The organism is Bradyrhizobium sp. MI1.11 (assembly GCF_055811255.1).
On the sequence record NZ_JBVVPM010000013.1, the window covers coordinates 1 to 55091 of the forward strand.

General features: G+C 63.9%; 56 protein-coding genes and 3 pseudogenes. 32 read left to right on the forward strand and 27 right to left on the reverse strand.

Features of this window, described 5'->3' with window-relative positions; translation table 11 throughout:
- Positions 1-283: 283 nt before the first annotated feature.
- Entirely contained in the window at positions 284-814 is a 531-nt protein-coding gene (locus AC0L30_RS15340; RefSeq protein WP_007596851.1) for a DUF3617 domain-containing protein, read from the reverse strand.
- Between the two features lie 44 nt (positions 815-858).
- Complete coding sequence (locus AC0L30_RS15345; protein WP_007596852.1) at positions 859-1152, reverse strand: hypothetical protein; 294 nt, start codon at positions 1150-1152, stop codon at positions 859-861.
- A gap of 182 nt (positions 1153-1334) precedes the next feature.
- Here AC0L30_RS15345 and AC0L30_RS15350 point away from each other — a divergent pair, with 182 nt between their 5' ends.
- The 4 genes from AC0L30_RS15350 (at position 1335) to AC0L30_RS15365 (ending at position 3990) form a co-directional block, all read left to right on the forward strand.
- Positions 1335-1799 carry a hypothetical protein gene (locus tag AC0L30_RS15350; protein ID WP_007596853.1) on the forward strand — a complete coding sequence of 155 codons (465 nt, stop codon included), beginning with the start codon at positions 1335-1337 and terminating at the stop codon, positions 1797-1799.
- 120 nt (positions 1800-1919) lie between these two features.
- Positions 1920-2612, forward strand: coding sequence for a ribonuclease T2 family protein (locus tag AC0L30_RS15355; RefSeq protein ID WP_007596854.1), 693 nt, complete (start codon positions 1920-1922; stop codon positions 2610-2612).
- Positions 2613-2664: 52 nt separating this feature from the next.
- The gene (locus tag AC0L30_RS15360) at positions 2665-3525 is read left to right on the forward strand and encodes a 23S rRNA (adenine(2030)-N(6))-methyltransferase RlmJ (protein WP_219683631.1); all 861 of its coding nucleotides are present in this window, start codon (positions 2665-2667) and stop codon (positions 3523-3525) included.
- A 249-nt stretch (positions 3526-3774) separates the two neighbouring features.
- Positions 3775-3990: a cold-shock protein gene (locus AC0L30_RS15365; RefSeq protein ID WP_007614865.1), complete on the forward strand. Its 216-nt coding sequence runs from the start codon at positions 3775-3777 to the stop codon at positions 3988-3990.
- A gap of 70 nt (positions 3991-4060) precedes the next feature.
- Here the strand turns inward: AC0L30_RS15365 and AC0L30_RS15370 are convergent, their stop codons facing one another.
- Positions 4061-4684, reverse strand: a complete 624-nt coding sequence (locus AC0L30_RS15370) for an outer membrane protein (RefSeq protein WP_456767743.1) — start codon at positions 4682-4684, stop codon at positions 4061-4063.
- Positions 4685-4935: 251 nt separating this feature from the next.
- Here AC0L30_RS15370 and uvrC point away from each other — a divergent pair, with 251 nt between their 5' ends.
- The 9 genes from uvrC to AC0L30_RS15415 all read left to right on the forward strand — a co-directional run bounded on the left by uvrC (position 4936) and on the right by AC0L30_RS15415 (position 13719).
- A complete protein-coding gene (gene uvrC / locus AC0L30_RS15375; protein ID WP_473404642.1) occupies positions 4936-7005 on the forward strand; it encodes an excinuclease ABC subunit UvrC in 2070 nt (689 codons plus the stop codon).
- A 98-nt stretch (positions 7006-7103) separates the two neighbouring features.
- The gene (pgsA, locus tag AC0L30_RS15380; protein WP_007596859.1) at positions 7104-7721 is read left to right on the forward strand and encodes a CDP-diacylglycerol--glycerol-3-phosphate 3-phosphatidyltransferase; all 618 of its coding nucleotides are present in this window, start codon (positions 7104-7106) and stop codon (positions 7719-7721) included.
- On the forward strand, positions 7718-7969 hold the full coding sequence (gene moaD, locus AC0L30_RS15385) for a molybdopterin converting factor subunit 1 (protein ID WP_007596861.1): 252 nt from the start codon (positions 7718-7720) through the stop codon (positions 7967-7969). Before pgsA ends, moaD begins: the two co-directional genes overlap by 4 nt.
- A gap of 3 nt (positions 7970-7972) precedes the next feature.
- Positions 7973-8449: a molybdenum cofactor biosynthesis protein MoaE gene (locus tag AC0L30_RS15390; protein WP_354201597.1), complete on the forward strand. Its 477-nt coding sequence runs from the start codon at positions 7973-7975 to the stop codon at positions 8447-8449.
- Positions 8449-9408: a 50S ribosomal protein L3 N(5)-glutamine methyltransferase gene (gene prmB / locus AC0L30_RS15395; RefSeq protein ID WP_473366996.1), complete on the forward strand. Its 960-nt coding sequence runs from the start codon at positions 8449-8451 to the stop codon at positions 9406-9408. The genes AC0L30_RS15390 and prmB overlap by 1 nt, the downstream gene beginning before the upstream one ends.
- A gap of 90 nt (positions 9409-9498) precedes the next feature.
- Positions 9499-10098: a hypothetical protein gene (locus AC0L30_RS15400; protein ID WP_007596868.1), complete on the forward strand. Its 600-nt coding sequence runs from the start codon at positions 9499-9501 to the stop codon at positions 10096-10098.
- 2 nt (positions 10099-10100) lie between these two features.
- The gene (locus tag AC0L30_RS15405; protein ID WP_007596871.1) at positions 10101-11231 is read left to right on the forward strand and encodes a YihY/virulence factor BrkB family protein; all 1131 of its coding nucleotides are present in this window, start codon (positions 10101-10103) and stop codon (positions 11229-11231) included.
- A gap of 142 nt (positions 11232-11373) precedes the next feature.
- The gene (locus AC0L30_RS15410) at positions 11374-12849 is read left to right on the forward strand and encodes an EAL domain-containing protein (protein WP_473253546.1); all 1476 of its coding nucleotides are present in this window, start codon (positions 11374-11376) and stop codon (positions 12847-12849) included.
- A gap of 15 nt (positions 12850-12864) precedes the next feature.
- Positions 12865-13719: a TIGR01459 family HAD-type hydrolase gene (locus AC0L30_RS15415; protein ID WP_007596875.1), complete on the forward strand. Its 855-nt coding sequence runs from the start codon at positions 12865-12867 to the stop codon at positions 13717-13719.
- 120 nt (positions 13720-13839) lie between these two features.
- On the opposite strand, the gene AC0L30_RS15420 is transcribed toward AC0L30_RS15415, so the two are convergent.
- Complete coding sequence (locus AC0L30_RS15420) at positions 13840-14235, reverse strand: response regulator (RefSeq protein WP_007596883.1); 396 nt, start codon at positions 14233-14235, stop codon at positions 13840-13842.
- Between the two features lie 231 nt (positions 14236-14466).
- Between AC0L30_RS15420 and AC0L30_RS15425 the strand changes: the two genes are divergently transcribed.
- The 7 genes from AC0L30_RS15425 (at position 14467) to arfB (ending at position 23619) form a co-directional block, all read left to right on the forward strand.
- Positions 14467-15438 carry a bifunctional riboflavin kinase/FAD synthetase gene (locus AC0L30_RS15425; protein WP_473404643.1) on the forward strand — a complete coding sequence of 324 codons (972 nt, stop codon included), beginning with the start codon at positions 14467-14469 and terminating at the stop codon, positions 15436-15438.
- A 202-nt stretch (positions 15439-15640) separates the two neighbouring features.
- On the forward strand, positions 15641-18649 hold the full coding sequence (ileS, locus tag AC0L30_RS15430) for an isoleucine--tRNA ligase (RefSeq protein WP_473404644.1): 3009 nt from the start codon (positions 15641-15643) through the stop codon (positions 18647-18649).
- Between the two features lie 164 nt (positions 18650-18813).
- A complete protein-coding gene (gene lspA / locus AC0L30_RS15435) occupies positions 18814-19308 on the forward strand; it encodes a signal peptidase II (RefSeq protein WP_354168566.1) in 495 nt (164 codons plus the stop codon).
- Between the two features lie 97 nt (positions 19309-19405).
- Entirely contained in the window at positions 19406-20131 is a 726-nt protein-coding gene (locus AC0L30_RS15440; protein WP_473404645.1) for a hypothetical protein, read from the forward strand.
- Positions 20132-20330: 199 nt separating this feature from the next.
- On the forward strand, positions 20331-21725 hold the full coding sequence (locus AC0L30_RS15445) for a M16 family metallopeptidase (protein ID WP_473367161.1): 1395 nt from the start codon (positions 20331-20333) through the stop codon (positions 21723-21725).
- Positions 21722-23089 carry a M16 family metallopeptidase gene (locus AC0L30_RS15450; RefSeq protein ID WP_007596890.1) on the forward strand — a complete coding sequence of 456 codons (1368 nt, stop codon included), beginning with the start codon at positions 21722-21724 and terminating at the stop codon, positions 23087-23089. The genes AC0L30_RS15445 and AC0L30_RS15450 overlap by 4 nt, the downstream gene beginning before the upstream one ends.
- 113 nt (positions 23090-23202) lie before the next feature.
- Entirely contained in the window at positions 23203-23619 is a 417-nt protein-coding gene (arfB, locus tag AC0L30_RS15455; protein ID WP_007596892.1) for an alternative ribosome rescue aminoacyl-tRNA hydrolase ArfB, read from the forward strand.
- 62 nt (positions 23620-23681) lie between these two features.
- Here the strand turns inward: arfB and AC0L30_RS15460 are convergent, their stop codons facing one another.
- Positions 23682-23990, reverse strand: a complete 309-nt coding sequence (locus AC0L30_RS15460) for a hypothetical protein (RefSeq protein WP_007596894.1) — start codon at positions 23988-23990, stop codon at positions 23682-23684.
- Between the two features lie 378 nt (positions 23991-24368).
- Between AC0L30_RS15460 and mutL the strand changes: the two genes are divergently transcribed.
- The gene (mutL, locus tag AC0L30_RS15465) at positions 24369-26180 is read left to right on the forward strand and encodes a DNA mismatch repair endonuclease MutL (protein ID WP_473404646.1); all 1812 of its coding nucleotides are present in this window, start codon (positions 24369-24371) and stop codon (positions 26178-26180) included.
- Positions 26181-26187: 7 nt separating this feature from the next.
- Here the strand turns inward: mutL and rsmD are convergent, their stop codons facing one another.
- Both rsmD and AC0L30_RS15475 read right to left on the reverse strand, forming a co-directional pair.
- Positions 26188-26742: a 16S rRNA (guanine(966)-N(2))-methyltransferase RsmD gene (gene rsmD / locus AC0L30_RS15470; protein WP_007596898.1), complete on the reverse strand. Its 555-nt coding sequence runs from the start codon at positions 26740-26742 to the stop codon at positions 26188-26190.
- A 2-nt stretch (positions 26743-26744) separates the two neighbouring features.
- The gene (locus AC0L30_RS15475) at positions 26745-28856 is read right to left on the reverse strand and encodes a pseudouridine synthase (RefSeq protein ID WP_473404647.1); all 2112 of its coding nucleotides are present in this window, start codon (positions 28854-28856) and stop codon (positions 26745-26747) included.
- A 118-nt stretch (positions 28857-28974) separates the two neighbouring features.
- Here AC0L30_RS15475 and AC0L30_RS15480 point away from each other — a divergent pair, with 118 nt between their 5' ends.
- Positions 28975-29433 carry a nucleoside deaminase gene (locus tag AC0L30_RS15480; RefSeq protein WP_007596901.1) on the forward strand — a complete coding sequence of 153 codons (459 nt, stop codon included), beginning with the start codon at positions 28975-28977 and terminating at the stop codon, positions 29431-29433.
- Here the strand turns inward: AC0L30_RS15480 and AC0L30_RS15485 are convergent.
- The 3 genes from AC0L30_RS15485 to AC0L30_RS15495 all read right to left on the reverse strand — a co-directional run bounded on the left by AC0L30_RS15485 (position 29430) and on the right by AC0L30_RS15495 (position 32730).
- On the reverse strand, positions 29430-30335 hold the full coding sequence (locus AC0L30_RS15485) for an alpha/beta fold hydrolase (protein WP_473404648.1): 906 nt from the start codon (positions 30333-30335) through the stop codon (positions 29430-29432). The two genes, AC0L30_RS15480 and AC0L30_RS15485, sit on opposite strands and share 4 nt — an antisense overlap.
- A 169-nt stretch (positions 30336-30504) precedes the next feature.
- Positions 30505-31788, reverse strand: coding sequence for a phosphoribosylamine--glycine ligase (gene purD, locus AC0L30_RS15490; protein ID WP_473404649.1), 1284 nt, complete (start codon positions 31786-31788; stop codon positions 30505-30507).
- A 222-nt stretch (positions 31789-32010) separates the two neighbouring features.
- Complete coding sequence (locus AC0L30_RS15495) at positions 32011-32730, reverse strand: hypothetical protein (protein WP_473404650.1); 720 nt, start codon at positions 32728-32730, stop codon at positions 32011-32013.
- 61 nt (positions 32731-32791) lie between these two features.
- Here AC0L30_RS15495 and AC0L30_RS15500 point away from each other — a divergent pair, with 61 nt between their 5' ends.
- Both AC0L30_RS15500 and AC0L30_RS15505 read left to right on the forward strand, forming a co-directional pair.
- The gene (locus AC0L30_RS15500; protein ID WP_473404651.1) at positions 32792-34063 is read left to right on the forward strand and encodes a hypothetical protein; all 1272 of its coding nucleotides are present in this window, start codon (positions 32792-32794) and stop codon (positions 34061-34063) included.
- A gap of 302 nt (positions 34064-34365) precedes the next feature.
- Positions 34366-35679: a hypothetical protein gene (locus tag AC0L30_RS15505; RefSeq protein ID WP_473404652.1), complete on the forward strand. Its 1314-nt coding sequence runs from the start codon at positions 34366-34368 to the stop codon at positions 35677-35679.
- A gap of 146 nt (positions 35680-35825) precedes the next feature.
- On the opposite strand, the gene AC0L30_RS15510 is transcribed toward AC0L30_RS15505, so the two are convergent.
- Both AC0L30_RS15510 and AC0L30_RS15515 read right to left on the reverse strand, forming a co-directional pair.
- Entirely contained in the window at positions 35826-36125 is a 300-nt protein-coding gene (locus AC0L30_RS15510) for a winged helix-turn-helix domain-containing protein (protein ID WP_473404653.1), read from the reverse strand.
- Positions 36125-36463, reverse strand: a pseudogene (locus tag AC0L30_RS15515) (hypothetical protein); the annotation flags it as partial. The gene AC0L30_RS15510 and the pseudogene AC0L30_RS15515, both read right to left, overlap by 1 nt.
- 62 nt (positions 36464-36525) lie before the next feature.
- On the opposite strand from AC0L30_RS15515, the pseudogene AC0L30_RS15520 reads away from it, so the two are divergent.
- Together AC0L30_RS15520 and AC0L30_RS15525 are read left to right on the forward strand one after the other, a co-directional pair.
- Positions 36526-37063, forward strand: a pseudogene (locus AC0L30_RS15520) (REP-associated tyrosine transposase).
- A 336-nt stretch (positions 37064-37399) separates the two neighbouring features.
- Positions 37400-38212 (forward strand): Crp/Fnr family transcriptional regulator, encoded by an 813-nt coding sequence (locus AC0L30_RS15525; protein ID WP_473404654.1) that lies wholly within the window; start codon positions 37400-37402, stop codon positions 38210-38212.
- 145 nt (positions 38213-38357) lie between these two features.
- On the opposite strand, the pseudogene AC0L30_RS15530 reads toward AC0L30_RS15525, so the two are convergent.
- A pseudogene (locus AC0L30_RS15530) lies at positions 38358-38570 on the reverse strand (transcriptional regulator); the annotation flags it as partial.
- A gap of 174 nt (positions 38571-38744) precedes the next feature.
- Here AC0L30_RS15530 and AC0L30_RS15535 point away from each other — a divergent pair.
- Complete coding sequence (locus tag AC0L30_RS15535) at positions 38745-39731, forward strand: crotonase/enoyl-CoA hydratase family protein (RefSeq protein ID WP_473404655.1); 987 nt, start codon at positions 38745-38747, stop codon at positions 39729-39731.
- A 34-nt stretch (positions 39732-39765) separates the two neighbouring features.
- Here the strand turns inward: AC0L30_RS15535 and AC0L30_RS15540 are convergent, their stop codons facing one another.
- Positions 39766-40680 carry a LysR substrate-binding domain-containing protein gene (locus tag AC0L30_RS15540; RefSeq protein WP_473404656.1) on the reverse strand — a complete coding sequence of 305 codons (915 nt, stop codon included), beginning with the start codon at positions 40678-40680 and terminating at the stop codon, positions 39766-39768.
- Positions 40681-40858: 178 nt separating this feature from the next.
- On the opposite strand from AC0L30_RS15540, the gene AC0L30_RS15545 reads away from it, so the two are divergent.
- Together AC0L30_RS15545 and AC0L30_RS15550 are read left to right on the forward strand one after the other, a co-directional pair.
- Positions 40859-41212, forward strand: coding sequence for a hypothetical protein (locus AC0L30_RS15545; RefSeq protein WP_354128661.1), 354 nt, complete (start codon positions 40859-40861; stop codon positions 41210-41212).
- 15 nt (positions 41213-41227) lie between these two features.
- Complete coding sequence (locus tag AC0L30_RS15550; RefSeq protein WP_007596916.1) at positions 41228-41752, forward strand: hypothetical protein; 525 nt, start codon at positions 41228-41230, stop codon at positions 41750-41752.
- A 112-nt stretch (positions 41753-41864) separates the two neighbouring features.
- Here the strand turns inward: AC0L30_RS15550 and AC0L30_RS15555 are convergent, their stop codons facing one another.
- From AC0L30_RS15555 to AC0L30_RS15565, 3 genes are read right to left on the reverse strand one after another with little or no spacing between them, the layout of a single operon-like run.
- A complete protein-coding gene (locus AC0L30_RS15555; RefSeq protein WP_007596917.1) occupies positions 41865-42164 on the reverse strand; it encodes a winged helix-turn-helix domain-containing protein in 300 nt (99 codons plus the stop codon).
- Positions 42164-42718: a hypothetical protein gene (locus AC0L30_RS15560; RefSeq protein ID WP_007596918.1), complete on the reverse strand. Its 555-nt coding sequence runs from the start codon at positions 42716-42718 to the stop codon at positions 42164-42166. Before AC0L30_RS15560 ends, AC0L30_RS15555 begins: the two co-directional genes overlap by 1 nt.
- Entirely contained in the window at positions 42715-43725 is a 1011-nt protein-coding gene (locus AC0L30_RS15565; RefSeq protein ID WP_473404657.1) for an alpha/beta hydrolase, read from the reverse strand. Before AC0L30_RS15565 ends, AC0L30_RS15560 begins: the two co-directional genes overlap by 4 nt.
- Positions 43726-43862: 137 nt before the next feature.
- Here AC0L30_RS15565 and xseA point away from each other — a divergent pair, with 137 nt between their 5' ends.
- On the forward strand, positions 43863-45485 hold the full coding sequence (xseA, locus tag AC0L30_RS15570; protein WP_473404658.1) for an exodeoxyribonuclease VII large subunit: 1623 nt from the start codon (positions 43863-43865) through the stop codon (positions 45483-45485).
- Positions 45486-45734: 249 nt separating this feature from the next.
- On the opposite strand, the gene AC0L30_RS15575 is transcribed toward xseA, so the two are convergent.
- Together AC0L30_RS15575 and AC0L30_RS15580 are read right to left on the reverse strand one after the other, a co-directional pair.
- The gene (locus AC0L30_RS15575) at positions 45735-45899 is read right to left on the reverse strand and encodes a hypothetical protein (protein ID WP_007596920.1); all 165 of its coding nucleotides are present in this window, start codon (positions 45897-45899) and stop codon (positions 45735-45737) included.
- A gap of 244 nt (positions 45900-46143) precedes the next feature.
- The gene (locus AC0L30_RS15580; protein WP_473404659.1) at positions 46144-46968 is read right to left on the reverse strand and encodes a dienelactone hydrolase family protein; all 825 of its coding nucleotides are present in this window, start codon (positions 46966-46968) and stop codon (positions 46144-46146) included.
- Between the two features lie 175 nt (positions 46969-47143).
- Between AC0L30_RS15580 and AC0L30_RS15585 the strand changes: the two genes are divergently transcribed.
- A complete protein-coding gene (locus tag AC0L30_RS15585) occupies positions 47144-47371 on the forward strand; it encodes a DUF2093 domain-containing protein (protein WP_007596922.1) in 228 nt (75 codons plus the stop codon).
- A gap of 16 nt (positions 47372-47387) precedes the next feature.
- Here the strand turns inward: AC0L30_RS15585 and AC0L30_RS15590 are convergent, their stop codons facing one another.
- Positions 47388-47693, reverse strand: a complete 306-nt coding sequence (locus tag AC0L30_RS15590; protein ID WP_007596923.1) for a hypothetical protein — start codon at positions 47691-47693, stop codon at positions 47388-47390.
- 496 nt (positions 47694-48189) lie between these two features.
- Here AC0L30_RS15590 and AC0L30_RS15595 point away from each other — a divergent pair, with 496 nt between their 5' ends.
- Positions 48190-48384, forward strand: coding sequence for a hypothetical protein (locus AC0L30_RS15595; protein ID WP_083869876.1), 195 nt, complete (start codon positions 48190-48192; stop codon positions 48382-48384).
- A gap of 374 nt (positions 48385-48758) precedes the next feature.
- Here AC0L30_RS15595 and AC0L30_RS15600 read toward each other — a convergent pair whose 3' ends face one another.
- From AC0L30_RS15600 to AC0L30_RS15630, 7 genes are all read right to left on the reverse strand, one after another.
- Complete coding sequence (locus AC0L30_RS15600; protein WP_007596925.1) at positions 48759-49094, reverse strand: GYD domain-containing protein; 336 nt, start codon at positions 49092-49094, stop codon at positions 48759-48761.
- Positions 49095-49400: 306 nt separating this feature from the next.
- Complete coding sequence (lpxK, locus tag AC0L30_RS15605) at positions 49401-50417, reverse strand: tetraacyldisaccharide 4'-kinase (protein WP_473404660.1); 1017 nt, start codon at positions 50415-50417, stop codon at positions 49401-49403.
- Positions 50410-51756 carry a 3-deoxy-D-manno-octulosonic acid transferase gene (locus AC0L30_RS15610; protein ID WP_219685581.1) on the reverse strand — a complete coding sequence of 449 codons (1347 nt, stop codon included), beginning with the start codon at positions 51754-51756 and terminating at the stop codon, positions 50410-50412. Before AC0L30_RS15610 ends, lpxK begins: the two co-directional genes overlap by 8 nt.
- The gene (locus AC0L30_RS15615; RefSeq protein ID WP_219685580.1) at positions 51719-52432 is read right to left on the reverse strand and encodes a lysophospholipid acyltransferase family protein; all 714 of its coding nucleotides are present in this window, start codon (positions 52430-52432) and stop codon (positions 51719-51721) included. Before AC0L30_RS15615 ends, AC0L30_RS15610 begins: the two co-directional genes overlap by 38 nt.
- Entirely contained in the window at positions 52429-52671 is a 243-nt protein-coding gene (locus tag AC0L30_RS15620) for a DUF4170 domain-containing protein (RefSeq protein ID WP_007596929.1), read from the reverse strand. Before AC0L30_RS15620 ends, AC0L30_RS15615 begins: the two co-directional genes overlap by 4 nt.
- A 60-nt stretch (positions 52672-52731) precedes the next feature.
- The gene (locus AC0L30_RS15625; protein WP_219685579.1) at positions 52732-53550 is read right to left on the reverse strand and encodes an inositol monophosphatase family protein; all 819 of its coding nucleotides are present in this window, start codon (positions 53548-53550) and stop codon (positions 52732-52734) included.
- Positions 53537-54940 carry a TldD/PmbA family protein gene (locus tag AC0L30_RS15630; protein WP_354168611.1) on the reverse strand — a complete coding sequence of 468 codons (1404 nt, stop codon included), beginning with the start codon at positions 54938-54940 and terminating at the stop codon, positions 53537-53539. Before AC0L30_RS15630 ends, AC0L30_RS15625 begins: the two co-directional genes overlap by 14 nt.
- Positions 54941-55091 lie beyond the last annotated feature (151 nt).

The following is a 55091-nucleotide window of genomic DNA, read 5'->3' on the forward strand; positions in this document are numbered from 1 at the left end:
GCATTGGCACCTGCTCCCTTCGGGAGCCAAGCCTCAATAAAACTCGGCTGCCCCGTCTGCTTCACCGCCATCGTCATTCCTCCAAGGCTTTGCCTTAGAGAATCACAATTGACGGATTACGCAACAAGCCCCCTGTGGGAGAAGGTGGCGCGAAGCGCCGGATGAGGGGTCTCTCTCCGCGAATTCAAAAGCGAAAAGAGTCACACGCGGAGACAGACCCCTCACCCGTCTCGCCGCTAGGCGGCGAGACACCCTCTCCCGCAAGGGAAAGAGGGGAAGAGCCTTACTTCGGCAATAGCGCTTTCAGCTTGTCCATATCGCGCACATTCATCTTGAAGCCGCCGGGCATCACGATGTCGCCGGGCTTCTGGTCCGGCTTGCAGGCCCCCAGCCATTTCGCTTCGAGCTGCAGGGTCGTGTCGCGGCCTGCTGCGCCGGCGGCGCCGCCTTGCGCGTGCGACGACGTCTTCACTGTATAGGCCGAATTGAAATCGCCGGTGATCTCGGCATGCGAGGTCGTGCTGATGCCGGCGACATTGCATTCGGAATCGCTGACATAGCCGGTCGCGGTCTTCTTGATGTCCTGCTTGGCGCAAATCTGCTTGGCCATCGGGGAGACGTTGTTGTTCATCTCCTTGTCGACGGTCTCGTCGGTGCAGTGCTGCATGGTCATCTCGGGCACCGGCGTGCCGGTCCTGACCATCTTCAATTCCCACAGGCCCGCCTTGCGCACCGGCAGGTCGTCAGCGCGGGCGCTGCCTGCCGACACGACGAGGCAAAGGGCGGAGCCGAGCAAAGCGAGTTTGCGCGTCATGTGGGAAGCTCCCGGCTGAGAGGTAGCGGCGCTGCGAAAGCGCCTCAGTAGAGCGTGCGGATCGGCTGGTCGGCCGCGCCATAAGGCACCCAGCGGCAGGAGAACGAGATGTAGCCGCCCTCATAGGCCTGCATCGCCAGGAATTTGGCGACCTTGCCGTAGCGCGCGCAGTGATCGACCGCGACCTGCCGCGCATCGACCTGGGTTGCCATCGAATAGGCGATGATACCGCCGGTGTCGTTGCCCTTGAACGGAGGCACCGGAAGGAGATCGGCGCGCGCCGACTGGCTCGCCATCATACCCAAGGCAAGTAGGCCCGCGGCCGCAATGATTCGCATTCCCGTCACTCCGATTGGTTGGTGGCAGTTTACGGTGCCGGCGCGGCGGTGGAAAGAACCGAAGACCCCTCTGGTGCAGCATTGCGGTCAACTCGTCGGCAAGTGTTGCCGCGCTGCACTTGACCTCCCCCGGCCTTCGCGGCACCGTCCGACCCTCGCAGATCATGCTGTCTGGATTGCCCATGCGCGCCTCGACCTTCCTGAAATCGCTCCGCTTTGCCGCCGTGCTCGGCCTCCTGTTCGGGGCGCTGTCGCTCGGTGAGGCCAGGGCCGCCAATCCGCTGGAGCTGAATTTCTGGCTGAGCGGGCCGCGCTATGACGGCAACGTCTCCGAATGCGACAGGGCGCTGCCGACGATCGCCAGCCAGTTCTGGGAGAAAGAAAGCTCGTTCTGGAATTCCTCGTTGAAGATCACCGGCTTCTCCGCCGTTCACGAGACCGCGTTCCGGCCCTGGGCGTCCGACAACATCCCGCGCCGCTATTGCACCGGCGAGGCTATGCTCACGGATGGCAAGCTGCGCAAGGTGCATTTCTCGATTGTCGAGGATGGCGGCTTCGCCGGCTACGGCCAGGGCGTCGAATGGTGTGTGGTCGGGCTCGACCGCAACTGGGCCTACAACCCGGCCTGCCGCGCCGCCAAACAATAATTGCAAAAGTTCTGATCCGGAGCGATCAGGCGGCCGAACGACGGTCGTCCGAATTTTGTTCTTGAAATGTTCTTACCGCCTGCTAGGCTCTTCTGCACAGTCTAGTTGAGGGGCGTCGCCATGTTTCATTCCAGATTGCATTTTTTCTCCCGCCTTATGATCTCGCTGACGCTTGCAGCCGGGCTGGCTGCGCTGGCCGGCGGTGCCAAGGCCCAGGACAAGCGGCAGAACACGCCCGGCGAATTCGATTTTTATGTGCTGTCGCTGTCGTGGTCGCCCTCCTTCTGCGAGGAGGCGGCGGAGCGCGGCGGCCGCTCGCAGACCCAGTGCAGCGGACGGCCCTACGCTTTCGTGGTGCATGGTCTGTGGCCGCAATATGAGAACGGTTTTCCGGAATATTGCCAGCGGCCGTCGCCGCGGCTGAACCGCAGCATCGTCTCCTCCATGCTCGATCTGATGCCGGCGCCGGGTCTGATCTTCAACGAATGGGACAAGCACGGCACCTGCTCGGGGCTCGCCGACCGCAGCTATTTCGAAACGATCCGGAAGGCGCGCGCCGCGATCAAGATTCCGGCTGAATATCTCGATCTGTCGCAGGCCAAGACCGTGGCGCCGGCGGAGGTGGAAGAGGCCTTCATCAAGGCCAATCCGGGCCTCAGCAATGCCGCCGTCTCGATCACCTGCAACCGGACGCGGCTATCGGAAGTCCGCATCTGCCTCAGCAAGGACCTGCAATTCCGCGCCTGCGAGGAGATCGACCGCCGCGCCTGCCGCCGCGACCAGGTGGCGATGCCGCCGATCCGGGGTGGGTAGCCCAGGCATCGTGCCTCTTTGCTCAAGCCGCCACGTGGCGTAGTGCTCTTGCATGAATTACCGCCACGCCTTCCATGCCGGCAACTTCGCCGATGTCATCAAGCACATCGTGCTGGCGCGCATCATCACCTATCTCCAGGACAAGCCGGGCGCGTTCCGCGTCATCGACACCCATGCCGGCGCCGGCCTCTACGATCTCGAAAGCGACGAGGCGCGCCGCGGCGGCGAGTGGCTGACGGGCATTGCGCGGCTGATGCAGGCGCGGCTGTCGAACGACGCCATGGCACTGACCAAGCCCTATCTCGACATCGTCCGCGCCTTCAATCCGAAAGGCGAGCTCAAGGCCTATCCGGGCTCGCCGCTGATCGCGCGCGCCCTGATGCGGCCGCAGGATCGCCTCGTCGCCTGCGAACTCGAGCCGAAGGCGCGGAAAGCGCTGATCGGCGTGCTGCGCCATGACGAGCAGGCCCGCGTGGTCGACCTCGACGGCTGGATGGCGTTGCCGGCTTTCGTGCCGCCAAAGGAACGGCGCGGGATCGTCCTGATCGACCCGCCGTTCGAGGCAAAGGACGAGTTCGAAAAGCTCGGCGAGGCCTTCTCGACGGCTTTCGCGAAATGGCCGACCGGTATCTATGTAATCTGGTATCCCGCCAAGAGCCGGCGCGCCACCGACGCGCTGGTGCAATCAGTGGCGCGGCTCGCAGCCGCAGCAAAACCGCCGGGAAAATGCCTGCGCCTCGAATTCAGCGTGGCGCCGCAGGCCGACGGTGCAACTCTCACCTCCACCGGGCTCTTGATCGTCAATCCCCCTTACACGCTGCAGGGCGAGCTCAAGACGATCCTGCCCGAGCTGGAAATGCCGCTCGGCCAGGGTGGCGCTGCCAGATTCCGATTAGAGGTGCCGAGACCGTAACACTCCGGCATCTTGGGAAAAATATGCAGGAGCGGTGGTCAATCTGCGGAGAACCGTATTATGCTGTTTCCGTGACTGGCTTTACGTTCCGCTTCCGCGAATGGTTGCGGCGGAGTGAAGGCCTAAGAAAGATCCAGTCGGACCAAATGGTCTGCCCAAGGATGGCCAGCTCCCGGGCTTCGTAAGGCCCGGTCATGTCGTGACGTGCGTCTGCGTCACGACGGAGGAGCAATGAGGGGGAGTTTCCCGATGGCCATGACGGGAACGGTCAAGTTTTTCAACGGTGAGCGCGGCTACGGATTCATCAAGCCGGACGACGGGGGCCGCGACGTCTTCGTACATATTACTGCTGTGGAGCGGGCCGGACTGAAGGACCTTGCCGAAGGACAGCGTATTACTTTCGAAGTCGAACCGGACAAGAAGGGCAAGGGGCCGAAGGCGGTCGATTTGGTCATCCTTCCCTAGCGAGCCTGGCGTAAAAAAAATCCCGGCCGCAAGCGGCCGGGAGGTTGGTCCGGTATTTTCTTCTTAGCTATCAGAAGTGATAGTTCACGCCTGCGCGCACAACGCTGGCGCTATAGCCGTTTGACACGCCCGTAATCGCGAACTGACTCGTCGACAGATCGATATAGAGATATTCGAGCTTGGCGCTCCAGTTCGGCGCGAACCCAACTTCCGCGCCGGCACCGATGGTCCAGCCGGCGCTGGTGTGCGACTCGGTCCAGCCGAACGTCTGCGCGCGCAGCTCGCCGAAGGCGAGGCCCGCCGTGCCGTAGAACAGCACGTTGCTGAAGGCGTAGCCGGCGCGGCCGCGCAGGGTACCGAACCACGGATTGGAGAACTTCCACGGCGCGAAGGTGTCGTCGGCACCGGCGGCCTGGATGTCGCCCTCGACACCGAACACCCAAGGGCCGGTCTGGAAATTGTAGCCGGCCTGAACGCCGCCGACGAAGCCTGACGGTTTTGCGGGATTGTTGTTCACCGAACCCCATTCGTAGCCGAGATTGGCACCGAGATACGGACCGGCCCAGCTATAAGCATTGAGCGGCTGATTGACCGTGTAGGGCGCACGCTGCCCGTAATTGAGATCGGCGGCCTCTGCCGAAGCCGTCCAGCCGACTGCAGCCAACGCGGCTGCGCCCACAACGAGCCCCTTCATCACACACTCCAACGCAACTGCCGCCACCGGTGCGATGCCTGCGCCGCCGCGCGAGGGCAAAACCGCATGGTTACGGAACCACCACTTTTTCGCGTAAGATTTATCGAGAGTTTTAAGTTAAAGGCCTGTTAAGTCGGGTTACCGGGCTGTTAACAGGCTTAAGCAAGCGTTACCGGGAACTGCGCCGCCATCCTGTGCGTGCCGCACGGCCCGAACTTCAAATCGGCACCCGCAGCGCCTAAATTCGCACCATGGTTCACGATTCCACCGACAATCCGGACGACGCACGCACGCGCAAACCCGTGCGCGGCAACGCACCCGATGTCCCGGCCCAGGAAACCGAAGCGGCGCCGCCCGACCTCGATCCCGCCACAGCGAACGGGGAAGACGAGGACGACGCACGGCTGCCGGACATCCTGGAAGAGAGCGGCACCGTCGGCGAAGAGCCGCTGGCGACCGGCCACGAGGCGATCGAACGCGCGGTCCGCCTCGCTCCCACCTCGCCCGGCGTCTACCGCATGCTCAATGCGAATGCCGACGTGCTCTATGTCGGCAAGGCCAAGAACGTCAAAAAGCGCCTGTCGAACTATGCGCGCCAGAGTGCGCCGCAGCCGGCCCGCATCCTGCGCATGATCGCCGCTACAGTTACCGTGGAAATCATCTCGACCCACACCGAGACTGAAGCACTGCTGCTGGAGGCCAACCTCATCAAGCAGCTTCGGCCGCGCTTCAACGTGCAGCTGCGCGACGACAAGTCGTTTCCCTACATCCTGATCACGGGCGACCATTGGGCGCCTCAGATCCTGAAGCATCGCGGCGCGCAGACGCGGCCCGGTCGCTATTTCGGCCCGTTCGCCTCTGCCGGCGCCGTCAACCGCACCATCACCGCGCTTCAGCGCGCGTTCCTGATCCGCTCCTGCACGGATTCCTTCTTTGAGAGCCGCTCGCGGCCCTGCCTGCTCTACCAGATCCGCCGTTGCGCCGGCCCCTGCACCCGCGAGATCGACTTCCCCGGCTACACGACCCTGGTGCGCGAGGCGAGCGACTTCCTGTCCGGCAAGAGCCATGCGGTGAAACAGGAGCTCGCCGCCGAGATGGAGAAGGCCTCCGGCGAGCTCGAATTCGAGAGCGCCGCGCTCTACCGCGACCGCCTCGCTGCGCTGTCCGCAATCCAGTCGCAGCAGGGCATCAATCCGCGCACGGTGGAAGAAGCCGACGTGTTCGCCATCCACCAGGAGGGCGGCTTCTCCTGCGTCGAGGTGTTCTTCTTCCGCACCGGGCAGAACTGGGGTAACCGCGCCTATTTCCCGCGCGCGGAGAAGACGTATACGCCGGAAGAGGTGCTCGGCTCCTTCCTCGCCCAGTTCTACGACGACAAGCCGCCGCCGAGGAATATCCTGCTCTCGCACGAGATCGAGGAGAGCGAGCTGCTCGGCAACGCGCTGTCGATCAAGGCCGGCCGCAAGGTCGAGGTGTCCACGCCGAAGCGCGGCGAGAAGAAGGAGCTCGTCACCCACGCGCTCACCAACGCGCGCGAGGCCCTGGGCCGCAAGCTCGCGGACACCGCGACGCAGAGCCGCCTGCTGGACGCCATGGCCACGACCCTGAGCCTGACACATGCGCCGAAGCGGATCGAGGTCTACGACAACAGCCATATCCAGGGTACCAACGCAGTCGGCGCCATGATCGTCGCCGGCCCAGACGGTTTTGTGAAAAACCAGTACCGCAAGTTCAACATCAAGTCGGAAGGGATCACGCCGGGCGACGACTTCGCCATGATGCGCGAAGTGCTGGAGCGCCGTTTCAAGCGCCTGATCAATCCACCCGAAGAGGGCGCGGCCAAAACCAAGGACGACGACTTCCCGCAATGGCCCGATCTCGTGATCATCGACGGCGGCCGCGGCCAGCTCAACGCCGTCCGGGAAATCTTTGCAAATCTCGGCCTGACCCAGGTGGCGCTGATGTCGGTGGCCAAGGGGCCGGACCGGGATGCCGGCCGCGAGACCCTGTTCATGCCGGAGCGCGAGGCGATCAAGCTGGAGCCGCGCGACCCCGTGCTCTATTTCATCCAGCGGCTGCGGGACGAGGCGCACCGCTTCGTCATCGGTTCGCACCGCAAGCTGCGCAAGAAGGATATCCGCGAGGCCGGCTTGCAGGAGATTCCGGGCATCGGTCCGTCACGCAAACGTGCCTTGCTGCACCATTTCGGAACCCTGAAGGAGATCGAACGGGCTTCGATCACCGATCTCGGCAAGGTTCCGGGGGTGAGCGCCGAGAGCGCTCGCAGGATTTTCGAGTATTTCCATCCCCAGCCGGGGTGAAATAAAGGGGGGCCGCGGTCATATGGTCGTCGCATCCCGCACCCCATTTGGGGAGCGGAACGGTTGACCTTCAGGCTGCAGCGGTATTGGTAGGACGGATGAACATCGCCACGACACGAGGGACCACCAGCCGCGCGATGTCCCTCCCGAACATCCTGACCTACGGCCGGATCGCCGCGATCCCGGTCGTGGTCGGGTGCATCTACGCACAGTCGATCATGGACGGCCCGCTGTGGCTGCGCTGGGTTGCGGTCGCCATTTTCATCGCGGCTGCGGTCACCGATTACCTCGACGGCTATTACGCGCGAATCTGGAATCAGCAATCGGCGTTCGGCCGCATGCTCGATCCGATCGCCGACAAGCTTCTGGTCGCCTCGTGCCTGCTGATGCTGGCCGCCGACGGCATCATTCACGGCTGGTCGCTGTGGGCCGCCATCGTGATCCTGTGCCGCGAGATCCTGGTCTCGGGCCTGCGGGAATATCTTGCCGCGCTGCGCGTCAGCGTGCCCGTGACCAAGCTTGCGAAGTGGAAGACGACGGTTCAGCTGATCGCCATCGGCTTCCTGCTGGCTGGTCCGGCCGGCGATGAGGTGGTGCCCATGGTCTCGATGATCGGGCTGGCGCTGCTCTGGGCCTCGGCGATCCTCACCATGTACACCGGCTACGATTATTTCGGCGCCGGCATCCATCACCTCATCAAGGAGGATGAGGGATGAAGGTGAAGTACTTCGCCTGGGTGCGCGAGCGCGTCGGCAAGGCCGAGGAGACCATCGAGCCGCCCGCAACCGTGCGCACCGTGGAAGAGCTGATCGCCTGGCTGTCCGGCCAAAGCGAAGCCTACGCCTACGCCTTTGAGAAGCCGAAGGTGATCCGCGCCGCGATCGACCATGCCCACGTCAAGTCGGACGCCGCGATCGCGGGCGCTCGCGAGATCGCGTTCTTCCCGCCGATGACCGGCGGCTAGGCCATGCCCGTCACCACCTGCCCGGTCACCATCCGTATCCAGCAAGACGATTTCGACATCGCGCGCGAGATCGCGGTGTTGACCGGGAACCGCACCGATATCGGTGCGGTCGTGAGCTTTTCCGGCATCTGCCGCGGCGACGAGGACAGCGCGAAGATCGCCGCGCTCTCGCTCGAGCATTATCCCGGCATGGCCGAGGAAGAGATCAGGCGCCATGCCGACGAGGCCACCTCGCGCTGGCCTCTCAACGGCGTCACGGTGATCCATCGCGTCGGCCGTTTCATGCCCGGCCAGAACATCGTGCTGGTGCTGACCGCCTCGCAGCACCGCCAGGCCGCGTTCCAGGCAGCCGAGTTCCTGATGGATTATCTCAAGACCAACGCGCCGTTCTGGAAGAAGGAAGAGAGCGCCACCGGCACCGGCTGGGTCGAGGCCCAGGCTCGCGACGACGAAGCGACCGCACGCTGGACCCGATCCTGATGGCAACAACGACCAAAAAGAGCGTGCGCGGCCGCGCCGCGCCAAAGCTCGCGAAAGTGGGCCGCGGCGAGCTTCTCACGCCGATCGATTTTGTCCGCTATGCGGTGAGCCGCTTCAATGAGGCCAAGCTTGCCTTTGCCCATGGCACGCCCGATCCGGTCGCGGAAGCGGCCTTCCTGGTCTGTGAAGCCCTGCATCTGCATCCCGAGCAGTTCGAGATTTTTGCCAACGCGCGCGTCACGGCCGCCGAGGGCAGGATCATCATCGATCTCATTCATCAGCGCGTCACCACGCGCAAACCGGCCGCCTATCTCGTCAACAAGATCTACATGCGCGGCCTGCCGTTCTATGTCGACGAGCGCGTCATCGTTCCCCGCTCCTTCATCGGCGAGCTCTTGGAGTCGCATTTCGGCGGCGACGGCGAAGCCGGCTCGCTGATCGACGATCCCAGCGCCGTCGAGCGCGTGCTCGATCTCTGCACGGGATCGGGATGCCTCGCGATCCTCGCCGCGCATCATTTTCCGAACGCCACGATCGACGCCGTCGATATCTCCAAGGGCGCGATCGACGTCGCCAGACGGAATGTCGGCGAATACGGGCTCGATGACCGGATCAGCCTGCATCGCGGCGACCTGTTCGCCCCGCTCGGTGACACCAAATACGACCTGATCATCACCAACCCGCCTTATGTCGATGCCGAAGGCATGGCGGCGCTGCCGCCGGAGTGCCGGGCCGAGCCGAAGCTCGCCTTTGACGGCGGCGCCGACGGTCTCGACGTGGTGCGCCGGATCCTGCGCGACGCGCCCGACCACCTGACGCCGGATGGCGGGCTGATCTGCGAGATCGGACGCGGCCGCGAACTGGTCGACGAGGCCTTTCCTGAATTACCGCTGCTCTGGCTCGACACCGAGGACTCAGAGGGCGAAGTGTTCTGGATCGCGGCCGCCGATCTCGGCTGATCCATCACGGCGGGCAGACCTCGTCGGAACAAGTCAAATACCGCCACGTTCATCCCCCGACGAATTTTCTCGCACTCGGAGGATAACCGCATGCTTGCGCCATCGGGCGAATTGCTGCGCGCCGGCGTCGCGCTCAAGCTCAACCATCTCAAGCGCGCTGCCCAGTCCTATGCCCGTGACCGGAGCAACCAGGCCACGGGCCGCATGACGTCGTATGCGGCTGCGGCCGGACTGCTCGCGGTTGCGGGCTTGTTTGTCGTCGCAGCCTTCTTCGTCGGCCTAATTGCCCTGTACCGCTGGATTGCAATCCATTACGGGCAATTCTGGGGGTTCGGCGCCGTCGGCGGCGTGCTCCTGGTCCTGGCCGCCGCCTGCGCCGGCGTGGCCATGGCCCAGATGAAGCGCAAGACCAAGCCGATCGTGCCGCTTGCCAGCCGCCTGCGCGTGGCTATCGCCACCCCGCGCATCCCGCGCGGAACGGTGAAGGAGGCGGTGAAGGAGGTCGCGACCACAATTCCCCTGGCGCCGCTCGCGCCGGGCGAACGCGGACATGAAGGAGGACATGGCGGCAGCACGTGGCCGGCTCGGTCCAACCGGCCCGTGCAACTCGGGCTGATGCTCGCGGCCGTTGGGCTGGTCGGGCTCACGGCAGCGCGCCGGCGGCGTCACGGCCACCGAGCGGATACCTAAAAATGCGTATGCGGCGCGCCGAGCAATTCGACCGCTGGCTGTTAGTGGCAGCCACGACCGTGTTCGTGCTCACCGCGGAACGGTATTTCCAGGATTCTGGCCTGGTCAGGGCGGGACCTCCGCAAGACCACCGCAACGGCGAGGCGAATTCGCCGGAAACGAGCCCGACGGGCGCAGCCTCGCAGCCCGGCCGCGGCCGCCGCGCGAAAAGCCCGTTCGCAATCCCGTGGGCAGGCTGGAAGGACATCCTCTGGCGCACCTATCAGCGCATCGACGAGGATCGCCTGCTCGCGACCGCCGGTGGCGTCGTCTTTTTCGGGCTGCTCGCGATTTTTCCCGCCATCACAGCTCTGGTTTCATTCTATGGCCTGTTCGCCGATCCCTCGACAATCAGTTCCAACCTGCAATCGCTCGCGATGATGCTGCCCGAGGGTGCGTTCCAGATCGTCGAGGACCAGGTGGCGCGCGTCGTGTCGCACGGCGGTGCGACGCTTGGTGTCACCTTCCTGTTTGGCCTCGTGCTCGCGATCTGGAGCGCCAATGCCGGCGTCAAAGCCATCTTCGATGCCCTCAACGTCGCCTATGAGGAGCGTGAAAAGCGCAGCTTCATCCGGCTAAACACGGTCTCGCTGGCCTTCACGGTCGGTGGCATCGTTGCCCTGCTGCTGATGGTGGGCGCCGTCGTCGCCTTCCCGCTCGCGCTCAACCACCTCGGCATGGCGCCCGAAAGCAAGCTGATCGTGGCGCTGGCGCGATGGCCGGTGCTGTTCGTCATTCTCCTTGCGGCGCTCGCCGTCCTCTACCGCTTCGCGCCCAGCCGCGATGCCCCGCGCTGGCAATGGCTGAGCCTCGGCGCGGTGGCGGCCGCGATCCTCTGGATCGCCGGCTCGGCGCTGCTGTCCTGGTACCTTTCGGAGTTCGCCAATTACAATGCGACCTACGGTTCGCTCGGCGCTGCGATCGGCTTGATGATGTGGATGTGGATGTCGGCGATCGTCATCATGTTTGGGGCCGAGCTGAATTCAGAGATCGAACGGCAGACCCTGCGCGACACGACCACCGGGGCACCCAAGCCGCTTGGCACCCGCGAGGCCGTCTCGGCCGACACGGTCGGCGCTGCGGCGCCATCCTGAGTCCGCGATTGGGTCGCTATCCCCTCGAATCAACAATGATGTTAAGCTCATGCCGCTTGGGGGAGCATGCGGCGTGACGGGTTCGAGACGCCACCCGTGTTTTCCCGGTCAGGCAGTCAGCTCTTGAGGCGTAACGCGCGGCATGATTCGTATTTCGACGATCTTCATCGCCATCTGCATGGTTCTGGTCGCGGCCTCGCTCGGGCTCGTGCTCTACGCGGTCGCCGGCATCAGCGGAACCGAATCCGCGATCGTGGCGCTAACGGCGCTGACCTTCCTGATCCTCTACAATGCAGTGTCGATGCGGTTGCGCGACCGCAGCGACGTCGGCGGCCAGATCGCCGACCTTTCGCGCGGCACCGCCGATCTCGCCCGCCAGGTCGCCGAGTTCGGCCGCCGGCTTGCCACGATCGAAGCACGCATCGCCTCCTCCAATTCGGCCAACTCAGACCGCATTCAGGCGGTGGTCGGCGAGATCAACGAGCTCGGCGGATTGGTCAGGCAGCTCGCCACCACCGTCTCGGCTCATGAGGATCTGATGGCCGGCAACGCGCCGCTCCCGGCCCCAGCTCCGGTCGCAAGGCAGGAGCAGGACGCGTCGCTCGACCTGATGGCCCCGTTCGAAGAGGAGCGGTCGGCTGCCCCTCCCCCGGCACCCGCGCCGACGCCACGGCCGGCGGCACCGGCGATCCAGACCCAGAGCGCCAATCCGGTTCAGACCGCCAACGGCCGCAACCAGACCCAATTGCTGGCGACGCTCCGCAACGCGATCGACGAGAACCGCATCGACATCTTCCTCCAGCCGATGGTGACGCTGCCGCAGCGCAAGGTCCGCTTCTACGAGGCCGTGACGCGCCTGCGCGACGAGCGTGACCAGCTGGTCGCGGCCGAGGAGTTCATCAGCATTGCGGAGGCCTCCGGCCTGATCGGGCGCATCGACAACATGGTGATGCTGCGGTGCGTGCAGGTGCTGCGACGCCTGATGGTACGCAACAAGGAGGTCGGCGTGTTCTGCAACGTCGCGGCTTCCACGCTCGGCAATTCCACGACCTTCGCGCAATACCTCGATTTCCTCGAGGCCAACCGGGCGCTGGCGCCCTCGCTGGTGCTGGAATTCAAGCAATCGACCTTCCGCAATCTCGGCCTGGCCGAGACCGAGAATCTCGCCGCGCTCGCCCAGCGTGGCTTCCGTTTCTCGATCGACCATGTCACCGATTTGCGGATCGAACCGCGCGAGCTCGCCGATCGCGGCGTGCGCTTCATCAAGGTGCCGGCCTCGCTCCTGCTCGACCCCAGGCAGGCTTCGACCTCGGACATCCACCCGTCCGACCTCTCCGACCTGCTCGGCCGCTTCGGCATCGATCTGATCGCCGAGCGGATCGAGGGCGAGCGCGCCGTGATCGACCTGCTCGATTATGACGTGCGGTTCGGCCAGGGGTTCCTGTTCGCGCCGCCCCGGCCATTGCGGCCGGAGGGGTCATCTGCTACCGCCGCGCCGAACCAGGCACAGGACACTCAGGGATCCAATGGCTCCGGCATACCCAGCTCGGGCGCGACATCGGCTGCGTCTGCGCCACAGCGCGTCACCGGCAACGCCGCGCTCGCGCGCCGCATCTGATCGGCCGCACGCATCATGACCACGCTGCATTTCGCTGAAAGCCTGCGTGAACTCGTGGCGGGCGTGGACGTCGTGCTCAGCGACATCTGGGGCGTGGTCCATAACGGCCTCGAATCCTTCCCCGAAGCCTGCGACGCGCTGCACACCTATCGCAGCCGCGGCGGTACGGTCATCCTGATCACCAACGCGCCGCGCCCGGCCGACTCCGTGCAGCGTCAATTGCGCAAGCTCGGCGTCGCCGACGAGACCTACGACGCGATCGTGTCGTCAGGCGACCTGACGCGGCTCTATGTCGCCGACCATCCCGGCCGCAAGATGTTCTGGCTCGGCCCCGAGCGCGACAACTCGATCTATCGCGGCCTCGATGCGGTGACCGCGCCGCTGGAGGAGGCAGACTACATCGTCTGCACCGGTCTCTATGACGACGAGACCGAGACGGCGGAAGACTATCGCGGCATGATGCTGAAGGCGCGCGAGCGCAAGCTGACGCTGGTTTGTGCCAACCCCGACATCGTGGTGGAACGCGGCGACCGCCTGATCTATTGCGCCGGCGCGATCGCGGAGCTCTATCGCGAGCTCGGCGGCGAGGTGATCTTCTACGGCAAGCCGCACCGGCCGATCTACGAGCGCGCGATGGCGCTCGCCGGCGAACGCCAGGGCCACCAGATCGACCGCAAAAAGGTGCTCGCGATCGGCGATTCCGTCCGGACCGACCTCACCGGCGCGCGCGAGTTCGGCATCGATTGCCTATTCGTGACCCGCGGCATCCATGCCGAGGAGTTCGAGGGTCTCGACCAGCTCGACCCGGCTTCGGTGCTGGAATTGTTCGGCCATCCGCCAAAGGCGCTGATGCGCGAACTGAAGTGGTAGCGAGTTGATCGTCATTCCGGCTTGATATCGGGCATCGATTCCAGAACGACGAACCAGACGCAGAAAGCCCAGGACAACCGCCCGGGCCTTCCGAATTCAACCGATGGCTTCGAGCGCGCCTTACGCGCTCGCCATGTCCGGGAAGACCGCCTCGATCTTGGTCTTCAGCGTCGCCGCGTTGAACGGCTTGACGATGTAGTTGTTCACGCCGGCCTTCTTGGCCGCGATCACGTTCTCGGTCTTTGATTCGGCCGTGATCATGATGAAGGGCGTGGTGGCGAGGTTCGGATCCGCGCGCACTTCGCGCAGCAGGTCGTAACCCGTCATCGGCTCCATGTTCCAGTCGGAAATCACGAGACCGTACTTCTTGCCACGCATCTTGTTCAGCGCTGCCGAACCGTCGCTTGCATCATCGATATTCTCGAAGCCAAGCTGCTTCAGGAGGTTCCTGATGATACGGATCATGGTGCTGTAGTCGTCAACCACCAGAACCGACATCGACAAATCAACCGCCATCTCGACTCCCCCAACGCAAACCCAGGAAATATTACGATCGGACCTGCCGGGCCGGAGCCCCGCGGTTCCACGCTCCAAGGACTAGCACCAAGGCGTTAAACAGCGCGTTAACTGGGAACGCCCCCGGTGGACTGAAATCACCTTCGATGCGGCCGCCCCCCTCCCGCTTGACTTCATCCGGCCCGTCGCGCCACGGTCCCGGCCGGCCCCGCCGGTTCGAGAATTCCCCTGATGGCTCCGCATTTTACCGTTATCCGCGACACCACGCCGGACTCCGCCATTGCAAGGGGGGCCGTGGTCGCCATGGGCAATTTCGACGGCGTTCATCTCGGCCATCGCGCCGTGATCGCCGCAGCCCTGGAAATGGCCAGGATCCATGGCCGCCCTGCGCTGGCATTGACCTTCGAGCCGCATCCGCGGCGGTTTTTCAGCCCCAACACCCCGCAATTCCGCCTGACGGACGAGCGTGCCAAGCTGCGGCTTCTGGCCGGCACCGGACTTGACGGCGCCGTGGTCATGACCTTCGACAAGTCCCGCGCCGGGACCAGCGCGCAAGACTTCATTCACCATGACCTGATCGGGCGCCTGGGCATCGGCGGAATCGCCGTCGGCTACGACTTCCACTTCGGCAAGGGTCGCGTCGGCTCGCCGAGCCTCCTCGTCAGCGAGGCGCCCCGGCTCGGCATCGAGGTCGACGTGCAGCCGCATGTCGACATCGACGAGCGGCCGGTCTCGTCCAGCGCGATCCGGATCGCGCTCGCAGAAGGCCAGATCGACGAGGCCACGGCCATGCTCGGCGCGCCCTGGTTCATCACCGGCGAGGTCATCCACGGCGAGAAGCGCGGCCGCGACCTCGGTTATCCCACCGCCAATATCCGCCTCGATGCCAATTGCGGCCTCAAGCACGGCATCTATGCGGTGCGGGTCGGCCGCGGCGCGGAGCGGCTGGACGGGGTGGCAAGCTTCGGCCGCCGCCCGACCTTCGATAACGGCGCGCCGCTGCTGGAAATCTTCCTGTTCGACTTCAAGGGCGATCTTTACGGACAGACGCTCGACTGCGCCTTTATCGGCTTCATCCGCGAGGAGCTGAAATTCGACGGCCTGGATGCCCTGATCCGCCAGATGGACGACGATTCCGCCCGCGCCCGCGCCATGCTCGCCGCCGCCCCGGACGCGTTTCCGCGGCTTGGCATCATCGATTGAGGCCGGAAACCGGCCCCCCGAACCTTTTGCGCTTCCCTTAGCCCCCTGCTATGGAGAGCCCATGTTTGCGCGGCGCATCATAGGGATTAGCGGCCCGGCTTCCGCCTGAGCCTTCGGCTCGGCGCAAGACCGGGATGTTGTCGTTTCACCCGCGATTCCGCATCGCCATCCGTTCCCGCGCCCTTCCGAGCCAGTCAGCCTCATGTCCGACAAGCCACAAAAGTCCCAAAAATCCGAAGCCAAAGACTATTCGAGAACCCTGTTCCTGCCGCAGACCGAATTCCCGATGCGCGCCGGCCTGCCGCAGCGCGAGCCGGAGCTGCTGAAATACTGGAACGACATCGGCCTCTACGACAGACTGCGCCAGCAAGCCCAGGGCCGCGCCAAATTCGTGCTGCATGACGGCCCGCCCTACGCCAATGGCAACATCCATATCGGGCACGCGCTGAACAAGATCCTCAAGGACGTCGTGACCAAGAGCCAGCAGATGCTCGGCTTCGACTCCAACTATGTGCCTGGCTGGGACTGCCACGGCCTGCCGATCGAATGGAAGATCGAGGAAGAGAACTACCGTTCCAAGGGCAAGCAGAAGCCCGACTTCCGCGACTCCGCCGCGATGGTGGCGTTCCGTAAAGAGTGCCGCGCCTATGCGACACACTGGATCAACGTGCAGCGCGAGGAGTTCAAGCGGCTCGGCATCATCGGCGACTGGGATCATCCCTACCAGACGATGAGCTATCCGGCCGAAGCGCAGATCGCGCGCGAGCTGATGAAGTTCGCCGCCAACGGCACGCTGTATCGCGGCTCCAAGCCGGTGATGTGGAGCGTGGTCGAGAAGACCGCGCTCGCCGAGGCCGAGGTCGAGTACGAGGACTACACCTCCGACATGGTGTGGGTGAAGTTTCCCGTCACGTCCCCGGCACATGGTGCGCTCGCCAATGCTTCGGTCGTGATCTGGACCACCACGCCCTGGACACTGCCCGGCAACCGCGCGATCTCGTTCTCACCGAAGATCGCCTACGGCCTCTACAAGGTGACGGATGCGGCCGCGGACAATTGGGCGAAGACCGGCGATCTCCTGATCCTGGCCGATGCGCTTGCCGCAGAGGTGTTCAAGCAGGCGCGCGTCACCGCCTATGAGAAGCTGCGCGACATTCCCGGCGATACGCTGGACGCCGTGGAGTGCGCTCATCCCTTGCGCGGCCTCGATGGCGGTTACGCGTTTATCGTGCCGCTGCTCGCCGGCGAGCATGTCACCGACGATACCGGCACCGGCTTCGTGCACACCGCGCCGAGCCACGGCCGCGAGGACTTCGACGTCTGGATGGCCAATACCCGCGAGCTCGATGAACGCGGCATCTCGACCGCGATCCCCTACACTGTCGACGAGAACGGCGCCTATACCGCGCAGGCCCCCGGCTTCACCGGCAAGCGCGTGCTCAACGACAAGGGCGAGAAGGGCGATGCCAATGAGGCCGTGATCAAGGCGTTGATCGAGGCCGGCAAGCTGCTCGCGCGCGGCCGCCTCAAGCACCAATATCCGCATTCCTGGCGCTCGAAGAAGCCGGTCATTTTCCGCAACACGCCGCAATGGTTCATCGCGATGGACAAGGACATCAGCGAAGATGGCCATGCCAAGAAGGGCGATACACTGCGGGCCCGCGCGCTGCATGCGATCTCGGTCACGCAATGGGTGCCGCCGTCGGGTGAGAACCGCATCAACGGTATGATCGCCAACCGTCCGGACTGGGTGATCTCGCGCCAGCGCGCCTGGGGCGTTCCGATCGCCGTGTTCGTGCGCGAGAAGAGCGACGGCTCGGCCGAGATCCTGCAGGACGAGATCGTCAACCAGCGCATCGCCGAGGCCTTCATGGAGGAAGGCGCCGACGCCTGGTACATGGAAGGCGCCCGCGAGCGCTTCCTTGGATCGCGCGCGAGCGAAGACTGGAAGAAGATCGACGACATCTGCGACGTCTGGTTCGATTCCGGCTCGACGCACGCCTTCGTGCTCGAGGACCGCCAGAACTTCCCGCAGCTCGGCAACATCGTCCGCAAGGTCGATGGCGGCGACGACACCGTGATGTATCTGGAAGGCAGCGACCAGCATCGGGGCTGGTTTCATTCCTCGCTGCTGGAGAGCGCCGGCACGCGCGGCCGCGCGCCCTATGACATCGTGCTCACCCACGGCTTCACGCTCGACGAGAACGGCCGCAAGATGTCGAAGTCGATCGGCAACACCGTCGAGCCACAGAAGGTGATCAAGGATTCGGGCGCGGATATCCTGCGCCTGTGGGTCTGCGCCACTGACTATGCCGACGACCAGCGCATCGGCCCGGAGATCCTGAAGAACACCATCGAGACCTATCGCAAGCTGCGCAACACCGTGCGCTGGATGCTGGGAACGCTGGATCACTACAAGCCCGCCGACGCAGTCGCACCCGCCGACATGCCTGAGCTCGAACGGCTGATGCTGCACGAGCTCGCGGTCCGTGCTGCCGTCGTCCGCAAGGCCTATCAGGAGTTCGACTACAAGACGGTGGTCGCAACCTTGTCCGCATTCCTGAACAGTGAGCTCTCCGCGTTCTATTTCGACATCCGCAAGGACACGCTGTATTGCGATCCGCCCTCCTCGCCGACGCGCAAGGCGGCGCTGACCACGATCGATCTGTTGTGCAGCTCGATCCTGAAATGGCTGGCGCCGATCCTCAGCTTCACCGCGGAGGAAGCCTGGCGCATGTACAGGCCCGGCGCCGAGCCCTCGGTGCACCTGACGCAGTTTCCCGACGACCTCGAAAGCCTGCGCGACGACAAGCTCGCCGCGAAGTGGGAAGCGATCCGCAACGTCCGCCGCGTCGTCACCGGTGCGCTGGAGCTCGAACGCGCCGCCAAGAACATCGGCTCGTCGCTGGAGGCCTCGCCGGTGATCTATGTCGCCGACCGCGACATGCTTGCGACGCTGTTCGACACCGACCTCGCCGAGATCTGCATCACCTCGAACTACGAGGTGCGCGAGGACGAGGCGCCGCCTTCCGCATTCCGTCTCGATGCCGTTCCCGGCATCGCTGTCGTGGTGGAGAAGGCGGTCGGCACCAAATGCGCCCGTTCCTGGAAGATTTCGCCGACGGTGGGTGAAGACCCCGAATACCCCGACGTCACCCCGCGCGACGCCAAGGCGCTGCGCGAATGGAAGGCGCTGGGGGTGAGTGTCTAACTTCGTGTCGTCCCGGCGGAGGCCCGGACCCATAACCACGACCGCCGATTGCAGCGAAGGCTGATGACCACGAGTCCCTCAAACAACTTCCGCCTCGGAATATGGGTCCCGGCCTTCGCCGGGACGACGGCGGTGTTTGTAGTGGATATAGAGATCTCCCCTGCATGACCCCGCTCCGCGCCGGCATCCTCGCGGCCCTGCTCACGCTGGTGGCCGATCAGGCCTCAAAGCTCTGGCTCCTGAACGTGTTCGACCTCGCCCGTCGCGGCGCGGTCGAGGTGACGCCGTTCTTCGACCTGGTGCTGGCCTGGAACATCGGCATCAGCTTCGGCTGGCTCCAGAACGACGGCCAGGCTGCGCAACTGGCGCTGATGGCCGTGAAGGTCCTCGCCGTGGTTGCGCTGGCGATCTGGATGGCCCGCTCGCACACCCTGCTGGCAACCATCGCGCTCGGCCTGATCATCGGCGGCGCCATCGGCAATGGGATCGATCGCCTCGCCTATGGCGCGGTGGTCGATTTCGCCCTGTTCCACGTCGAGATCGGCGGAAATACCTATAACTGGTACGTGTTCAACCTCGCGGACGTGGCCATCGTTGCTGGCGTGGCGGCGCTATTGTATGATTCCTTCCTGGGGGTACCCGCCGCAAAAGCGCCCTGATCCCGGCCGATACGGACCGGCAGGCGGAACCTTGTTTTTGCGAGGGATTATGCCGCGCGAGAGCGGCAAACTGCCACAATTTGGAACAGGTACAGTGATGCGCAGCTCGAAGACCAGCAATTCGATGGTTGGAGACCCCCGGCAGGGGTTCTGGCGGGCGTTGAAATTGTCCGCTGTCGCACTCGGCATCGGTCTCGTCATGTCGGCTGGCGCTGCCCGCGCCGGTGACGACGGCGAGGACGATGACGATATGACCTTCGAAGAGAAGCTCATCGACAATCTGATGTCGGGCATCGGCGCCAAGAGCATGGAGAAGAAGGGTATTGAGTACCGTGAGCGGTCGCCGCTGGTGGTACCGCCCAAGCTCGACCTGCCGCCGCCCGCCGGCACCGAAGCCAAGAACGCGCCGAACTGGCCGAAGGACCCGGACGAAAAGCGCCGCAAGGAGGCCATCGCCCAGCGGAAAAAGGCCGTCAAGGCGACGGAGAATTGGCAGGCAGGCCGGACGTTGTCGCCCGCCGAGATGGAGGTCGGCAGAACAGCTGCACCCGAGCGCACGAGCAACGACCCCATCCAGCCGGGCACCAACGGTAACCCGTCGCTCAGCCCCGCTCAGCTCGGTTTCACCGGCGGTCTATGGGGCATGATGTCGAACAACAAGGGCGAGGCCAAGCAATTCACGACCGAGCCGCCGCGCCAGTCGCTGGTCGAGCCGCCGCCGGGCTACCAGACGCCGTCGCCGAGCTACGCCTATGGCGCCGGAGAGGACAAGACGAGGCGGACCTATTTCGACATCATGTCCGGGAAGGACAAGGAACAATAACGCTCCTGTCACTTTGCGATATCCCGACAGACGCGGTCCCGCGCCGACGGCTCGTGCGCGCCGGACGCGGTCTTTAATTGCTTATCAGTAACTTGCGCCCGAGTTGAGTTCTCTGCTTCGTGACGCGAAGCGTTTGCCGCACGGTGTACCATGCCGTGCCTCCGAGCCGGACATCCGGGCTCGGCCTTTCATAAGGATCATGATGTCCTCTTACCGATCGGCTGCCCGCCTCCTTGCCGCGCTGCTTTCGACGAGTGTCCTCACGGCCGGCGCATCTCTTGCGCAGACCACGGTGACATCGGCTCCGCCCGCCAGCTTCACGCTTGGAAACGGCATGCAGGTCGTGGTGATTCCCGACCACCGCACGCCCGTCGTCACGGAAATGATCTGGTACAAGGTCGGCTCGGCGGACGAGACGCCGGGCAAGTCCGGGCTCGCGCACTTCCTCGAGCACCTGATGTTCAAGGGCACATCGAAGCATCCGGTCGGCGAATTCTCCCAGACCGTGCTCCGCGTCGGGGGCAACGAGAACGCCTCGACCTCGGTCGACTACACGAACTACTACCAGCGCGTGCCGAAAGAGCAGCTGCCGACCATGATGGAGTTCGAGGCCGACCGCATGACCGGCCTGATCCTCAAGGACGAGAACGTGCTGCCCGAGCGCGACGTGGTGCTCGAAGAATACAACATGCGCGTCGCCAACAATCCGGACGCGCGGCTGAACGAGCAGATCATGGCCGCGCTCTATCTCAACCATCCCTACGGCCGGCCGGTGATCGGCTGGCACCAGGAGATCGAGAAGCTCGATCGCGAGGATGCGCTCGCCTTCTACCGCCGCTTCTATGCGCCGAACAACGCGATCCTGGTGATCGCCGGCGACGTCGAGGCCGCCGACATCCGCCCGCTGGTGGAGCGCAATTTCGGGTCCATCCCGGCCCAACCCGCGATCCCGGCCCGCCGTGTCCGCCCGCAGGAGCCGGCGCCCGCGGCGCCGCGCACCGTGACCCTGGCGGATCCGCGCGTCGAGCAACCCGGCTTGCGGCGCTATTACCTGGTGCCCTCGGCGACCACGGCTGCGGCCGGCGAAAGCGCGGCCCTCGACGTGCTGGCGCAGCTAATGGGCAGCGGCAACAATTCCTATCTCTACCGTGCGCTCGTGGTCGACAAGCCGCTCGCGGTCTCCGCCAGCGCCAGTTATTCGAGCATCTCGCTCGACCCGACCCAGTTCGCGATCTCGGCTTCGCCCAAATCCGGCGTCAGCTTCGCCGAGATCGAGCAGGTGGTCGACGGCGTCATTGCCGACATCGCGCAGAATCCGATCCGTGCCGAGGATCTCGAGCGGGTCAAGACCCAGCTCATCGCCGAGGCGATCTACGCCCAGGACAACCAGGCGGTGCTGGCACGCTGGTATGGCGGCGCACTGACCACGGGCCTGTCGATCGAGGACATCCGGAGCTGGCCAGATCGCATCCGCGCGGTCACCGCCGAGCAGGTCCGCACCGTCGCGCAGAAATGGCTCGAGAAGAAGCGCTCAGTGACAGGCTATCTGATCAAGGACACCGCGACCACCAAACGCGAGGAGAAGCGTTCGTGACCTATCCCTTCCTTCGACGCGTTGCGTTCTCCTTTGCCACCGGCGCGGCACTCGCGCTCGCTACCGTCTCGCCGTCGCAGGCGGCTGCAAAGATCCAGCATTTGACCTCGCCGGGCGGCATCGAGGCCTGGTTCGTGCAGGACGCGACCGTGCCGCTGATCGCCATGGAATATTCCTTTGCCGGCGGCTCGGCACAGGATCCCAAGGACAAGTCGGGCGTCGCCAATCTGGTTGGCGATCTCCTCGACGAAGGCTCCGGCGATCTCGATTCCAAGACCTTCCATGAGCGGCTCGACCGCCGCGCCATCGAGCTCTCCTTCTCCGCCACCCGCGACACGTTCCGCGGCAGCCTGCGCATGCTGCGCGACAACAAGGACGAGGCCTTCGACCTGCTGCGGAGCGCGCTGACCTCGCCGCATTTCGAAACCGCCGATGTCGAACGCATTCGCTCGCAGGTAATCTCGGGCCTGCGCCGCGAGACCACCAACCCGACCTCGCTGGCGAGCCGCAAATTCCTGGAAGTCGCCTTCGGCGAACATCCCTACGGCCGGCAGTCCAACGGCAACCTCGACAGCGTTCCGACCATCACGATCGCCGACATGAAGGACTATGTCGGCCGCGTGCTCGCCAAGGACACGCTGAAGATCGCGGTGGTTGGCGACGTTGATCCCGATACGCTCGGTAAGCTGCTCGACCACACGTTTGGCAGCCTGCCCGCCAAGGCCAATCTCGTGCCGGTCCCCGACGTCGAGGCCGCCAAGCCGCCGCAACGCGCCTTCGTGACGCTCGACGTTCCCCAGACCGTGATCACCTTCGGCGGCCCCGGGGTGAAGCGCAGCGATCCGAACTTCATGGCGGCCTATGTCGTCAACCACATCCTCGGCGGCGGCGGGTTGTCCTCGCGGCTTTATCGCGAGGTGCGCGAGAAGCGCGGGCTGGCCTATTCGGTGTTCGAATCGCTGCTCTGGATGGAGCATTCGGCGGTCTTCATCGGCAATACCGGCACTCGCGCCGACCGCGCAGGCGACACCATCGACGCCATCGACAAGGAAGTGCGTCGGATCGCCGAGGAAGGCCCGACGCAGAAGGAGCTCGATGAGGCCAAGTCCTACCTCAAGGGCTCGCAGATGCTGGCGCTCGATACCTCCTCGAAGCTCGCGCAGGCGCTGCTGCAATATCAGCAGGACAAGCTGCCGATCGACTACATCGAGAAGCGCAACGCCGTCGTCGATGCGGTCACCATGGATGACGCCAAGGCGGCCGCAAAGCGCCTCTGGGGCCAGGGCCTCCTGACCGTCGTCGTCGGCCGCGCTCCGCAGGCGGCGGCGCAACCGGCAGCCGCACCGGTGACGAAGTCGAACTGACGTCTTCCATACGCTTCCTGAAATGGCCGGGCTCGCCCGGCCATTTGCATTCCGGGCGCCATTGCCGAACCTAGGCGTCCGGGATATGTCCGGGCATCACGAATGGTGCCACCATGCTGCGGATATCCCGCGATCTCGTCATCGACGAGGACGACATCGAGATCGGCTTTGTCCGCGCCTCCGGCCCCGGCGGGCAGAACGTCAACAAGGTCGCGACCTCGGCGCAATTGCGCTTCGACACCCGCAAACTGACGCTGCCGGAGGATGCCGCGTTGCGCCTGGCCCGGCTCGCAGGGCAGCGCATGACCAAGGACGGCGTCATCGTGATCCAGGCCCAACGCTTCCGCACCCAGGAGCGCAACCGCCAGGACGCCATCGACCGCCTTACGGAGATGCTCGGCGAAGCCATGATCCGGCCGAAGCCACGGCGCGCGACAAAGCCGACCTTTGGGTCCAAGCAGCGCCGGCTCGAGGGCAAGAAGCGCCGCAGCGACATCAAGTCGAAGCGCGGCGGGCATTTCGAGGATTGACCGATTGACGAAAAAACCTCCGGCCGCAATGCGACCGGAGGTTTGCCGTTTCGCTGGCTGCGTCAGTAGCGCTTGCCGGTCGCAGCACCGCCCGACACGGAATCGTCAGCCGTGCCCTTGTGCGTCGCGCTGCCGGTGGTGCCGACCGTGCCCTTCGTACCCTTGGTCGACTTCATGCCGACCTTCTCACCCGCGGCTCCCTGCTGTGCGCCGAGATCCTCTTCATCGCCGCTCGAGGCACCGCCCTGCATGGTCTTGCCCTGCGCGCTGCCACGCAACTTGGTGTCCGACGATACGCCTTGTGCGAGAACCGGTCCCACCAGCAGTGCGGAAAGAGCGCATGCGATTACAGAGGTCTTCACTACCTTCATCCATTTCTCCTGGATTTTGTTCGCGATGAGCGGTTGGTGTTTTCGCCGTTCGCCTGGACTGGACCATCCCATCGCGCAGAGAGCCGAACGGCGCAGTCGCCATGCAATCCGGATCGTGTGGTCATCGTTGAGGGATTTCGCGGCGGTTTCGCGGAATTGTGCTCCTCATATGCGGCGGTGCGGAACAAGTTGCGGACCGCGAACGCGACGCTCGGGCTCGCGGGGTCGTCAACGACGGCCCCCGCGACCGGCGCGATCGTCCAATGTCTTCAGTGCGATAGGCCCCCCTTTTCCCCAGGGCGCCACGCGCCTGTTGCTCACCACATGCTTTTGACGCAACACGGCCTAGAATAGCGTCCCGAATCTGAAATCGAACTCATGCCCGTCCGCCAATTGCCAGAACAGATCGTCAACCGCATCGCCGCCGGCGAGGTGGTCGAACGTCCCGCGAGCGTGGTCAAGGAATTGGTCGAGAACGCCATCGATGCCGGCGCCAGCCGGATCGACGTCTTTACCGATGGCGGCGGGCGCCGCCGGATCGGCATCACCGACGACGGCGGCGGCATGACCGCCAGGGACCTGTCACTGGCGGTCGAGCGTCACGCCACCTCCAAGCTCGACGACGAGGACCTGCTGCAGATCCGCACGCTCGGATTCCGCGGCGAGGCGCTGCCCTCGATCGGCTCTGTGGCGCGGCTCTCCATCACCACGCGGCATGCCAGCGAGCCGCATGCCTGGGCGCTCAATGTCGAGGGCGGCGAGAAGTCCGAGATCATGCCGGCCGCGCTCGCGCACGGCACGCGGGTCGAGGTCAATGACCTCTTCTACGCCACGCCGGCGCGGCTGAAGTTCTTGAAGACCGACCGGACCGAGGCGGAAGCGATCCGTGAGGTGGTGCGGCGCCTCGCGATGGCGCGGCCCGAAATCGCCTTCACGCTCGCGGGCGAAGAGCGCGCCCCGGTGACCTGGGCTGCCGCACTGCCCGGCGTCGCCGGTCGCCTCACGCGTCTCGGCGACATCCTGGGGGCAGAGTTCCGCAGCCATGCCATCGAGGTCCATGCCGAGCGCGAGGGCGTGGCGGTCGCCGGCTATGCCGCAGCGCCCGCGCTGACCAAAGCCAACGCGCTTGGGCAATATCTCTTCGTCAACGGCCGCCCGGTGCGCGACAAGCTGATCTTAGGGGCGGTACGCGGGGCCTATGCCGATTATCTGCCGCGCGATCGTCATCCGGTGCTGGCGCTGTTCGTCACGCTCGATCCGCGCGAGGTCGACGCCAACGTGCATCCGGCCAAGACCGAGGTGCGCTTCCGCAACGCCGGCCTCGTCCGCGCGCTGATCGTGCACGGATTGAAGGAAGGGCTTGCACGGGAGGGCCGGCGTACGGCCGCCAACAGCGGCGAGAGCGCGCTGTCGTCGTTCCGCCCCGCATTCACGCCGCGCCCGGCAAGCTGGGACTGGCGGGCGTCGCCATCCGCCCCGGTCGCGCCGATGCCGTCATTCGATGGCTCCGCCGTGCCCGCCTTCGCCGAGCGCGCACAGTCCGCGTTCGACGTCGGTGCGCCCAGTGCGGACGTGCGGATCGAAACGCAGCCCGCCGGCGACCTGGTCGACCGTCCGCTCGGCGCGGCGCGCACGCAGATCCACGAAACCTATATCGTCTCGCAGACCCGCGATGGCCTCATCATCGTCGACCAGCACGCCGCGCATGAACGCATCGTCTACGAGCGGCTGAAAGCCTCGCTGGCTGCCAACGGCGTGCAGCGGCAGATCCTGCTGATCCCCGAGATCGTCGAGATGGACGAGGCCACGGTGGAGCGCCTGCTCGAGCGCAGCGAGGAGCTGGCGTCGTTCGGCCTCGCGATCGAATCCTTCGGCCCCGGTGCCGTTGCGGTGCGCGAGACGCCGTCGCTGCTCGGCAAGACCAATGCGGGCGGGCTGTTGCGCGATCTTTCCGAGCATATGGCCGAGTGGGACGAGGCGCTGCCGCTGGAGCGCCGTCTGATGCACGTCGCCGCCACCATGGCCTGCCACGGCTCGGTGCGCGCCGGCCGAAGGCTCAGGCCGGAGGAGATGAACGCCCTGCTCCGCGAGATGGAGGACACCCCGAACTCCGGCCAGTGCAATCACGGCCGCCCGACCTATGTCGAGCTGAAGTTGAGCGACGTGGAGAAGCTGTTCGGACGGAGGTAATTCGAAATTACGGTCGCTTCAAAAACACGAATTCCGTGTCGTCATAAGGGCGCCGCTCCAATTCCTCGAAGCCTTCCGGCGTGACGAACTGCGCAGCCTTCGCCTCTTCCACGACGAGCAGCGCGCCCGGCGTCAGCCAGCCGCCGTCGCGCAGGCTCGCAAGCGCCTTCTCCGCAAACCCCTTGCCATAGGGCGGATCGAGGAACACCAGCGAGAACGGCTCGACCGGATGCGCAGGGCCGAGATCGGTCGCATCTCGGCGATAGACTTTTGTCACGCCACCCAAGCCCAGCGTCTCGACATTGTTCCGCAGCAGGGCGCGCGCTTCCGCGCCGTTGTCGACGAACAGCACGAATTTCGCGCCGCGTGACGACGCCTCGATGCCCAGCGCGCCGGTGCCGGCGAAGAGATCGAGCACGCGCGCATCCGCAATCGGATCGTCATAGGCGTGCACGAGGATGTTGAACACGGACTCACGCAGGCGGTCCGCCGTGGGGCGGATGTCGCGCGAGGACGGTGAGGCCAGATTGCGCCCCTTCAATCGACCGCCGACGACGCGCAACGTCAGTCCTCCTTCGGCGCCAGATCGCGCTTGCCGTGATAGCCGCGCTTGGGACGGCGCGGCGGGCCGTAGCCGCTGGCCTCAGCCTCGTTGCGCTCGCGCGCTTCCTCGCTGCCGGTGCGTTGCACCAGGACGCGGCGGCCCTTGCGGTCGTTGATCACGCCGCGCTTGCTCGCGGGCTTCTTCTCGCGCGGCGCGTCGTCTCCCTCATGCGAGGCAGATTTCTGCGGCACGTCGAACTGCGCACCCGATTTCTCGATGATCTTTTCGCCGAGCTGGTCGCGCAGCACGCGGGACTTGATCTCCTCGACCTGGCCCTCGGGGACCTCGCCGAGCTGGAACGGGCCGTAGGAGACCCGGATCAGCCGGTTCACCTCGAGTCCAAGATGGGCGCAGACATTGCGCACTTCGCGGTTCTTGCCCTCGCGGATCGCGAAAACCAGCCAGACATTGGCGCCCTGGTCACGCTCCAGCGTGGCGTCGATCGGACCGTATTTGACGCCCTCGATCTCGATGCCGTTCTTCAGCTCGTCGAGCTGCGCCTGCGTGACGTCGCCATGGGCGCGGACACGGTAGCGGCGCAGCCAGCCGGTGTCCGGCAGCTCGAGCGTGCGCGCGAGCCCGCCATCATTGGTGAGCAGCAGCAGGCCCTCGGTGTTGAAGTCGAGCCGGCCGACGCTGATCAGCCGCGGCAGACCTTCGGGCAAATTGTCGAACACGGTCGGACGTCCCTCGGGATCGTCATGGGTCGTCATCAGGCCGCGCGGCTTGTGATAGAGGAACAGCCGCGTGCGCTCGCGCTCCGGCAACGGCTTGCCATCCACGGTGACGACATCGTTCGAGGTGATGTCGAGCGCCGGCGAGTTGATGACACGACCGTTGACGCTGACGCGGCCCTGCGTGACCATCTCCTCGGCATCGCGGCGCGAGGCAAGGCCCGCACGCGACAGCACCTTGGCGATACGCTCGCCAGCTTTCTTCGGCTTGACCTCTTCCTCGCGGCGCGGCCGCCGCTCGGAATCACGATCGCGCTCGCGATAGGCGCCGCGACCGCCGAAGGCGGGACGTTTCTCGAAGATCCTGCTCTCGTCCTCGTTTTCGCGGCGTGGACGATCGCCGGTGCGAGCTTCGCTGCGGGGATGCTCGTGCCAGTCGGAGCGGCCCTCGGAGCGCTCGCGCGGACGATCGAATTTCGGGCGATCGCCGCCGCGATCGAACCTGGGACGATCATCGCGGGGGCGATCGAATTTGGGCCGCTCGCGGAATGGACGGTCACCCGATGGACGATCGTCGCGCGAACGCGAAAAGCGCGGACGGTCGTCGCCGCCGCCTTGCCGATCGTCGCGCTTCTGCCAAGGCTTGTCCTGACCGCGGTCGCTGCCGCCAAAATCCTTGCGCGGACCCTTGCTGAAGTCCTTGCGCGGCGGCCGGTCGCCGCGTGGGGCCGCATCGCGCTTCTGCCAGGGTTTCGAATCGCTGCGCTCGCTGCGATTGCGGTCCGGTGCGCCGCGCGAAAACTTTCGCTCGCCATCGAACTTGCGTTCCGGACGGTCGCCACGCGGCGCGTAAGGTCGCTTGTCGCCAAACTTCGTGTCACCGGTTCGGCCGGCCGGACGGGAATCGTCGCGATCCCTGCGCGGCGGACGGTCATCACGGCCATAGGACGGGCGATCACCGCGCGGCTTGAACGACCGCTTCTCGCCATCGCGCGAGGGGCGATCAGAAAATGGGCGGTCGCCCCGGGGCTTGAACGGGCGCTTCTCGCCGTCGCGCGACGGACGATCCGAAAACGGACGGTCTTCACGCGGCTTGAAGGGCCGATCGCCACGCGGCTTGAAGCTGCGCTCGCCACGATCCTCGCCGCGCGGCCGGTCTTCCCGATTGAACTTCGGACGGTCGCTGAAGTCGCGGCGCGGGGCATCGCCCTCCTCGCGGCGGCGGACCGGTCGGCTGTCACGGTCGCCGCGGGGCGGGCGGCTGTCGCCCTTGCCCTCGAAGCCGCGCTTGGCGAACTTCTTCTCGGGGCCCCGCGCCTTGCCGGAACGGCCGCCCTTGGCCGGGCCGCGATCACGACGGCCGCGGGAATCGTTGTCTTTGTCGCTGTCGCGAGGCATGAATAATCTCACTCAGGGGGTGGCCAGAAAGCATTGTGCGCGCTCGTCTCGAGCCGCATGCTCAGGCAAAATCGTAAGCACTTCTGCTGAAGGCGCAGCTACTAGCAGGTTTCTGGCGATGATACGAGGCTTGAAAGCCCCCTCTTTCATGGATTTGGCGCTCAAAACGGCCGAAAACGCCGGAAAGGCGGGCGAAGTTCCGATCGGATGCGTCGTGGTCCGCAATTACGAGGTCATCGCCACCGCGGCGAACCGGACGCTGACCGACTACGACCCCACGGCGCATGCCGAGATCGTTGCGCTGCGCGAGGCGGCCAAAAAAATCGGCAGCGAGCGCCTGGTCGACTGCGACCTCTACGTGACGCTGGAGCCCTGCACCATGTGTGCGGGCGCGATCTCGTTTGCAAGGGTGAGGCGCCTGTATTACGGCGCCGCCGACCCCAAGGGCGGAGCGGTTGAATCAGGCGTGCGGTTCTTCACCTCGCCGACCTGCCATCACGTCCCGGATGTCTATTCCGGGGTCGGCGAAAGCGAGGCGGCGCGGCTGCTCAAGGACTTCTTTCGGGAGCGGCGCTAAGGCGCGGCAAAGAACTCGCGCAGCGCCTTGGCGGTCACATCCGGGTTCTCCTCGGTGAGAAAGTGCCCCGAATCCACCGGCATGCCATCCACGTTGGTCGCCCACTGCTTCCAGATGTCGAGCGGGGTGGCGGCGGCTTGCGCCACGCCGGCGTTGCCCCACAGCGCCAGCATCGGAATCGTGATCTTCTTGCCGGCCTCGAAATCGGCCTTGTCGAGATCGTAGTCGAAATAGGCACCGGCGCGATAATCCTCGCACATCGCATGCACGCGGGCGGGGTCGCGGAACGGGGCGATGTAGTGTTCGAGCGCACGCTCGTCGATGGCCTCTAACGTCTTCGACCTGGTCTGGCTCGCCATCTTGAAGCGGAGGAAGAACTCGCCGTTGCTCGCGACCAGCGTCTCCGGCAACGGATAGGGCTGCGCCAGAAAAGTCCAGTGATAGATCTTCAGTGCGTAGGCGCGGTTCATCCGCTCCCAGTAATTATAGGTCGGCAGGATATCGAGCACCGCGAGCTTCGACAGCCGGCCGGGATGATCGAGCGCCAACCGATACGAGACGCGGCCGCCGCGATCGTGGCCGGCGAGTGCGAAGTGCACGTGGCCGAGGCGCTCCATCGCCTCGACCATGGCCTTGGCCATCGCGCGCTTGCTGTAGGGGATGTGCAGCGCGTCGCTCTCGGGCATGTCGGACCAGCCATAGCCGGGCAGATCGGCGATGATCAGCGTGAACCGGTCGCTCAGGTGCGGCGCGACGCGGTGCCACATCACGTTGGTCTCGGAGAAGCCGTGCAGCAGCAACAGCGGCGGTCCCTTGCCGCCGACGCGGGCGAAGATGCGGCCGAAGGAGGTGTTGATCCATTCGGAGGCGAAGCCGGGATAGAGGTCGGCGAGATCGGACATCTTCTGCATCCTTATCTGTCAGCGTGGGCTGTTCGGTCTTGAGAATGCCCCAAAACAAAAAAGTCGAAAAACAACTTCATGCACAGTAGCTAAGTCCAACAGCCGCCTACACAATTTCGGAGTGCCGACGGCGCGGGCGGAAATTGCGCACGCGTGCGAAAAAAGCCTGTCAGCCCTTGGACTTCTCGGCGTCCACCGCCTGCCAGCCGATGTCGCGGCGGCAAAAACCTTCCGGCCATTTGATGCGGTCGACGGCCTGATAGGCGCGCGCCTGCGCCTCCGTCACGGTCTTGCCGAGCGCGCAGACATTGAGCACGCGGCCGCCATTGGCGAGGATGGCGCCGTCCTTCTCGACCGTGCCGGCGTGGAAGATCTCGGCGGTCTCGACCTTGGCGGCGTCGTCGAGCCCCTCGATCCGCGTGCCTTTCTGATAGTCGCCGGGATAGCCCTTCGCCGCCATCACCACCGTGAGCGCGGCCTCCGGATGCCAGCGGAGGTCAAAGTTCTTCAGCTGGCCGTCGCAGGCGGCGAGGAAGGCCGGCACGATGTCCGACATCATCCTGAGCATCAGCACCTGGCACTCGGGATCGCCGAAGCGCACGTTGAACTCGAACAGCTTTGGGCCCTGCGTCGTCAGCATGATGCCGGCGTAGAGGATGCCGCGAAACGGCGTGCCGCGCTGCTTCATGCCGGCGACCGTCGGCAGGATGATCTTGGCCATGATCGCGTCATGGACCGCCGGCGTGACCAGGGGCGTCGGCGAATAGGCGCCCATCCCGCCGGTGTTCGGACCGACGTCGTGGTCGAACACGCGCTTGTGGTCCTGCGCGGACGCCAGCGGAATGGCGGTCTCGCCGTCGCACAGCGCGAAGAAGCTGATCTCGCGGCCCGGCAGAAACTCCTCGATCACGACCTCGGCGCCGGCCTCGCCAAAGCCGCCCTCGAACATCATGGCGATGGCATCCTCCGCCTCGCGCACCGACTTGGCGACGACGACGCCCTTGCCGGCGGCAAGACCGTCGGCCTTGACCACGATCGGCGCGCCCTGGCTCTGGACGTAAGCCCGCGCATCGGCGGCGTTGGTGAATCGCTTGTAGGCGCCGGTCGGAATGCCGAATTCGGTGCACAGCGCCTTGGTAAAGCCCTTCGAGCTTTCGAGCTGGGCGGGGATCCTGTCCGGCCCGAACGCCTTGATGCCGGCGGCGGTGAGGTCATCGACGATCCCGGCCGCCAGCGGCGTCTCCGGGCCGACCACCACGAGCTCGACCGCATTCGTCTTGCAGAAGTCGATCACGGCGGCATGGTCGGCAACGTCGAGCGCCACGCATTCCGCCTCGCGCGCGATCCCGGCATTGCCCGGCGCGCACCAGAATTTGGTCACCAGGGGAGAGGCCGCGATCTTCCACGCCAGGGCATGTTCGCGGCCGCCGGAACCAAGCAGGAGAATGTGCATCGAAGGCTCAGAATGAGGGGTTTTGTTGGAGGCGGAAGTCGCATGAATCGGGGCGGGTGTGAAGGGGGTTCTCCGTCCATACCTTTCGAAGCGCCCGAACTGAGCGCGTGCTGTGTGCAACCGAAGGGTAATACTCGTTTGCGTCGAATGGATCGTTGCCCAAACAGCACGTTGGGGCGCCGGCTGTCGGCTTGCAAATTTTTAGCTTTGGCCTTTGGTATTTTAGGTCTTCGCGGGCTTCTCCGCCTCGCCGCGGGTGCTTAGAGCAGGGAGCAGCGCTTCAACCCTGTTCAGCGCCGCCTCGAAATGCTCAAGCAGCTTGATGCCGACGAGGATCCATTGCAGGTCGGCTTCGGGATCTGGCCCGCTGTCAGAAAACACGATGACCTCGCCCGGCTCTTCCTCAACGCGAAAATAGATGACCGTGCCCATGCCGTTGGGGTGGGTGTGGTCGGAAAGGAAATCATATTCCTCCTTGACCGTCGGCCGAAGCTTTTCGAGCTTCGCGATATGCGTTAGGATATTGGTTGCGGTGACCTGGGCGCCGTGTTCACTGATTAGCTTAGGAATCCTCGTGGTGTGGGTTCGTTTCTTCACGAACTCAAATATCGCCTGCAGGCTGCCGCCCTCCATAATGGCGGTGAATTCCCGCTCAAAGGCCAAGTATGCCGCGACGGTCTCGTAAATCGACCGTACAGCCATCAATGAGACCAAGCCCTTCTGGATGAAGAAGAGCCCATAGGCGCTCTCGGCGAGCACCAAATTTCGGCGAAGGTGGGCTTGGTTGAAAACCTTGATCAGCCCGCTAAGCCTGAACCCGTTCGGCTCCATCACCGCAATGCGCTCCACCTTCCTCGCGTTGAGGCTGGCGAGGAGGGCGTTCAGGTCAGCAATTGATTGCCGGGAAAGCACGCGGCCGGGGATTAAATCGGGCTCAATCATGTTCAATCCAAATAGTTGAATTACAATATGGTGCTTACTTTAGCGGGTAGGAAGAAACATCATGAAGGTTTTTTGGGCATGGCAGTCAGATCATCCCGGCAAGATTTCGCGCTTTGTAATACGGGAAGCCCTAAAGCAGGCCATCGAGCACCTGAAGGAAACCCCGGACATCGACGAGCCGGATGAAGAAGCCCGGCGCCGCGATCTCCATCTCGACCACGATACCGAGGGCAATACCGGTTCGCCGTCCGTCGGCGACACCATTCTGCAGAAGATTGCCGCATCTACCGTGGTCGTCTGCGACGTCACCCCTGTAGGCTCGGCACCGCCGATACAGACCAATGAAGGGGAGAAGCCGGGTCGGCCGCTGATGAACCCCAACGTCGCCATTGAGCTGGGGTACGCCATAGGCAAGATTGGCGATTCCGCGGTCATCGGAGTCATGAACCTCGCCTTCGGGAACACCGATTCCCTGCCGTTCGACATCAAGCACAAGAAGTGGCCTGTGATGTACCGCCTGGTCGAAGCTGCACAGAAGCCCGAGATTGAGGAGCAGATTAAGGTTCTGCGTGCCGAGTTCATCAAGCGGCTGAGCGGCTTCCTCAAGGTGGATAAGGTCGAGGCCGTCTTCCCAGAGGTTCAACCCCTCATCGGGAAGGGGCTGTTCTTTGCAAACGGGGAAATCCTCGCCGTCCAGCGCAACAATCCTATCTCCAACGGACAGCCGATAAACTTCACGTTCCCACACCGGTCCTTTCTGTATCTGAGGATGATTCCGAAGACGCCGCTGGTTCGACCCCTCTCCGTCCAGACCATCATGGGCACCATGGGGCGGTATGGGACGTTTGGAGTGCCGGTCGGCGCCCTGATGCAGGAGAACGCCTACGGCGCCGCGATGAGTTCGCTCAACCTGCACCTCATGAGCATCGACAGCGTGACGCAGTATTTCCGCAATGGAGAGATTTGGGGCATCAACGGGGATGTTATTCGTCAAGGGGAGAGGACGGATGAGAATTGGGTGCCGGCGCGGACAATCGAGGACACTATGATTACCAGCCTCACGCTCTATTGTGAGTACTTGGAGCAGCACAGCCACGTCAAACCCGCCATCACCGTCGAGGCGGGTATCGTCGGCGTGAAGAACCGCAGGCTCACGATTGATGGTGGCATCGTGGGCAACATGGGGAAAATGTACGAGGACGACGTCATCTACCGCGCCACATTGCCTGACCTCGCTCCTGCGACACAGGATGCCTTCCTTAAAGAGTTCTTCACCCGCGTTCACGACAACACTGGTGTCCCTCGGCCTCCGGGATTGCACGGCCGCTGGTAGGTTTTGTCAACTGAAGTACAAAAAGGGGACGATAACATCGTTCTGAGAGAGCACGATGGGTCAGGCTGCAACAGAGATTGCTGTATGGCTACTCGGTATAGCGACATGCGTTGCATTGGCCGGTATTGCGATGACAGTGCACTAATTCCAAAGCCAGCGCAGTTGATACCCTTTAGTTCACTGTCACCGTAATTGAGTCGTTGAAGCACACCGTTCGCATCTGTGACCCCCAAGTTGGTATGGGCTTGGGGCATGTGTAGACTGCTGCGGTTTCGAATCATTCAAATGTGCAGGTTTCGAGAATGCCAATTGACCTTCATCCGAATTGCAAGGTGCGGCTTGTCGAACTTGTCAGCGCTGCGCTTTCACATCTGAAGGTGCATAACGGCAAATTTCTTTTGCGCTCTGCCGGTAAGGGGCACGAGCTGCTCTACATGGCGGACGAGGCACTTCCGCAAAAAGGACCGGTCCACGATAACTTGTTATCGTATATCGATGAGCAGCCTCTCTCGGAGTTCATCCGTGACAAGTTGACCGACGAACTGCGAGATGCGGAATACTCTCAGATTGAAAGTCAATCTCTGTGTGAAGTCGACGGCTTCAGCGATGCGACCGCAGTTGCGGTGCGGCTCATTGAAGAGTTTGTTTCCCTTCCACAAGAATACCGTCTGACGTTCCCATTGCCCGACGATCTTTGGTCAGCCCTGGCTCCTAGCAAGACTTACCGCCATCTCGGTCCTCGAGTTCGCACCGTTAGGACAAATCCAGAGCTAGTGAACGAGCTGCCTCTAATGCCCAACCAGGAGCGTACTCCGTTGGTGGGTGGCCTGCTTGGCTTACTGTCGTCGGATTATGGCGGGGAATGGAAGGAGAATGCGGTACATTTGCAAGTCGACGTGCAGGGGTTCATTGGCGGTTACGGCGGCTCCTCGCCGGATGCAGAAGCCCAGAGAACGCTTCGTGCATTCTATGGTCTGGGGCTCGCGCTGCGACTGTTCGACCGAAGCACAAAGTATTCGGTGGCGACGCCGCGTTGGTCGTACTTCGTCCACCGCAGGACATCCGAAGCCAAGTACGAGGCCCGGCACAGGCTGGAGCTAGATGAGAACCTTTCCCGCGCGATGGAGCGACTGGGAATGCACACGCTTGGTGGCTGGGTCAACTCCCCAGAAAGGCAGGCCTCGTGGTCCGAGGGTATCCTTGGTCAAATGGCGAGCGTATTTGGCATGGGCGTCAAATCAGAATCAATTCTGCTCGCCTCGCAGTGGTATTTCGATAGCGTGACCGGCCCGGACTATCTGTTGCAATATGTGCAAGCGATGGTGGTTCTGGAAATTCTTCTCGGCGATAAGGCTGCGCCGAAGGACATCAGCCTGAATGAACTGCTGAGGAACAGGTGCGCTTACCTCATTGGGTCGAGCCAAGAGGAGCGGACCGAATTGCATAAACGTTTTACGGAGATCTATGATGTGCGCTCACAGATCGTACATAGAGGCAAGCATCGACTCAGCGGCAAAGAACAGTGGATGCTCAGCCAATTACGTTCCATTTGCAGGCGAGTTATCCAGAAGGAGGTCAGCCTGCTCGTCGCCGACAAGGTGGCGGGGGCAGTGTGATTCCAATACAGGTACAATTGCTGATTTCCGCTAAGAATTCGTCAGCCGTTTTCAATATTGTAGCCGTCGGTCGCGCAATCCGCCCCTGGGCACCGTCTTCTTGAAGGTCGCTGATCGCTCACCCAACTGTACCAGTCCTGCCGAGCCTAAACCTGCCTCCCCGCAATAATCTCCTGCAGCGTCGCCACATGCCGCGCAAACGCGCCGCGACCGGCTGCGGTCGCCGTCACCGTCGTCTGCGGCTTCTTGCCGACGAACGCCTTCTCCACCGACACGTAGCCCGCCTTGGCCAGCGTCTCGATATGCGCGCCGAGATTGCCGTCGGTCGCGCCGGTGAGCTTTTTCAGCCGGGAAAACTCCAGTCCGCCGGTGGCCGGCAGCGCGTTCAGGGCCGCCATGATCTTGAGCCGCAACGGCTGGTGGATGATGTCGTCGAGCTCGGCCATCAGATCCGCCGCATCCAGAGGCCGCCGAGGATCAGGCCTCCGCCATTGACGAAGGCCATCCAGAGCGGAAACGCCTCGCCGATATAGAAATAACCGATCAGCGTCAGCGCGGAGATGCCGAGACCGATCGCGATGAAGGCATAGCCGAACCAGAGACCCGCCAACGTGTAGAACAGCATGAAGTAAAGCGGCCAGAACGTGCCGAGCTGGCGCGGACCGAAATGACCGATCACGTTGGTGCAGAGATAACCGAAGGCGAAGAACAGCACGAACACCAGAAGCAGTCTGACGTTGAAGGCGATGCCATGGGAGTGATGCGGCGGATTGAAAATGCGCAGCCCGTAGGATGGGTTGAGCCCTTGCGAAACCCATCGCACTTGTTTCGTGGTAACGTCCCGTCATGACCTCGTACCGCCGCAACTTCGTTTGGGGTGGGTGTTTCTTCTTCACCGTCAACCTCGCGGAGCGGAAGCTAGCGTTGCTGACGGATCATATCGGGTTGTTGCGTACGGCGTTTCGTGAAACGCACCGACGCCATCCATTCACGACCGATGCCATCGTGGTGCTGCCCGATCACCTTCACACGGTGTGGACGTTGCCAGAAGGTGATGCCGATTTTTGCAATGCGCTGGCAGTTGATCAAATCCACCTTTTCGCGCGGTCTGGCGCGCAACGAGAGGATATGCCCAAGCCGCGCGGCTAGAGGTGAACGGGGCATCTGGCAACGCAGATATTGGGAGCATACCATTCGCGACGAAGCCGATGTCGCGCGGCATGTAGACTATGTTCATATCAATCCGGTCAAGCACGGGCTCGTCGACAGAGTCCGTGACTGGGCGCCCTCCTCGTTTCATCGCCACATAAAGCTCGGCAATTACCCGGCCGATTGGGCCGGCGATCAGTCGCATGACGGCCGCGATTTCGGAGAACGGGGATAGAGAAGCGATTGGGTTTCGCAAGGGCTCAACCCATCCTACGAGCTGAAGACGTCAGCTAGGAAGCCAAGAGCGGGCGCTTCCGGAACCATCATCGCTCGATCATCCCGCAGGTCCCGCTCGCCGAGTCGCCCAACGGGCGTGAATAGTATGATGTATGCAAGATCCTGCTTGCGCGGCGAGACGCCGGCAGCGTCTCCGCAAATGTCCGTGCTTGATCTCGACCAATGGCTCTGTTTGGATGGTTGCGTTTCGCGCAACTCGTATTCGGATAATCATAGTGAATGAAAGAGATGGATACCGGCGTTCAATGGATGCTCTTTCACAAGAGAAAGCATCGTGACCCTCTACCGTACCGGCATCGGGAATCGGCTTTTGGCGGCGCTGCCGCCGGCGGATCTCGGCTTGCTCACGCCCCACTTCCGGAAGGTCTCCTTTGGGCCAGATGCCGTTTTGGTGCGCTCGGGCGATGAGATGGACCCGGTCTATTTTCCCCATAGCGGCGCAATCGCCTTCATGCTCGATATGCCGGACGGGCAAACGGTCGCAACCACCTTGATGGGACGGGAAGGCGCTTTGGCCTCTTTCTCCGTACTCGGCCCATCGCTTTCATCCGTGACCGCGATTGCACGCATGGCGGGCACAGCATCATTGATTTCCGCCGCCAAATTTCGGGATGCCTATGCGCAAAGCGCGGCCATCAGGAATGTCGTTCAGCTCCACGCCCGCGCGGTGTTATTGCAACTCCAGCACGTAGCCGCTTGCAACGCGCTGCACCGGGTGGATGGCCGCATGTCGCGGTGGCTTCTGCAGCTTCACGACCGCGTTCCCGATGACCTCCTCCCGGTGACGCAGGAGGCGCTTGCGCAATTGCTTGGGGTGCGGCGGACGACAGTGACTCTGACGATGAGCAAGCTACGCGAGGCCGGAGCCGTCCCCTCCGACCGGCGCGGATTTGTTGAGATCGATCGGGCGCGGCTCGAGAGGGTCGCATGCGACTGCTATGCGCTTATGCAGCGCAAGATCGATCGGATGTATTGCCAGGAATTGTCGGCGCCCCAGCCTACCCGTGCGCCGTTCCGGGAAAGCGCCATCGTCTCGTCCGGCGGAGCGAGGGGTGAATCCAGAGCCGTTTCGCGGGCGGAGAAGTAGAGACCATGCGATGACCGCCTTCGGTCAGAAGCTGCCATTAGGTAGCAGTCGGCGCAGGTCCACAACGGGTCACAAGCCGTCGATCACGCCCGTGGTGGGAGACTTCCGCTTTGCGTTAGTAAGCCGACGTTTATGAATACACGTCCTAGCTCTGCTTCCCCGCGATGATCTCCTGCAATGTCGCAACATGCCGCGCGAAAGCGACGCGGCCGGTGGCGGTGGCGGTGACGGTCGTCTGCGGCTTCTTGCCGACGAAGGCTTTTTCCACCGAAACGTAGCCCGCCTTGGCCGGCGTCTCGATATGCGCGCCGAGATTGCCGTCGGTGGCGCCGGTGAGCTTCTTCAGCCGCGCGAATTCGGGGCGAGGCGAGTCATCTCATGGCTTGACATCGTAGGAATGAATGTCGCTCGCCATATCATTTGACTGTGAAGTTCTCCTTCACACCCTATGAGTTTTATCCTGGATAGCCCCTGTCGAGCATGCGTCGTATCTCTCCTCCGCAATTTCAAAGCTCTCAAAGGAGACACTGAGATGAACGACATCCCCGCAAAGCGCGATGAACTCCACCAGAAAGAAGTTTATTCGCCGCCTTCTCGACGGCTTTCTGAGCAGAACGCGGGCGGAATACATCGCCGAGCGTTTCTAGCTGCAAGTGCAGGCGCCACGGTTCTGCTTGGGGGCCCGAGTTCTGCGCAGGTCCAATCCCCGGTTGCCTCTGCTCCAACGGGTTCGGGCACAATGCCAAGCAATGTCAGAGTGGAACGCGTGGACGGCTCAATTCTGCTGATCGGCATTCGGCAGGAGACCGACCGTGTCGACCTATCAAGCGTCATTGGCTTGGGTCGCCTGATGTATATGCTCGACCACGATGACGCGCTGCGCGTCGCAGTCCTCTACTCCCAAGGCTCCGACTTCGTTGGCGGTGTGCTCGATCCTGACAGCTGGGCGCCAGTCTTGCGCACGGGCAAGTTCCCGGAAATGTCTGAGTTCATCAATCCCGTCGGCACGATACCTCCTCGCAGGCAGAAGCCACTCGTCGTCGCCGTCCAGGGCAAATGCCAGGGTGCAGGCCATGAGCTTTTCCTGGCGGCAGATGTCCGCGTTGCAGCGAGCGATACCGTGTTCGCCCAACCAGAGGTCACCCGCGGACACTTCCCTGCTGGGGGTGCACCGATCACGTTCGTCCGGGAAGCGGGTTGGGCAAATGCGATGCGCTACATGCTGACAGGCGACGAATGGAGCGCCGATGAGGCCTACCGAATGGGATTGGTTCAATACGTGACGCCGCCCGGAAAGCAACTTGATCGGGCGATCGCAGTCGCTCGCAGGATATCGGCCGCGGCTCCGCTTGGAATTCGAGCGACAATCGCCTCGGCCCATCGCGCGCTGAGCGAAGGTCAGGAAGCCGCGTACGCGGCGCTGTTTCCTGAACTGGCTCGATTGGCTCAGAGCGACGATCACCAGGAATATTTCCGGGCGCTTGGGGAAAAGCGTGCTCCCGCCTTCCGCGGGCGCTGACCGCCACACCGGGGCGGCCCAGTGAGTGCAGGCGTCAACGGCGCCGAGACTTGGCATGATGGTCAATGAAAGCGCGCAGTTTCGGCAAGATTTGGCGCTTGCTCGGATAGTAGAGAAAAAGGCCGGGCGTTGTCGTGCCAAAGCGCGTCAACACCGCCTGCAATCGGCCCTCCGAGATATGAGCCTTAACAGGTGGGCCAGGCACCTGCGCAAGTCCCAAACCCTCCACTGCCGCTTCGATCAGCGTCGGATAATCGTGCGCGACAAGCGGACCCGAGACGACTGCCTCGATCGTTCTGTTGCCGTCGAGAAACGACCACGGCACGACTGATCCGTTCGGCCGGCGCAGACGCAGGCAGGCATGGCCACGCAGGTCGTCGATAAGCTTCGGTCGTGTCCGTGCGCGCAGATAATCGGAACTCCCGACAACGACGAACGGGAAGGGCTGGGAAAGCCTGACCACAATCATGTCGGCGTCGATGAACTGACCCATCCGGATGCCGGCGTCAAATCCTCCGGCGGCGAGATCTACTCGCTCCTCGCTGGCAGCAATCTCCACTTCGATCTCGGGATAAGCCTTGCAGAACGAGAGGATGACCGGCTGCAGGATCAGCGGAACGACCGCTCTGGGAACGGCGAGCCGCAAAAGCCCGACGGGACGTTGCCCGAGTTCGCGCACGGCAGCTCCGGCCGCGATGAGCTCTTCAAAGGCTGGTCTGGCGCGGGACAGGAATTGCTCGCCAGCTTGAGTGAGGCCGACACTGCGCGTTGTGCGAACGAACAGGGCAACGCCCATGCGCGCCTCGAGCGCGCGCACCGCCTGGCTCATCGCCGATGGGGTGATGCCCAGCTCTGCGGCCGCCTTTCGAAAGCTGCGGTGCCGGGCAACGCTGAGGAATGCCTCCACACCATCGATCGTGCCCTGCTTCATTGTGAAGTTCTGCTTCATGGCTTGTCCACTTTATAGCGGATAGTGGACCGACGAAAGCTTTCTTAAGTTCAGTTGCAGAGCGAGACGCCACGCCGGCGGGTGACTTGGTTGCCTATCGCGCCAGAGTCGGAGCCTGAAAACGATGACGCAAGTCCGGAACGCCGCCCTCACCTTCATCCTCATAGGAGCCCTTGCCATGACTGAAGCATCCATTGCCCAAACACAAAACCTATCGCCCGTAACAACTGGGGTGATGGTTATCCTGACGGCCAAGAGCAACGTCACACGCGAACAGGTCATGGCTGTAATGCCGGCCGAAGTCCGACAGACCGTGCAGCTCTACGTCGGCGGGAAAATCCGGGAATGGTTCTCGCGTGCCGATGGCCGCGGTGCTGTCTTCTTGCTCGACACCAGGGATGTGGCGGAAGCGCACGCGATCATGGATGATCTGCCGCTGGCCCGGCAAGGCCTCGTCGATCACGAGTACATCGCGGTCGGTCCGTTGCTGCCCCTTCGGTTGCTTCTGGCCAGCCCGGAACGCCCGCAATAGCGAGGAGGCAGAGAAATGCCCGCCATCAACCTGCCATTTGTTCTGAGCGTCGTCGGCGCCTTCCTGACAAGTTCAGCGATCGGTTACATCTATGTCTGGCCATGGCTGCGTAGCCTGCCGCGATTTGAGGCTTTGCGATTGATTGCGGCCTTTCATGCCTTCAGATTCTTTGGGATGAATTTCCTGGTGACTGGATTTGTGTCGCCGGAATTGAATCCGGATTTCGCCCGTCAGGTCGGATGGGGCGATTTCATCGCCGCGGCCTTGGCCCTTGGCTCGATGGCGGCACTCTCCCGGCGCTGGTCGATCGCCATTCCAGCTGTTTGGGTCTTCAATGTCTGGGGCACGATCGACCTCCTGAACGCATACTACATGGGAGTGACACAGCTCAGAGATCCCGGTCTGATGGGCGCAGGGATTTACGTGCCCGCACTTTACGTCCCCTTGCTACTTGTCAGTCACGTTCTGATCTTTCTGCTTCTGTTTAAGGTCGGACCAGCGGAAGAATACTCGTCGACTCCGGCGCCGGCTCGCAACTAAGTCTCTTCGCATCCCGTACAACCCGGTGACGTATGCGCAGCATAGCGATGTGGGCCTGGTGGCAAGCGAACAACGAGCGCGCCAGCTTCGGAAGATCAGACCTATTGGAAGATCAGACCTGCTTCCCCGCAATGATCTCCTGCAACGTCGCGACATGCCGCGCGAACGCGCCGCGGCCTGCCGCGGTGGCGATGACCGTGGTCTGCGGCTTCTTGCCGACGAAGGCTTTTTCCACCGATACGTAGCCCGCCTTGGCCAGCGTCTCGATATGCGCGCCGAGATTGCCGTCCGTCGCGCCGGTGAGCTTCTTCAGCCGGGAAAACTCCAATCCTGTCGCGGCCGGCAGCGCGTTCAGTGCCGCCATGATCTTCAGCCGCAACGGCTGGTGGATGATGTCGTCGAGCTCGGCCATCAGATCCGCCGCATCCAGAGGCCGCCGAGGATCAGGCCTCCGCCATTGACGAAGGCCATCCAGAGCGGGAACGCCTCGCCGATGTAGAAGTAGCCGATCAGCGTCAGCGCGGAGATGCCGACACCGATCGCCATGAAGGCATAGCCGAACCAGAGACCGGCCAGCGTATAGAACAGCATGAAGTAGAGCGGCCAGAACGTGCCGAGCTGGCGCGGGCCGAAGTGACCGATCACGTTGGTGCAGAGATAACCGAAGGCGAAGAACAGCACGAACACCAGAAGCAGTCTGACGTTGAAAGCGGCGCCATGGGAGTGATGCGGCGGATTGAAAATGCGCAGCGCCACCAGACCGCCGGCGCCCAAAGTGTCCGCAGCGACCCAGGCGTAGACCGCATAGACCGGCCAAAGCCAGGTCACGAGATTGGCCGCGAACACCAAGAGGCCCCACCAGACGGCAGCAAAGCTCGCCAGCTCATAGAGCTGCGATTGCTTCACGCGCTGGACGATGTCGTCGATATCGGCCAGCGCCGCGGACGCTTCCTTGCTGTCGATCATGACTGCCTTGCCCCGCGCGTCGCCACATCGTCGGCGATGACCGAAATCGCCTTCGGGTTGGTGACGATGCCCATATGGTTGATGCCGTCGATGATCTTGACATCGACCGACGGTTTGATGGCCTGCACGACTTCCGCATATTTGTCCGAGATCATCATCTCGTCCTCGGCGCCGCCGAAGATCGTGACCGGACGTGTCGTCGCCGGAAGATCGATGCGATAGCCGCGCGTCGCGAAATTGCGCGTCAGGCGATCGGAATAGGTGGAGACGAGGTACTTTGCCGAAGTCGCGGGCACGGCGAGCGCGAGCACCGGAAGCTGCGAACAGCAGTCGATGCCGAGCTTGCGCAGCGTGGCGAGCGCGAAGAAGCGCGGCAGGTCGACATTGGCCCAGCCGCCGGCATGCGGCTTATTGGTCGGGGCGTCATAGCCGAGATATGGCGCGAGCAGCACGGTGCGCACGAACATGTCCTGCATGATCGGTGTCGCCGCGATGCGCAGCGAGAAGCCGGCGCCGGCGGAATGGCCGATCAAGGTGAGCGGCAGCTCCGGCGCGGTCTTGCGCACCTCGGCGACAAAATCGACGAGGTCGTCCTCGAGCTGGCCGACATAGCCGATGTCGCCGCGCGTGCCGGAGCCGCCATGGCCGCGGATGTCGAGCGCCCAGGTCTCCACTCCGCGCGAGGCGATGGCATGGGTCAGGGCATGATTGACGGTGCCGCTGGAGCCGGACGAGCCATGGATGAAGATCGCGCCGCGGCCGGTCGCGGGGCCGTTGGCAGCGTAGTGGCGGAAACCGATCCAGGTGCCGTCGCGGGCCTGGAAGCGCTCTAGGGGCGGGAGGGTGGACCAATCGATGCCCTTGGCGGAGTCGGAGACCGATCGCATCTCGGGCGGCCGCGTCAGCGGGGTTGCGATCATCGCGGCCAGGATCAGCGCCACGGCGCCGACCGCACAGAGGGCCCATTTCATTCCGTTCAACACGCCGCGCAGCAATCGAACTGCCATGATCCACTCCCCTCAAACCCACCAACTATAGAGAACTCTATATGACAGAGTACTCTCTTGGTCAATCCCCGGATTGGCGCGGCGCCGCAAAAATCCTTAACGTCGGGTCTGATCCCCAAATGCCGAATCGTTTGCCGATGCCTTCAGCGGAACCCCTGCTCAACACACCCGAATTCACCGTTTCCGAGCTCTCGCAGTCCCTGAAACGGACGGTTGAGGACACCTACGGCCATGTCCGGGTCCGCGGCGAGATCTCCGGCTTCCGCGGCGCGCATTCCTCCGGCCATTGCTATTTCGCGCTCAAGGACGAGAGCGCCAAGATCGAGGCGGTGATCTGGAAGGGCGTGCACGGCCGCATGCGCTTCAAGCCCCAGGAGGGGCTCGAGGTCATCGCCACCGGCAAGCTCACGACCTATCCGGGCTCCTCGAAATACCAGATCGTGATCGAGGCGCTGGAGCCGGCCGGCATCGGCGCGCTGATGGCGCTGATGGAGGAGCGTAAGCGGAAGCTCGCCGCCGAAGGCCTGTTCGACGAGGCGCGCAAACAGCTTCTGCCGTGGCTGCCGGAGGTGATCGGCGTGGTGACGTCGCCGACCGGCGCCGTGATCCGCGACATCCTGCATCGGCTGGAGGACCGCTTTCCCCGCCACGTGCTGGTGTGGCCGGTGAAAGTTCAGGGCGAAGGCTCGGCCGAGCAGGTCGCGGCCGCGATCCGCGGCTTCAATGCGCTGCCGGAGGGCGGCAAGATTCCGCGCCCGGACGTGCTGATCGTCGCGCGCGGCGGCGGCTCACTGGAGGATCTGTGGTCGTTCAACGAAGAGATCGTGGTCCGTGCCGCGGCCGAGAGCATGATCCCGCTGATCTCGGCGGTGGGGCATGAGACCGACATCACGTTGATCGATTTCGTCGCCGACAAGCGCGCGCCGACGCCGACGGCGGCGGCCGAGATGGCCGTGCCGGTGCGCAGCGATCTCTTTGTCGAGGTCGGCGATCTCGGGCGACGCACCCGGTCCTGCTGGCAACGCGGCCAGGAGAGCCGTCGCAGCGAGCTGCGTGCCGCCGCGCGCGCGCTGCCGGCGGCAGGCGATTTGCTGGCGATCCCGCGGCAGCGGCTGGATTCGGCGGGTGCGTCCCTGCCCCGCTGCCTCAAGGCCAACACGCATGCGCATTTCCGCAGGTTCACCGCCGCAGGCGCCAAGCTGACGCTGCGGGTGCTGCATGGCCAGATCGCGCAGGCCGATCATCGCCTCACGGTGTGCGGCGAGCGACTCGGACTGTCCACGCGCTCGCTGCTGCGGCGGCGGCGCGACCGCTTCGCCGGGCTGGAGGTGCGGTTGCGTGCCTCAAAGCTCTCGAATGCGCAGGCGCAGCGCAACGCGATTGCGCGCCAGCGCGAGCGCACGCATCGCCTTGCCGAGCGCGCGGGCCGGGCGCAGATGACGCTGTTGCAGCGGCTCGATGCCCGCGTCGAGAACAGCGGCAAGCTGCTCTCCGCGCTGTCTTATCGCGGCGTGCTCGCGCGCGGCTTTGCGCTGGTGCGCGACGAGGCCGGCCATCCCCTGCATTCGGCGGACACGATCGGGCCTGGTGCAAGAGTCGAGATCGAGTTTGCGGATGGACGCGTGGGTGCGACCGCGGATGCGGATCGTGCAGCACCGACGGCAAAACGCGCGCCGGCGCAAGCCAAGGCGGCGGCGCAGGAGGCGAAGCCAGCGCCAAAGCGCGTGGGCAAGCCGGTGGATCAGGGGAATTTGTTTTAGCTGGAGCGACGGCATCGCGTCACCCTCGGCGTCATTCCCCGCGAAAGCGGGGAATCCAGTACGCCGCGGCTTCTCGATCAATCACAGGCGTCTCGGCGTACTGGATCGCCCGGTCAAGCCGGGCGATGACAGTGAGTGTGTGGGACGCGTGCCACGAAATCGCTGTCGTAGCCCGCATGAGCGTAGCGACATCCGGGACCAGCGGCCCCGGATATCGCTACGCTCATCCGGGCTACAAGACTGCGCGTCTCAGCGGCAGGACAAGCCCGCGTCGATCGTGGTCCAGAAACCGCAATGTTCCGGCGCGAGTTGTGGCGCGCCGGCATGGGCTTCGAACAGATGGGCTTCGAACAGGAAGACCGCGACGGTGAAAACGATCAGGGCGGAGGAGAACAGGACGAAGCGGTTGCGCATGGGACTGCGTTTAATCGACATCGTGGTCGAATGATGGCGTCGGCACGGGCTGAAACCCACACGGCGCGGGATCCGTAGAGTCACGGTCGGCCATTTTCCGTGCAGGGCGGTGGTCGATGCGGGGCTGTCCGCTGTTGTTCCCAAGGGCGGCCCCGCTCGGCACATGTAGCCCGCACGAGCGCAGCGATATGCGGGACGGACCTACCCGGATATCGCTACGCTCATCCGGGCTACGGCACTGCCGTCACCGCGCCAGCCACTCCGCAACTTCCTTCTGCGATTCCGCGCGCGCTGCCGCATCGGTGCCGAGATGGCCGTGCTCGGGCGTGGCGGCGTCGGTGCTGCCGGCAGCTGCGTGCAGCGGCGTGTTGGCGCGGTCGAAGTCGTGATAGGCGCCGGGATAGACCACGATGCGCGCGAGCGCGCTGCGGCCATGCGCGCCATCGACCATCTGGCGGCAGGCCGGCGGCGACGAGACGTCGTCATTGCCACCGATCAGCACCAGCGTCGGCACCCGTGTGCTCCAGCCGAGGCCTGCGGAAATCCTGCAGTCCGGATAGAACGCGATGGCGGCGCGGAAATCCGGGCCGACCTCGCGCGCAAGGTTTTGCGGACGAACGGCCCAGAGCAGCGCGCTGGCGCCATTCGCCCACCCCATCAGGCTGACGCGGTCGCGCGCAACCCAGCTCTGTTTCATCAACCAGGCGCGCGACGCCGCGATATCGGTGACGCGTTCGCGCCGCGCCTTGACGTGGATGTCCTTGACGCGGCATTGCGGCCCGAGCTCGCGCGAGCCGTAGCTGTCAGGGAGCAGCACGGCGTTGCCGGATTTGAGCAGCCGCTCGGCCCAGTCGCGATAGCGCGGCAGGACGGAATCGGAATGGCCACCGAGGCCGCCGCAGCCATGAAGCGCGATCACGGTCGGAAACGGCCCGGTGCCCTCGGGCTTGTAGAGCTGCGCATGCAGCACGCCGGACGCCAGCGGAATCTCGACCGGCTGCGGCGCCGGCGACGCGTGCGCGGCCGAGATCAGGAACGTCAGGAACAGGGCGGTGAACGGAAGGCGCATCGAACTTTGCCGTTGGATCCTTCGCTCAAGCACTATCACGCGGAAACGGCGCCAAAACATCACAAACCGGTGGGTTTACCGGGCGGACAAGCCACCCTATTTATGCTACATCCCGTCCAACACATCGTGCCCTCCAAGGTGACCCCGGAGCGGCCTTCCACGGAGACTTTCGACCGTGCTGAACAAGTTCGGCCCCTCGGGCCATGGCGAAGCGCAGGTGCAATATCTCGACGGCGATTTCCGCGTGATCTCGCCGGGGACTTTCGTGCGCTGCGCGATCACCGATACGCGCATCCCGCTCGACGAGTTGAAATACTGGAGCGTGGACCTGCAGGAAGCCTACGCCACACCCGCCGCCGTGCTCGAGCGACATTACCCGGGCGCGCCCAAGCCGCAAGCCTGAGGCCGCGGGCGCGCGTCTATTGCTGCTCCGCGCCATCCGTGCCCACGCAGGTTTTGATGAAACTCTTCCTGGGCTCGCCGACGATCTTCTGATCGATCGCCTGCTTGAGGCAATCCAGCCGCGCCTGCGCCATGCAGAGCTGCATCTGGTCGCGCTTGTCCTGTCCCTTCAGGTTCTGAGTTGTCGCGAGGCAGGTGACGCGCTTGGTCGCGGGCACCGGCACGGTGGTGGTTTGAGGAGCCGGCGGAGTCGTTTGTGCAAACACCGGCGCAATGATCAGACACACAAGGCTGGCGGCAACGGCGGCGAACGGCAACTTCATCGAACTCTCCTGGTCGTCTGAACGGTTAGGAGTTTTGCGATGAACGACGCGTGAATGGCAGGCTGCTGTGTCGGATGGGCAAAGCGCAGCTGCCCTGCCGGCACAGCACGAGCGGTGCAGCTTTTTCACGAGGCATGTTCGCACGCACCAGAAATGCTGCTCGCACAGCCGAGACGATTTCCGTTATGCCGATCCGCGTTGCATCGAAGAGTGCTTGCACTCCGTGGTTAGCCATTTCGCGTTGTGGTTGGATTCTTTGTTGCGATTGGCGCTCTTAGGTTGTTTGACGAAGTCTTGGTGAAACAAAGCGCCGCTATGCTTCATCTTAGGTAATTGGCCCTGCTCTTTTTATCGCACAGACAATCAAGTCAACCAAACGGCCACTGAGCTCTGGAATTGGCGCAGTCTGTGAACGGGCTCATATCGAAGAGCCATCTGTCGGGCTACGATCACCTCGAAAATTCGCGGTGGATTATTTGGAAATCGAAAATCAACGATGGGGGTGATCATGCCCACCATATTAGACCTGCTCTATCGTGAATATTGCCGCGCCCGCCTCGCTGAAATGCGGAAACAGCTTCTGATCGCAGCTGAACGCTTTGAAGCTCTCGAAGCGCATCATCATCCGGATCAGGGTGACGATGAGAGGACGGACACACAGCGCAAGACCGGTCGCCGCGCGCCGAATTGAAGCGGCCCGAGACCGGCGATCTCTCCCGCGTAGCAGTGACCAAGCAGTTGGCAACAGTTTGGGAGGCAGCAATGAATACACCCGAGTACTATACCGCCATGGTAGCCTGCGCCTCGTGCCTGACCATTATCGGATTGATGGCCGTTGGGGCGTGGTGAGCATGATTGACTGCTGAACCGCAATCGCAGGCCGTTGCCGAGGTCGCTGGCAAGCACGTCCGGTCGGACGACGGCGCGGACGCAGCACGCAGCGTACAGCATGGTTCGTCAACGGAGGCTGGAAGGCCTTCGCCTCGGCTTGCAAACATTATTCCTGCTGTGAGGTGAGCGTTGCCGCCGCTTCGGACTGCGGCGGCTTCGCTTCAGATCCGGATGTCAGCTTCCGGGCGGGGTATACGAAGAGCGCAGCTTCGCCGCGTTCTGGCGGACCTGCTTGATCTCGTCCTGCGTGAACAGCCGCGTCAGTTTCACGTTCTGCAGGGTGCCCGCCGTGACGGTCAGGCCGGAAATGGCCGGAGCCGCACCCGGATCAGGCACATCGAAAATCACCAAAACGCCTGGGCCGTCGGCCGCAACGCTGAACATCGAAATCAGCTTTCCGCCGGCCGCTTCGATAAGTTTTCTTGCCGCCTCCTGACGATCGGTCTTGGGGTTCTCCAAAATGGCATTGAGAGCGCGTGGTGTGTATTGTCCGGTGAGGCAAAAATGCATGGCATGTTCTCCTCTGGGTTTTTGGCAATGACTTTCCCTGCCGTTCCGAACTCGTCGTTACGGCCGCTGCATCTGAAATGATGAAGGTACTGCCCGCCGTGGGCATAAACGCCGTCGATGATTTCCGGGAGTTCGGCACGTCCCGGTGACGGCTCTCATGAAACGCTACATCAACTCCCGAACGTGCGGAAGAGAATTCGTCAGCCGCGACATGTCACCTCGGTTGCCACATATCGCACCCGCGCATGAAATGCTTTTCGTCACACCGTGCGTCCACAACGAGCGCGGTTCGCCCGCCGTCCGACATTATCGCCTGCCGAATCTTCGCTCGCGCGCCTTGTAGAGATGATCGCTGATCAGTTGCCGGAGCGTAGCCGGGTCGTCGAACTCGAGCTGGACGGCGAACGGCACGATGCCGTCCGGCACGCCTTCGCGGCCGTGCAGACGCGCGAGATCCTTTTCCGTCGTCACCAGTGTTTGCTGCTCGCGCTGCGCCTCCGCGGCGAGAGTTGCGATCTCGTCGTTCGAAAACATGTGATGATCGGCGAAGGCGCGCGTGCGTGCGACTTCGATACCGCCAGCGCGCAAGCTGCGGAAGAACCGTTCGGGATCGCCGATGCCGGCGAACGCGAACACCGGCTTGCCCAACAGTCTAGCGACCGACCCGGCGTCGGGTTTCAGCCGCGCGCGCAGCTCCGGCTTGTTGCGCCTGGCAAGCTCGGCGGCGACAGCGTCGGCGGCGCGGCCGCCGCCGATCAGGACCAGCGCGTCGGTGCGCGCAAGCTGCGCCTTCAGCGGCGCACGCAGGGGACCGGCCGGAAACACCTTGCCATTGCCGAGGCCGCGCTCGCTGTCGATCACGATCAGCGAGGTGTCCTTGAGAAGACGCGGGTTCTGGAAGCCGTCGTCCATCAGGATCACGGTGGCGCCTTGCGACTTCGCCAGCACGACGCCGTCGAGGCGGTCGCGCGCAACTGCAACAGGGACGTCGCGCGCCATCATCAGCGGCTCGTCGCCGACGTCGGACGCGGTGTGACGCATGCTGTCGACCATCACCGGGCCCTTGAGGCTGCCGCCATAGCCGCGGCTGAGCACCACCGGCGTCTCGCCGAGCTCGCGCAGGAGCTTCGTCAGCGCCAGCACGGTCGGCGTCTTGCCGGCGCCGCCGACATGATAGTTGCCGACGCAGATCACGGGGATGCCGGCGTCGACGCCCTCGCGCAGCATCCGCCGTTCCGTGATCGCGCCGTAGAGCGCACCCAGCGGCCCCAATGCGTACGATTCGAGGGAACGTGGCCGGTACCAGAAGGCCGGCTCACGCATTGGCGGCCCCCATCTCGATCCGCAACTGCAAGAGATAAGGCTCGAGCGCGGTCATGGTGCGGTTGAGCGCGCCGCCGAGATCCTCGACCACGCCGGCGCCCGACTGCTGGACGTTCTTTCGCACGGCAGGATCGGCGAGCAGCTGGCCGAGCTGCTTGATCAGTAGTTCCTGCGTGTCGGCCTGGCGCGCGCCGCCGCTGTGATCGAGCGCCTCGTAGACGTCGGCGAAATTGAAGACGTGCGGACCATGGACGATGGCCGCGCCGAGCTTGATCGCTTCGATCGGATTCTGGCCGCCATGATGGATCAGCGATCCGCCCATGAACACGATGTCCGAGAGGCGATAGAACAGGCCGAGTTCGCCCATGGTGTCGGCGACATAAACGTCGGTGGTCGCCGTCGGCAGCTCGTCGCGCGAGCGCAGGGCTGGCTTCAGGCCGGACGCCGTGATCAGGCCTGTGATCGAGGAGCCGCGATCCGGATGGCGCGGCACGATCACGGTCAGGAGCTGCGGGAAGAAACCGGTGAGGCTGCGATGCGCCGCCACCAGCATCTCCTCCTCGCCCGGATGGGTCGAGGCCGCGACGATGATCGGACGCCCGCGCGTCATCGCCATCAGCCGTTCTAGCTTGGCGGGGTCGGCCGGCGGCGCCGGCACGTCGAGCTTGAGATTGCCCGTGGTGACGACGTCGCGGCCGCCGAGCGTCGAGAAGCGCTCGGCATCGGTCTTCGACTGCGCCAGACAAATGTCGAACCGCGACAGCAGCGCCGAGATGGTGCCTTGCATCCGGCGCCAGCGCGGGAACGAGCGCGGCGACATCCGCCCGTTGATCAGCACCATCGGCACGCGGCGCGCGGCGCCGGCCAGGATCAGGTTCGGCCACAGATCGGATTCGATGAACAGCGCCAGCGACGGCTTCCAATGGTCGAGGAAGCGCGCGACATAACGCGGGGAATCATACGGCACGTATTGATGGATCACGTCGGGCGGAAAACGCTTTGCCACAATAGCAGCCGACGTGACAGTGCCCGAGGTGAGCAGAATGCGCAGGTTCAGATCGCGCAAGCGCTCGATCAGCGCCGCCGCGGCGAGGACCTCGCCGACGCTGGCGCCGTGAATCCAGACCAGCGGACCGTGCGGCCGCACGTCCCGGGACAGGCCCCGCCGTTCGCTGACCCGCGCGGGATCTTCCTTGCCCTGCTTCAGGCGCCGCTTGATCAGCACAGGCGCGAGCGGCACCAGGCCACGCGCCAGGCGCCGGTACATCCGCAGCGTCAACGGCAGCGAGCCGGGCAGCGATTTAGGCATCTGCAGGTCCCGGCCGGCCGAGCTGTGCATAGGCTTGGCGGGTCGCCTCGTTCAAGGTCTCCTCCAGCTCGAGCCGCAGCGCTTCCATGGTGGCGGCGTTCGCATCCGGCGGAACGTGGATTTCCTTGATGCCCACCAACGCGCCCCGCCCGAACGGCAGGTTGATGGTGGTGCGGTCCCAGTTCTTGAGCCGGACGAAGCGGCTGGTCGCCATCGCAAAAGGCATGATCGGCCGCCCCGATTCCCGTGCCAGCATGATGATGCCGAGCCCGGCCACGCGCGAGCGCTTGGGGACGTCGGCGGTCAGCGCGACATTACAACCGTCCTGGAGCGTCCGCACCATTTCCTTGAAGGCACCGACCCCGCCCTTGCGGTGAAACGCGCCGCCATGGTCGCCGGACCCGCGGATGGTGCCGATGCCGAGCCGCTCGGCGGCAATCGCGTTGAACTCGCCGTCGCGGTGACGGGAGATCAGGACCCTCGCCTTGTACCAGTCCTTGTTCTTGATGAAGGGGGTGAGGAAATGCTGGCCGTGCCAAAACGCGAAGATCGCCGGAATTTGCGGCTCGACGCGCTCATAGACGTCGGGCGGATCGAACGTGAATTTGTTCGTCCGCCAGACCAGACGCAGGTATTCCGCCGCCAGGATTCCGACGGCACGCTGAACGAAGCTGCTCCTCAGCGTATTGCGAAGCAGCTTTTTCAACGCGCCGGTTCTTGATTCGGGTCGAGCAGCCGGTGGAGATGGACGATGAAATAGCGCATCTGCGCGTTGTCGACCGTGCTCTGCGCCTTGGCACGCCAGGCGGCGTGCGCGGTCGCATAGTTCGGATAGAGGCCGACGATCTCGACGTCGTCGAGGTTCTTGAAGGTGTTGTGCTCGAGATCGACGAGCTCGCCGCCGACGACGAGGTGGAGCAGTTGTTGCGGGGCACTATCTGGCATCGGTTCTGTTCCTAACGGGCTGCCCGGCAAAGCAGTGTTCGACAAGCACGAGAAAGCGCTTCACGGCAAGGGGCGGTTTCGAAAATGCGAGACAATGTTCGCATGACGATCGCGACCCGCTGCCACCAGCACCCCATGCGTGACTTGCCGGCGGTTATAGAGGATGGGATCTCCGGAGAGATCGCTCATCCTACCATCGGCTTCCTGCACGATCAAATCCGCCGCCGCAAGGTCCCAATCATGACTGTTGCCGCCCGCAAAAGCCGCATCCAGCGCGCCATGGGAGACCCGGCACAGCCGCAGCGCGAGCGAACCGATTCGCGGATGCAGCTTGATCTCGCCCAGTGACGGCTTCAGGCGCTCGACCAGGGGCTTCGGACCCGCGACACGCGAGAAGTCGAGCTCGGACCCAGCCGTCGCCCGCACCGGCACATCGTTGAGGGTCGTGCCCTGGCCGCGGGCGGCGAAGAAGAACTCATCGCTGGTCGGCGCGAACACCGCGGCCAGCACCGGCGAGGCGTCCTCAACCAGCGCGACGCTGACGCACCATTCGTCGTGGCCGTTGAGGTAGTTGCGGGTGCCGTCGATGGGATCGACGATCCAGGTCATCCGCCGCGACAGCCGCACCTCATCGTCGGCGCTCTCCTCCGACAGCCAGCCATAGTCGGGCGTCGCCGCGCGCAGGCGCGCTTCCAGGAGATCGTTGACGGCGATGTCGGCTTCCGAGACCGGCGAGGACGCGCCCTTGGTCCACTTCTTCAGCTCGGTGCGGAACATCGACTGCGCGAGTGCGCCCGCCTCCCGCACCGTGTCTTGCAGCAGCGCCGCGTCGCGCGTCAGGATGGCTTCGCCTGTTGCGTTCGCGTCAACGTCCGCCAAGCGTCAAACCCTCGATGCGCACCGTCGGCGCATTGACGCCGTAGCGGAACTCGAGATTGTTCGCCGGCTGCATCGACTTGAAGATCTCGAACAGATGGCCGGCGATCGTCACCTCGCTCACGGGATAAGTGAGTTCGCCGTTCTCGATCCAGAAGCCGGAGGCGCCGCGGCTGTAGTCGCCAGTCACGCCGTTGACGCCCGAGCCGATCAAATCGGTGACGTAGAACCCCTGCTTGATGTCGGAGATCAGTTCGGCCGGCGTCGGCGTGCCGGGTTCAAGATGCAGATTATACGGCCCGGGCGACGGCGAGGAGGAGACGCCGCGATGGGCATGGCCGGTGGTGGTGAGACCGAGCTCACGCGCGGTGGCGCAATCGAGCAGCCAAGTCGTCAGCACGCCTTCGTCGATCAGCGCGATCTTCTTCACGGCGACACCTTCAGCGTCGAACGTCTGCGAGCGCAGGCCGCGTTTGCGCAGGGGATCGTCGATGATGCGGATGTTCTTGGCGAACAGCTGCTGGCCGAGCTTGTCCTTCAGGAAGCTGGTCTTGCGCGCAATCGAAGCGCCGTTGATGGCGCCGACGACGTGACCGACCAGCGAGCCCGCGACGCGCGGATCGAACACCACAGGCACTTTGCAGGTCTCGACCTTGCGCGGATTGGCGCGCGCCACAGTGCGCTCGCCCGCGGAACGGCCGACGATCTCGGGCGACAGCAGATCGGCACCATGCGGCGCCGAGGTGAAATCGTAGTCCCGCTCCATGCCGGTGCCGTCGCCGACAATGGCGGTGGCGGAGATGCCCTGGCTGGAACGCAGGTAAGAGCCGTGGAAGCCGGTGCTGGTGACGAGCACCATGCCGCCCATTCCGGCAGAGGCCGAGGCGCCGCCGGATTTGGTCACGCCCTTCACTCCGAGCGCCGCAGCCTCGGCTTCGAGCGCGCGGCGCTCGAGTTCCGAGGTGGCGGGCACGTCAGGGTCGAGCAGATCGAGATCGGGGAAGTCGCGCGCGAGCAGTGCGGGATCGGCAAGGCCGACATATTTGTCGTCGGGCGCAACACGCGCCATCGCAACCGCTCGCTCGGCAAGCTTGGTCACGGCATCGCCGCTGGCGTCGTTGGTGGAGACCACCGCCTGGCGCCGGCCGACCAGCACGCGCAAGCCGACATCGTCGCCCTCGGAACGCTCGGATTCCTCGACCCGGCCGTCGCGGACCTCGACGCCTTGCGAGACGCCACGCACGGCGACCGCATCGGCCGCATCCGCGCCGGCGCGCCTGGCAGCCTCCACCAGCCGCTGCGCGAGATCGGAGAGCGCAGACTGGTCGAACAGGTTGCGGCTGGCTGTGGATGAATCCTTGGGTGAAAGCGTCGAGCTTGGTGAAGGGTTCACAAACGAAATCCTGTTGGGGCGGGCTGCGGGACCGGAACCCACAGATGTGCCCTGATCGCGCGGACTTCAAGCATTTTCAGCCCACCAAAAGCTCAGATTCGCACCTTGCGCGCAACGTCTCGTCAATCATGCGCGCCAAGGTCTTGTCAAT

What these genes read in the sequence shown, in the direction of transcription:
- ileS (WP_473404644.1), top strand. Translation starts at nt 15,641, where the DNA reads ATGTCCGACAAGCCACAAAAGTCCCAAAAATCCGAAGCCAAAGACTAT.
- AC0L30_RS15595 (WP_083869876.1), top strand. Translation starts at nt 48,190, where the DNA reads ATGGGGGTGATCATGCCCACCATATTAGACCTGCTCTATCGTGAATAT.
- arfB (WP_007596892.1), top strand. Translation starts at nt 23,203, where the DNA reads ATGCTGCGGATATCCCGCGATCTCGTCATCGACGAGGACGACATCGAG.
- AC0L30_RS15575 (WP_007596920.1), bottom strand. Translation starts at nt 45,899, where the DNA reads ATGCGCAACCGCTTCGTCCTGTTCTCCTCCGCCCTGATCGTTTTCACC.
- AC0L30_RS15365 (WP_007614865.1), top strand. Translation starts at nt 3,775, where the DNA reads ATGGCCATGACGGGAACGGTCAAGTTTTTCAACGGTGAGCGCGGCTAC.
- AC0L30_RS15600 (WP_007596925.1), bottom strand. Translation starts at nt 49,094, where the DNA reads ATGCATTTTTGCCTCACCGGACAATACACACCACGCGCTCTCAATGCC.
- AC0L30_RS15475 (WP_473404647.1), bottom strand. Translation starts at nt 28,856, where the DNA reads ATGCCTCGCGACAGCGACAAAGACAACGATTCCCGCGGCCGTCGTGAT.
- AC0L30_RS15495 (WP_473404650.1), bottom strand. Translation starts at nt 32,730, where the DNA reads ATGATTGAGCCCGATTTAATCCCCGGCCGCGTGCTTTCCCGGCAATCA.
- AC0L30_RS15535 (WP_473404655.1), top strand. Translation starts at nt 38,745, where the DNA reads ATGAACGACATCCCCGCAAAGCGCGATGAACTCCACCAGAAAGAAGTT.
- AC0L30_RS15405 (WP_007596871.1), top strand. Translation starts at nt 10,101, where the DNA reads ATGCGTATGCGGCGCGCCGAGCAATTCGACCGCTGGCTGTTAGTGGCA.
- lspA (WP_354168566.1), top strand. Translation starts at nt 18,814, where the DNA reads ATGACCCCGCTCCGCGCCGGCATCCTCGCGGCCCTGCTCACGCTGGTG.
- AC0L30_RS15500 (WP_473404651.1), top strand. Translation starts at nt 32,792, where the DNA reads ATGAAGGTTTTTTGGGCATGGCAGTCAGATCATCCCGGCAAGATTTCG.
- lpxK (WP_473404660.1), bottom strand. Translation starts at nt 50,417, where the DNA reads ATGCGTGAGCCGGCCTTCTGGTACCGGCCACGTTCCCTCGAATCGTAC.
- xseA (WP_473404658.1), top strand. Translation starts at nt 43,863, where the DNA reads ATGCCTTCAGCGGAACCCCTGCTCAACACACCCGAATTCACCGTTTCC.
- AC0L30_RS15355 (WP_007596854.1), top strand. Translation starts at nt 1,920, where the DNA reads ATGTTTCATTCCAGATTGCATTTTTTCTCCCGCCTTATGATCTCGCTG.
- AC0L30_RS15480 (WP_007596901.1), top strand. Translation starts at nt 28,975, where the DNA reads ATGATACGAGGCTTGAAAGCCCCCTCTTTCATGGATTTGGCGCTCAAA.
- AC0L30_RS15425 (WP_473404643.1), top strand. Translation starts at nt 14,467, where the DNA reads ATGGCTCCGCATTTTACCGTTATCCGCGACACCACGCCGGACTCCGCC.
- AC0L30_RS15440 (WP_473404645.1), top strand. Translation starts at nt 19,406, where the DNA reads ATGCGCAGCTCGAAGACCAGCAATTCGATGGTTGGAGACCCCCGGCAG.
- AC0L30_RS15505 (WP_473404652.1), top strand. Translation starts at nt 34,366, where the DNA reads ATGCCAATTGACCTTCATCCGAATTGCAAGGTGCGGCTTGTCGAACTT.
- AC0L30_RS15545 (WP_354128661.1), top strand. Translation starts at nt 40,859, where the DNA reads ATGACTGAAGCATCCATTGCCCAAACACAAAACCTATCGCCCGTAACA.
- AC0L30_RS15580 (WP_473404659.1), bottom strand. Translation starts at nt 46,968, where the DNA reads ATGCGCCTTCCGTTCACCGCCCTGTTCCTGACGTTCCTGATCTCGGCC.
- AC0L30_RS15610 (WP_219685581.1), bottom strand. Translation starts at nt 51,756, where the DNA reads ATGCACAGCTCGGCCGGCCGGGACCTGCAGATGCCTAAATCGCTGCCC.
- pgsA (WP_007596859.1), top strand. Translation starts at nt 7,104, where the DNA reads ATGAACATCGCCACGACACGAGGGACCACCAGCCGCGCGATGTCCCTC.
- AC0L30_RS15565 (WP_473404657.1), bottom strand. Translation starts at nt 43,725, where the DNA reads ATGGCAGTTCGATTGCTGCGCGGCGTGTTGAACGGAATGAAATGGGCC.
- AC0L30_RS15620 (WP_007596929.1), bottom strand. Translation starts at nt 52,671, where the DNA reads ATGCCAGATAGTGCCCCGCAACAACTGCTCCACCTCGTCGTCGGCGGC.
- AC0L30_RS15420 (WP_007596883.1), bottom strand. Translation starts at nt 14,235, where the DNA reads ATGGCGGTTGATTTGTCGATGTCGGTTCTGGTGGTTGACGACTACAGC.
- AC0L30_RS15555 (WP_007596917.1), bottom strand. Translation starts at nt 42,164, where the DNA reads ATGGCCGAGCTCGACGACATCATCCACCAGCCGTTGCGGCTGAAGATC.
- AC0L30_RS15540 (WP_473404656.1), bottom strand. Translation starts at nt 40,680, where the DNA reads ATGAAGCAGAACTTCACAATGAAGCAGGGCACGATCGATGGTGTGGAG.
- uvrC (WP_473404642.1), top strand. Translation starts at nt 4,936, where the DNA reads ATGGTTCACGATTCCACCGACAATCCGGACGACGCACGCACGCGCAAA.
- AC0L30_RS15345 (WP_007596852.1), bottom strand. Translation starts at nt 1,152, where the DNA reads ATGCGAATCATTGCGGCCGCGGGCCTACTTGCCTTGGGTATGATGGCG.
- purD (WP_473404649.1), bottom strand. Translation starts at nt 31,788, where the DNA reads ATGCACATTCTCCTGCTTGGTTCCGGCGGCCGCGAACATGCCCTGGCG.
- AC0L30_RS15560 (WP_007596918.1), bottom strand. Translation starts at nt 42,718, where the DNA reads ATGATCGACAGCAAGGAAGCGTCCGCGGCGCTGGCCGATATCGACGAC.
- AC0L30_RS15410 (WP_473253546.1), top strand. Translation starts at nt 11,374, where the DNA reads ATGATTCGTATTTCGACGATCTTCATCGCCATCTGCATGGTTCTGGTC.
- AC0L30_RS15510 (WP_473404653.1), bottom strand. Translation starts at nt 36,125, where the DNA reads ATGGCCGAGCTCGACGACATCATCCACCAGCCGTTGCGGCTCAAGATC.
- AC0L30_RS15390 (WP_354201597.1), top strand. Translation starts at nt 7,973, where the DNA reads ATGCCCGTCACCACCTGCCCGGTCACCATCCGTATCCAGCAAGACGAT.
- AC0L30_RS15370 (WP_456767743.1), bottom strand. Translation starts at nt 4,684, where the DNA reads ATGAAGGGGCTCGTTGTGGGCGCAGCCGCGTTGGCTGCAGTCGGCTGG.
- AC0L30_RS15590 (WP_007596923.1), bottom strand. Translation starts at nt 47,693, where the DNA reads ATGAAGTTGCCGTTCGCCGCCGTTGCCGCCAGCCTTGTGTGTCTGATC.
- AC0L30_RS15360 (WP_219683631.1), top strand. Translation starts at nt 2,665, where the DNA reads ATGAATTACCGCCACGCCTTCCATGCCGGCAACTTCGCCGATGTCATC.
- AC0L30_RS15445 (WP_473367161.1), top strand. Translation starts at nt 20,331, where the DNA reads ATGATGTCCTCTTACCGATCGGCTGCCCGCCTCCTTGCCGCGCTGCTT.
- AC0L30_RS15340 (WP_007596851.1), bottom strand. Translation starts at nt 814, where the DNA reads ATGACGCGCAAACTCGCTTTGCTCGGCTCCGCCCTTTGCCTCGTCGTG.
- prmB (WP_473366996.1), top strand. Translation starts at nt 8,449, where the DNA reads ATGGCAACAACGACCAAAAAGAGCGTGCGCGGCCGCGCCGCGCCAAAG.
- AC0L30_RS15400 (WP_007596868.1), top strand. Translation starts at nt 9,499, where the DNA reads ATGCTTGCGCCATCGGGCGAATTGCTGCGCGCCGGCGTCGCGCTCAAG.
- moaD (WP_007596861.1), top strand. Translation starts at nt 7,718, where the DNA reads ATGAAGGTGAAGTACTTCGCCTGGGTGCGCGAGCGCGTCGGCAAGGCC.
- AC0L30_RS15485 (WP_473404648.1), bottom strand. Translation starts at nt 30,335, where the DNA reads ATGTCCGATCTCGCCGACCTCTATCCCGGCTTCGCCTCCGAATGGATC.
- AC0L30_RS15460 (WP_007596894.1), bottom strand. Translation starts at nt 23,990, where the DNA reads ATGAAGGTAGTGAAGACCTCTGTAATCGCATGCGCTCTTTCCGCACTG.
- AC0L30_RS15550 (WP_007596916.1), top strand. Translation starts at nt 41,228, where the DNA reads ATGCCCGCCATCAACCTGCCATTTGTTCTGAGCGTCGTCGGCGCCTTC.
- AC0L30_RS15415 (WP_007596875.1), top strand. Translation starts at nt 12,865, where the DNA reads ATGACCACGCTGCATTTCGCTGAAAGCCTGCGTGAACTCGTGGCGGGC.
- mutL (WP_473404646.1), top strand. Translation starts at nt 24,369, where the DNA reads ATGCCCGTCCGCCAATTGCCAGAACAGATCGTCAACCGCATCGCCGCC.
- AC0L30_RS15350 (WP_007596853.1), top strand. Translation starts at nt 1,335, where the DNA reads ATGCGCGCCTCGACCTTCCTGAAATCGCTCCGCTTTGCCGCCGTGCTC.